Genomic DNA, 55,149 nt, shown 5'->3' with positions numbered 1-55,149 from the left:
CTGGCTGACCTGGCGTCAACACCGCAAGCAGGCGCTCTGGACGGCGATCGCCCTCGCCGTCCTGGCCGCCGCCCTGATCCCCACCGGCCTCGGCATGCGGTCCACCTTCGAGGACTCCGGACTCGGGGCGTGCCTGCGCAAGCTGGGCGGCACCCAACTCGTCTCCGGCGGCGGCTGCGAGTCGCTCAGCCAGCGCTTCGAGAACCAGTACGGCGCGATGCTCTTCCTCGCCATCCTCTTCGTCCTGCTGCCGGTCCTGGTGGGCCTCTTCTTCGGCTCCCCGCTGGTCGCCCGGGAGGTGGAGAACGGCACCCACCGGCTGGTCTGGACCCAGGGCATCAGCCGCCGCCGCTGGATCCTCACCAAGTTCGGCCTGGTCGGCGCCGTCGCCCTCGTCCTGTCGGTGGTCTACTCGCTGGGCGTCGCCTGGTGGCTGGCCCCGCTGGCCGCCAACGGTGCGGGCCGGCTCGGCTACCTCTTCTTCGACGTCCAGGGCGCGGCGCCGATCGGCTACACGCTGTTCGCGGTGGCGCTCGGCATCCTGGTCGGCACCCTGAGCCGCAAGGTGCTGCCCGCGATGGGCATCTCGCTCGCCGCCTTCGTCGCCGTCCGGGTGCTGGTCGAGACCCTCGCCCGCCCGCACTTCCTGCCGACGAAGACGCTCAGCTACGCGATCGACAGCCCGCTCACGGGCAACCGCTTCACCGGTTCCTGGGTCTACCAGGAGGGCGTCCGCAACGGCGTCGGGGAACTCGTCCTCCCGGACGCCCGGGTCGGCTGCGACACCGACGGCTCCGGCGACTCCGCCGGGTGCGTGGCCCACTTCGCCCAGCAGGGCTTCGGGCCCGCGCCCTACACCAACTGGCAGGAGTACCAGCCGGCCGACCGCTTCTGGACCTTCCAGGGCATCGAGACGGGCCTCTTCCTCGCCCTCACCGCCCTGCTCCTCGTCCTGGCCGTCCGCCGCATCCGCCGCATCGCCTGAACGGAACCGCCGAGGGGCGCTCTCCGGCACACCGGCCGGGGGGCGCCCGGCCGGTCCGGTCCGGGGGTGCGCAGGGCCGGCGGCGGCCCGATCCGGCCGCGGACGGGGTCAGCCGCGGACGGGGTCAGCGGCGGACGGGCAGGAGGCACAGCGGGTGGCCGGCGGGATCGGCGTAGACGCGCCACCCCCCGGCGTCCCGGAGGAGGGTGCCGCCGAGGGCGAGGACGGCGGCTTCGGCGGCGGCCGGGTCGTCGACGTCGATGTCCAGGTGGGCCTGCTGGGGGTGGGCGGGGTCCGGCCAGCGCGGCGGACGGTGGTCGGCGACCCCCTGGAAGCAGAGCACCGGTCCGCCGGGGGTGTGCAGGGTGGACCACGCCTCGTCCAGCGACCAGCGCGGATCCGGCCGGTCCACCTCGCCGCCGAGCAGCCCCGCGTAGAAGCGGGCCAGCACGGCCGGGTCGGGACAGTCGAGGACGAGACACTGCAGCCGGCCGATCACGGGAATCTCCTTCGAGGGTGCGGACTGTCCGCCATTCTCCGGCCGTCGGCGTCCCGGACCGGCCCGCGCCGCCCGTCCGCCGTCCTCCGCGTCTGCTGGACAGCTCCCGCCCCGGGCCGGAGCATGATCGGATGACCACAGAAGACGGTTCGGTCCATCCGGAGGCGCCCCGGCCCGGAACGCCGGGCACCCCCGGTGCGCCCGGCTCCCCCGGCCCGGCCGTGCGGCTGGAACGGCTCGCCGCCGCGCACGCGGACGCCCTCCTCGCCTTCGAACGCGAGAACCGGGCGTACTTCGCGCGTTCGGTGCCCGACCGCGGGGACGGCTACTTCACCCCGGACGGGTTCGCCGGCCGCCACGCCGCGCTGCTCGCCGAACAGGCCACCGGCGCCTGCCACTTCCACGTCGTCCTGGACGCCGGGGGCACGCTGCTCGGCCGGGTGAACCTGGTGGACGCGGCCGGCGGCAGCGCCGAACTCGGCTACCGGGTCGCCGAGAGCGCGAGCGGCCGGGGCGTGGCCCGGGCGGCGGTCGAGGAGGCGTGCCGGCTCGCCGCCACGGCGTACGGGCTCACCGCGCTCACCGCCGTGACCACCCTCGACAACGCGCCCTCGCGGGCCGTACTCGCCCGCACCGGCTTCACGGCGGTGGGCGAGGAGGTCGTCGACGGCCGGCCCGGCGCGGCGTACCGGCGCACGCTCTGATCCGGTGCCCGGCGGGCCGCCCGGCGGTGGCGGATCCGCCTACCGGCCGGTAGTTCGGCGGCCCGGATTTGCGGGCAGAACAACGGATATGACGATCCCTCACCGCCTGATCGGCACCGGCGCCCACAAGGTCCTGGTGCTGCACGACTGGTTCGGCACCAGCGCCGGCTGGGGCCCGTTCCTGGACTACCTGGACGGCTCCGCCTTCACCTACGCCTTCCTCGACTACCGGGGCTACGGCGAGCGCCGGAACGTGACGGGTGCGTACACGCTCGCCGAGATCGCGGACGACGCGCTCGCGCTGGCCGACCAGCTCGGCTGGGAGAGCTTCTCGCTCGTCGGGCACTCCATGGGTGGCAAGGCGGTGCAACAGGTGCTGGCCCAGGCACCCGGGCGGGTGCGGAAGTTGGTGGGCCTGGCGCCCGTCCCCGCGAGCGTGTACCCGATGGACGCGGCGGCCGAGAAGCTGTTCTACGGGGCGGCGGAGGACCGCGAGAAGCGGTTCGCCATCATCGACCTGGTGACCGGGCGGCGGGCCGGCCGGGTCTGGCTCGACCTGATGGTGAACCGCTCGCTGTCACTGTCCACCCGCGAGGCGTTCGGCGGCTACGTGCGCGACTGGGCCACCGCCGACCTGGTGGAACGGATCGACGGGAATCCCGTGCCGGTCAAGGTGATCGTGGGAGCGCACGACCTCGCGCTGACCGCCGAGGTGATGCGCGGCACCTTCCTGACCCACTACCCCAACGCCGAGTTGGAGGAGCTCCCCAACAGCGGCCACTACCCGATGCACGAGACGCCGGTCGCGCTGGCGGCCTCCCTGGAGTCCTTCCTCCGGGGGTGACACCTCGGCCCCGCCCGGAGGCCCGCCTGCCCGCCATGCCCGCCTGCCCGCCCGCCCCGGCCTAGCCGATCTCGCGGATCCGCTCCAGCACCGCGGGCGACGCCTTCGCCGGCGAACCGGAGTCGAACGGGGGCTGGGGGTCGTACTCGGCGTGGAGCTGGATCGCCCGGGCGGTGGTCTCGTCGGCGAGCAGCGCCACGAGCCGGAGCGCCATGTCGATGCCGGAGGAGACCCCGGCCGCCGTGACGATCCGCTCGCGGCGGACCACCCGTTCCGGCGTGTACGTCGCACCGTACGCCGCCAGCTCGCCCGCGGCCGCCCAGTGGGTGGTCGCCACCAGCCCCTTGAGCAGTCCGGCCGCCCCGAGCAGCAGCGCACCGGTGCAGACCGAGGTGGTGAACCGGGTGGTCGCGTGCACCCGGCGGATCCAGTCGGTGAACCCGGCGTCGTCCAGCAGCGGACGCGCCCCGTTCCCGCCCGGCACGAGGAGGACGTCGCACGACTCGACCTCCTCGTACCGGGCGGGAACGTCCAGTCTCAGCCCGCCCAGGGTGTCGACCACCCGGCCGGTCCCGCTCGTCGAGACGAACCGCACGACGGCGCCCGGGAGATACCCGAGCACCTGGTACGGGCCGACCGCGTCGAGCGGCTCGAAATCGTCGAAGAGCGGGATCACGATGTCCATGTTCCGCAGGTTAGAGCGGAGTTGGCACGGCGTCCGCACCCTGGTCAGCGGATTCACGAGAACGAGTGGTCTGCACCACCGGCATTCACCTGAGCGCATCCAGCTCGGCCCCGATCGCCGCCCGGATCGGGTCATGCGCCGGGCCGAGCGCGTACCGGTCGTCACGCCACCGGTCCGCCGGGTAGCGCCAGACGGGCACCCGGACGAGGTCCTCGGGCTCCCATCCGAAGCGCGGCCACACGTGCGCGTGCAGCATCGGGTCGGTGTTGCCGAGGATCTCCAGGTTGACCCGCCGGAACGCCGGGTCGGCCGCCCGGCACGCCCGCTCCACGGCCTCGCCGAGCCGGTCGAGGTCCTCCAGGTACGCGATCCGGCGCGCCCTCGGCAGGTCGGAGAGCCGCTCGACGCCGGGCTCGTCCGTGAGCAGGATCGCGTAGCCGGGCAGGAACTGCACGTCCCCGATCACCGCGAACCCGGCGTCCAGGCGCCGGATCACGGTCGGGTTCTCACCCCGCAGCGCGCTGCCGATGCGGTCGGACTTCCAGTCGGTGCCGTCGTCGATCATGTGGCGATGCTAGGGTCCGTCTTCAAATCTGATCAAGTGATGAGAGATCATGTCGGTTGTGGTGCGACGTCATGAGCTTTCGGATGCCGAGTGGGATGTGTTGTCGCGGTTCCTGCCGAGGTCAGGATCTGCAGGTCGGCCGCGCAGTGACGACCGGGTGGTGCTGAACGGGATCGTGTGGAAGCTGCGGACCGGCTCGGCCTGGCGCGATGTGCCGGAGCGGTACGGCTCGTGGCAGACCCTGTACACCCGTTTCCGCAGGTGGGCGCTGGACGGGACGTTCTCGCGGATGCTGCGGGCGATCCAGGCGGAGAAGGACGCGGCCGGGGACATCGACTGGCTGGTGTCGGTCGACTCCACGATCGTGCGGGCCCACCAGCACGCCACCGGCGGCAAGAAGGGGCAACCGATCGGGACGAAGCGGGTGATCACGCCCTCGGTCGATCCCGTGGCGGACTGAGCACCAAGCTCCACCTGGCGTGCGACGGCCGGGGCCGCCCGCTCGGCTTCGTCCTCACGGGCGGCAACACCTGGTTCCCGCTCACCCACACCGTCCTCGACTTCTCCGAGGCCGACCTCACCCTCCGCCCGGACGGCACCTTCACCGCCGCCCTCCTCGCCCCCTCCCCGCTCCCCACCCTGGACGGCCACTGGCACGTCCACGACGGCCACCTCGCCACCGCCATCACCGCCATCACCGCCCTGCGGTAGCCGGTCACCGAGAAGCGGTTCCCACCACCGGTCGCACGGGAAGTCCTTCAGGAAGAACGGAACGGCGTCGCGTTCGTCCGGGAACACTTTGCCCGCTCCCGGCGAACGCCGCCGGCCCTCGTCACCCGCCGACTCACCCCTCGCACCCGGGAGATCGCGATGACCGACAACCCGTCCGCGCAGCACGGCGTCCCGTCCTCACCCGACCCTGACCCGCTCCGTGACGAGCACCCCGAGATCGTGGACGGCGCGTCCGTCGACGGGAACATTCACGTCGGCTACTGGGACAGCCCGGCGGACGGACGGTCGCTCGACCAGGCCACCGACCGGCTCACCGACCTCGTGGCGGGGCGGCTGGGCGCCGCACCCGGCCGCAGTCTGCTGGATGTCGGCTGCGGAACGGGACGGCCCGCGCTGCGCATCGCCCGGGCCACCGGTGGCCAGGTGTCAGGAATCTCGGTCAGCGCCGAGGACATCGCCCTCGCACGGACCCGGGCGGATGCCGCCGGGCTCGCCGACCGGGTGGACTTCCGGTACGCGGACGCCTGCGCACTGCCTTTCGAGTCCGCGTCCTTCGACGGTGCCTGGGCGATCGAGTCCATGATGCACATTCCCGACCGGACCGCCGCCCTCACCGAGATCGCCCGGACCCTGCGGCCCGGCAGCACGCTGGTCGTCACCGACGTGCTGCTCCGGTCGCCGGTGACCGGTGAGGCCGCGGAGACGGTCCGCCGGACCTGCCGGGCGTTCGGGTCCCCCGCGCTCCCCGAGCCGGCGGAGCTCCGCACGGCCCTCGACCGCGCCGGTCTGGAGGTTCTGGAGTTCCAGGACATCGGGGAGCACGTCCGGCCCACCTACCAGGCGTTCGCCGATGCCTTCGCGGATGTCACCCCCTCCGCGGACGACCCGCACTACGAGTTCTTCGACTTCGCCCGTTCCCTTCCCCGGTTCGGTGCCCTCGCGGAGATCGGCTACGCCTTCGTGGTCGCGCGCCGCCGGTGAACGGAGGCGCCGGCCGGGTCGGCGGGGCCGGAGGAGGGCGTCGCCGGGACGCGAAGGGCGGCCGATCCGGCCAATAGAGTTCCGTCACGATCCGTCAGCGGCGGCAGGAAAGAATCGCTCAAGAATCCGCTGCCGGAGCCCCGTCGCCATGGAGCAGCCGGACCGGGCCGATACCGGACCGTGCGCGGACAAGGCCCCGCCCCGGCGATTCCGCCGGGGCGGGGCCGCGGCACACACCGGGAGGCAATCCCTCAGCACGCGACCGTTCGCCGTGTCAAGTGGAACTCAAGGCGCCCTGAAGAAGTTCGCCCTCGCACTTGTTCTCCGGGATTCGGCTAACCTCGCGGAGTGGAGAAGCAAGCTTCAGGTCGTTCATTCTCCAGTTCGAATCCAGACCGCTTCGTCCCGCCCCGACCCCGCCGTTCGGACCGCTCGCCCCCCCGCCCGCTCGGCCGTTCGTACGGGAATGCCGATTCCGAACCCCCGTGCCCGTCCGAGCGCGACGGGGGACCCTCATGACCGGGGCAGCCCGGCCCCGACCGGTGGTGGGCGCGCTGATCCGTGATCCGGCCGGCCGGATCTTCGTCCAACGCCGCTCGGCCGACCGCTCCCTCTTCCCCGGCTGCTGGGACGTGGTCGGTGGAGCCGTCGAACCGGGGGAATCCCTCCTGGAAGCGCTCCGCAGGGAGATCTCGGAAGAGACGGGGTGGCGGTTGCGCCGCGTTCTCGCCCGGGTCGCACACACGGAGTGGACGGGGGACGGCATCCGGCACATCGAGTCGGACTACCTCGTCGAGGTGGACGGGGACCTCTCCTCGCCCGCACTCGAACCGGACAAGCACACCGAGTTCGCCTGGCTGGCCGCCGAGGACGTCACGCTGCTCGACGAGAACACACTGCGCAGCGGCAGCACCTTCATCAAGGACGTCGTGACCGCGGCACACGCTTGGCGCCCCGACCCTTCGGGGAGCCGCACGGCTCTCTGAACCGTCTGCGGACGCACAAGTCCGATCCGGGCCGCACAACTCTTTCCCGACTTCCCACGTCATCGTCGAGCGGTGTTCTGCGAGGGGAATATTCTGCATGCCCGGCGACAGGCTGAAGAACATCCGTCCGCGACCACGAGTCCTGATGATCGGATTTGCCGGGCATCAAGGAAAGGAGTACCTGCCGATCGTCCAGGAGAGTGCCGATATCGTCGGCGGCGTCGACTCCGCCCCGCCCGCCGTGCCACTCGCCGACGAATGGGGATTCCCGTACTACGGGAGCCTTGACGACGCGCTGAAAGCCGTCGACTTCGACGCCGCAGTGGTCACCGTGCCGCACGGCGAGCATTTCCCGGTCTGTACGCGGCTGCTGGCGCACGGCAGGCACGTCATCAAGGAGAAGCCGTTCGCGGTCACCGAACCCGAAGCGCGCCAGCTGATACATCTCGCGCAGCAGGCCGACCGCAGCGTCTTCACACTGCTGCAACGGAACTTCGACCCGGTGTTCCGGTTCGCCCGGGACAACCTCGCGCGGATCGGGAGGCCCTACTGGTTCTCCTACGACTACCACTTCAACCTGGCTCGTCCGACCACGGGTTGGCGCGCGTCCCGGGAGCAGGCGAGGGGTGGTGTGCTCCTCGACATGGGCTACCACCTCGTCGACGTGCTCAACGGGATGTTCCCCGAAACCCCCCGGGTGCACTCGGCCTTCGTGCACCAGTACCAGGAGACGCGGGATCGCCGACTGGAGGATCTGGTCGCCCTCCTGTGCAGCTACCCGTCGAGGGGGCTGGCGGGCTCGCTGCGCATCTCGCGCCACAGCCTCGCGAAGACCGAACAGCTCTGCGTGCTCGGTTCGGAAGGCGCGTTGACCGTCGCCCCCGGGGCGGCCACCCTGCATGCCGTCGGAGGGGCCCAGTTGGAACGCTACGCCCCGGAAGGATCCAGGACGGACATCACGCGCTCCATGTTCATCCACTACCTGAACCGCCTGGAGGACCGCGACTACCGCCGGGACCACCTCCTGCGTCAACTCGCCACCGTTCGCACGATCGACGGAATCTACCGGGCCCGATCGGGCGGGACGAGCGGACTCACCGACCGATGCGCCTGACCCACCCCGCAAGGACAGGAAGAGAGCACATGAGTACCGACGAACGGCTCGCCCTTCTCGGGGGCGCACCCGCCATCTCGCGGCCACTGCCCCACGAGGTGTGGCCGCCCCCCGCGGACGAGGCGGAGCTGTCCGAGCTGGCCGCACAGCGGAACACCGACATCTCCATCAAGGGCAACAGCGGCCCCATCGGCCGGCTCGAAGCCGACTTCCTCGCCTTCCTGAACGGCGGCGCCCGCTACGCGGTCACCTTCAACTCCGGCACCAGTGCGCTCCTCGCCGCCTACTTCGCCCTCGGCGTACGCGAGGGGGTGGATGTCGTGGGACCGGCGCTCACCTACCACGCCGCGCTGAGCCCCGTCTTCGCGCTGCGCGGTGACGTGGTCCTCGCCGACATCGACCCCGACACCCGCGGCCTGGACCCCAAGGCGCTCCAGTCCGCGCTGACCGAGCACACCAAGGTCGTCACCGTCGTCCACCAGTGGGGCCACCCCTGCGACATGGACGCGATCCTGTCGATCGCCGAACGGCACGGGCTGCGCGTCCTGGAGGACTGCTCCCACGCCCACGGCAGCCGCTACAAGGGCCGGCCGGTCGGCACCTTCGGCGACGCCGCCGTCTTCTCCCTCCAGGCCAACAAGGCCGTCTACGCCGGAGAAGGCGGCATCCTCGTCACCAGCGACCCCGGGATCCAGGACCGCGCCACCCTCCTCGGGCACTACCGGGACCGCTCCCGGGACTCCGTCCTCGACGAGGACCTGCGGGCCCACTGGGTCACGGGCTTCGGACTCAAGCTGCGCATGTCACCGTTCAACGCCATCGTCGCCCGGCATGCCCTCGCCGCCTTCCCCGCACGCAAGGAGGCCCGGCACCGGTGCCTGCGGCACCTCGGCGAGCAGCTCGCCGACGTGGAGTACCTGCAGCAGGTCCATGTCGCCGACCACGTCGACATGGGCGCCTGGTACGGCTACAAGCCGCTCTACCGGCCCCAGGCGCTGGGTGGCGTTCCACGTTCGGTGCTCATCCGGGCGCTGCGCGCCGAGGGCATGGAGGTCGGCGCCCCCTCCGGCCCCCGGCTGTCCACCCTGCCGCTCTACGCCCGCACCGAGAACCCTCTCTTCCCCGGAGTCCCGAAGAAGGCCACCACGCCGGGGGCCGACTCGCAGGCCGAGTACGTCGAGCAGCACGCGCTCTCCTTGCCGACCTTCACCGCCTGGCCCGACGACACGGTGCTCATCGACCAGTACGCCGAGGCGTTCCGCAAGATCGGCCGTCACCGCGAAGCGCTGGTCCGGTACGCCGCCGAGCTGCCCCGATGACCGGAACCGCACCGCCGAAGAGGGAGTGGGCATGACTGTCGAAGAGTCGCCGGAGGACGTGGCGAGGGCCCTGCAGCACGCCCTCGCCGGTGACGACCTGCCGGACACCTTCACCCTGCTGGGCCGGGAATGGAGCCTGCACCGGGGTGTCTGGCCCAGCACGCTGAGCGCGGCCACCGAGGTGATGGCCTCGGTGGTGCCCTATCCCCGGGACGGCTCGTTCCTGGAGGTCGGCTGCGGTACGGGCGTCATCGCCGTCACCGCCGCACTCAGCGGCTGTGCCTCCGTCACCGCACTGGACGTCAACGAGAAGGCCGTGGCCAATACCGTCGCCAACGCCGAGCGGCACGGTGTGGGCGACCGGGTCCGCGTCCTCCACAGCGACATGTACACGGCGCTCGATCCCCTGAACCGCTTCGACACGATCTTCTGGAACGTGCCCTGGACCTATGTGGAGGACGGCTTCGCCCTCTCCAGCGACATCCACACCGCCGTCTTCGACCCGGGCTACCGGGGCCAGGCCCGCTACCTCGCCGGGGCGCACGAGCACCTGACCGACGGCGGCCGGCTGCTGCTGGGCACCGCCCACCTCGGGGACCGTGAACGGCTCGACGTGCTCGCCGGTGAGGCCGGCCTGCGGATCGACATGCTGCGCAAGGTCCGCCGGATCGAGGAAGTGGGCGTCATGGAGTACCACCTGCTCGAACTGCGGACGAGGTGATCCGGTGACGCCGCCCGTGCCACCGGAGGACGACCTCGAACTGGCCCTCCGTCTGGGCGACCTCGCCGACGGGCTCACCGTCCGCCGCTTCCACGCCCTCGACCTGCGGGTCCGGGAGAAGCCGGACCGTACACCCGTGACCGACGCGGACACCGCCGTCGAGACGGCCGTCCGCGCGGAACTGCGGTCCGCCCGCCCCGATGACGCGTTCGCCGGGGAGGAGACCGGCGGCTCCGTCTCCTCCGGGCGCACCTGGCTGGTCGACCCCATCGACGGCACCAAGAACTTCCTGCGCGGCGTACCGGTCTGGGCCACGTTGATCGCCCTGCTGGAGGACGATCGCCCCACCGTCGGCGTGATCAGCGCCCCCGCCCTGCACAGCCGCTGGTGGGCGGCGGCGGACCGGGGCGCCTGGCTGCGCCGGGGACCGGCCGGCACCACCCCCGTGCGCCTGGGGGTCTCCGGCCGCACCCGCCTCGACCAGGCATACCTCTCCACCACCAGCACCCGGACCTGGGACGTCTTCCACTCACGTGCGGCCTATCTGCGCCTGGCCGAAGCCTGCTGGGAGGACCGTGCCTTCGGCGACTTCCTCCAGCACTGCATGGTCGCCGAGGGAACGCTCGACATCGCGGCCGAACCGGTCGTCAACCCCTGGGACATCGCCGCGGTACAGGTTCTCGTGGAGGAGGCCGGCGGCCTCTGCACCGACCTCCTGGGCACCTCGCCCCGGAACGGCACCGGCGCCCTGTCCGCCAACCCGCGGTTGCACCGGCTCGCCGTGGAGGCCCTCTCGGCGCCGCCCGCAGCACCCGGGCCGCCCGGACCCTGAGCCCGCCCCGAACCGTCGGACGCGGAACCCACCGAGAAACGGACCATCATGCTGATTCTTTCCCTCAAGGAAGGCCATGACGGGGCGATCGCGGCCGTCGACGACGGCAGGCTGCTCTTCTCCCTGGAAGCGGAGAAGGACTCGTTCCTCCGCTACAGCAATCCGACGGCCGAACTGTTCGCGACGGCGGCGGACCGGCTGGACAGGCAGCCCGACGTCGTCGCCGTGAGCGGCTGGATCAAGGGCACCCAGTGCACCGACCAGCCTTCGCGCGCCGGGTACTTCGGTGTGGGCGAATCCGCGATCACGGACGAGGCCGGCCGGTTCTTCGGCAAGGCCGTGCGCGTCTTCTCGTCCACCCATGAGCGCTCCCACATCATGACGTCCTACGGCATGTCGGCACTCCGCCGGGACCAGCCCTTCTACAGCCTGGTGTGGGAGGGGAACATCGGCTCGTTCTACCGGATCGACCAGCACGGGAAGGTGACCCATCTCAAGGAGGTGCTCAACTACCCCGGCAACAAGTACTCCTACGGCTTCGCGCTCGCCGACCCGAAGTTCAGTCCGCACCAGGAGTTCGTCCGGTTCCAGGACGCGGGGAAGCAGATGGCCCTGGCCGGATTCGCCGAGAACCGGCCGGCGACCCGGGCGGAACAGGACGTGATCGACTTCGTCCTCGGCCAGAAGGAGGTCATCACCGGAAGCCTGAAGGACCGGATGACCGATTCCCCCTTCCACAACGTCGGTGTGGAATCGAGCGCTTACAGGAACCTGGCGGCCCGGCTCTCGGACGCCATCTTCGAGCGCTTCCACGCGTACGCCCGGGAGCACCTGACCGAGGGATTCCCGCTGCTCGTCTCCGGGGGCTGCGGGCTCAACTGCGAGTGGAACCGGCGCTGGCGCGAGTGCGGGCTCTTCCCCGCGGTCTTCGTTCCGCCGTGTCCCAACGACAGCGGATCCGCGATCGGCACCGCCATCGACGCCCAGCACTTCTACACCGGGTCGGCCGACCTGGAGTGGGACGTCTACGCGGGCGGCGAATTCGTGGAGGACATCGCGTTCGACCCGCAGCGCTACGAGATCCGCCCGCTGGACCACGGCGAGGTCGCCCGCCACCTCCGCGACGGGAAGATCATCGGCTGGGCGCGGGGCCGCTGGGAGATCGGCCCCCGCGCCCTCGGGAACCGGTCGATCCTGGCCGCTCCCTTCACCGAGGAGACCACGGCCAGGCTCAACAGGATCAAACAGCGCGAAAGCTACCGCCCCATCGCCCCGATCTGCCTGGAGCAGGAAGCGGGCCGCTGGTTCGGCGGTGGCCTCCCCGACCCCTACATGCTGTACTTCAGCCGGGTCGAATCCGCCGACCTGCGCGCGGTGACCCACGTCGACGGAACGGCCCGCACCCAGACCGTCGACCCGACCGCGAACCCGGCCATGGGTGCACTGCTGACCGCCTTCGGCGAACTCACCGGATTCAGCGTGCTCTGCAACACTTCGCTCAACTATTCGGGACGCGGGTTCATCAACCGGAGCAGCGACCTGATCGCCTACGGCGAGCTGCACGGACTGGACGGGTACGTCGTGAACGACGTCTTCGTCACACCGCGACGCTAGGGCCGGCTGCGCGCGCGGGTGTCTGGCGGGCACCCGGCGGGTGCTCGGCCGCGACCAGGTCGGCGGCACGGCCGAGCACCCGCCCCGCCCACCGCTTTGCGCCCCGGGCCGGTCCCCGGCATCGGAGGACCTCGCAGGACGGCCGCGCCTGCCAGTAGCGCCCCCGAACGGCTCGAAGGCCGCCCCCGGTGTTTCGGGGACGCCTTCGCTGCGAGTCGGTGAGTGCGTCAGCCGGCGTCGAACTCGCCGTCGGCGGTGGCGGTCACGAAGGACTGCCACGCCGCCGGGGTGAAGCGCAGTCGCGGGCCCTGCGGGTCCTTCGAGTCACGGACCGAACCGGGGCGCGCGTCGTCCACCTCGATGCAGTTGTCGCTTGCGTTGCCGCTGCTGTAACTACTCCTGCGCCACTGCTCGGTTCGCTGCATCCGCGTGGTCCTCCGCCGCCGATTCGATCAGGGCCAGGGACGCCTCCGGCGACAACGCGGCAGCCCTGACCAGATCGTAGGCCAGCGAGCACTGGTCGACCAGCGCCGGATCGTCCACCAGATTCCCCGTGAGAAGCCCTTCGACATAGGCCGTCGGCGGCGCATCCTCGAAGGTCATCAGGCTGAGGGAGCCGACCATCAACGAGTGCGCACCCGCCGTCAGCGGAACCACTTGGATGAGTGCCTTGCGCGCCTGAAACAGAGCGGCAAGATACCTCAACTGGCCTGCCATCACAGCCTCGCCGCCGACGGGGCGCCGCAGCACCGCCTCGTCCAGGACCGCCCAGTACATGGGCGCGGACTTCCGATCGAGCAGCTCGGCCCGCGACATCCGGGCCGCGACCATCTCCTCGTTCTCGGCCGCCTTCCGCAGCGGCTGCGCCGACTCGAACAACGCCCTCGCGTAGTCGGGCGTCTGCAGCAGGCCCGGCACCAGCAGCGGGGAGAACTCGCTGATGGTCAGCGCCAGTCCCTGCAACTCGGCGGCGTGCCGGAAGTAGTCGGCGTAGCGCGAGGACTTCCGGTACATCTCGTAGACGCGCAGGAAGTGGCCGCCGGTGCCGAGCACGTCGTCCAAGCGCACCGACATGTCCTCCTGCGGGTTCCGGACCGCCCCCTCCAGCAGGCCGACGTACGCGCCCGAGCAGAACAGCAGCTTCCCCAGCGCCTCCTGCGAGAGCCCCGCCTCCTCCCGCAGCCGCTTGATCTCCTCGCCCCAGAACGCGCGGGGCGAACGGGACGGGTCGAGTTCCATGGCCATGTGCCAAATCCCTTCAAGGAACCGGTGCTCGGGCCTTCCGGTGGCAACGCTAGCCACGCAGAGGAACGGCTGGGACACGAACAGCAATAGTGTGCTTGTCTCATCGAGAGTGACCCGGATCACATCGCCGGTCCCGATGAGTTCTCGCGCCGCCCCCGGTCCTACTGGCATGACGAACACGATGGCAGCGCCGATCACCCCGACCGCCCCGGCCGACCGCGCCCGCTCCACCACCCGCGCCCTGCTGGCCGCCGGCGCCGCCGCCGGGCCGCTCTTCCTCGCCGTCGGCGTCGTCGGGGGCCTGACCCGCGAGGGCTTCGACTTCACCCGCAACGCGCTCAGCCAGCTGAGCCTCGGCGACCTCGGCTGGATCCAGCAGACGGCGTTCCTCCTCACCGGTCTGCTCACCGTCACCGGCGCCGTCGGGCTGCGGCTCGCGCTGCCCGCCGGCGTCTGGGCGCCGCGACTCGTCGGGGTGTTCGGCGCGGCCTTCGTCCTGGACGGGTTCTTCGCGGCCGACCCCGGAGCCGGGTTCCCGGTCGGGGCGCCCGAAGGGCGGGTGACGGAGCTGAGCGCGCACGGCACCGTCCACCTGATCGGCGGGGCGGTGGGCTTCCTCGCCCTGTGCGCGGCCTTCCTCGTCCTCGCCCGGCACCTGGACCGCGGCTGGGCGCTCGCCTCCCGCCTGGTGGCCGCCGCCGTGCTCCTCGGCTTCGCCGCATCGGGGGCCACGGTGCTGGCCTTCACCCTGGGCGCCGCGCTCGGGCTCGGCTGGCTCACCGCTGTCACCGTCAAGCTGAATGCGTGAAGATCGAACTCCCAAGACCGTTCGGACGTCAGGAGAATCCCCATGGCCCTCCCCGGCAACGGCCCCGCCAGCTACTTCCCCTCCATCGAGGAGAAGTACGGCCACCCCGTCTCCCACTGGAAGGAGCTGATCCGCTCCTCCCCGCTCAGCAAGCACGCGGAGCTGGTCGCCTGGCTCAAGGCCGAGCACGGCCTCGGCCACGGCCACGCCAACGCGCTCGTCAAGCACACGCTGGACGAGTTGAAGGGCTGACGCCCCGGAGGGCGCGGCCCCGGCTCAGATGCCGAGGCCGCGCACCACCAGGTCGACCAGCGCGAAGAAGAACAGCGAGATCCCGACGAACCCGTTGGTCTGGAAGAACGCCCGGTTCAGCCGCGAGAGGTCGTGGGGCTTCACGATGGTGTGCTCGTAGACGAAGGCGCCCGCGACCACCAGCAGCCCCACCCAGAACGCCGGCCCGGCGTCCGTCAGCACCGCGTACCAGCCGAGCAGCAGCGTGGTGACCACGTGGCAGCCGCGCGCGCCCCGGATGGCCGCCGGGACGCCGAACCGGGCCGGCACCGACCGCACGCTGCCCGCCCGGTCGGACTCCACGTCCTGGCAGGCGTAGATGAGGTCGAAGCCGCCGATCCAGATGCCGACCGCCGCGCCGAGCACCACCGCGTCCCAGGACCACGTGCCGGTGACGGCCAGCCAGGCGCCCACCGGTCCCATCGCCTGGGCGATCCCCAGGATGGCCTGCGGGAAGTCGGTGAACCGCTTGCCGTACGGGTAGACCACCATCGGCACCACGGCGACCGGCGCGAGCACCAGGCAGAGCGGGTTCAGCAGGGCCGCCGCGCCCAGGAAGACGATCAGCGCGACCGCCGAGCCCACGTACGCGGTCTTCAGCGAGACGGCGCCCGTGACCAGTTCACGCCCGGCGGTGCGCGGGTTCCGGGCGTCGATCTCCCGGTCGATGATCCGGTTGGCCGCCATGGCGAAGGTCCGCAGTCCGACCATGCAGACGGTGACGACGAACAGCTCGCCCCAGTGCACCCGCTCGTCGGACAGGAACATCGCGGTCAGCGCCGCGATGTAGGCGAAGGGCAGGGCGAAGACCGAGTGCTCGATCATCACCAGCCGGAGGAAGCTCTTGACCTTCCCGGGCGGGACCTCGGGGAGGGCTGCCGCCGTGCTCACAGGCCGTACTCCTTCCAGCGACGGTCCACCAGGGCGGCGGTCTCGGGGTCGGAGGAGACCATCTCGGGCCAGCCGCCGTCCCGGGTGTAGCCCTCCGTGGGCAGCTTGCGGGTCGCGTCGATGCCCGCCTTGCCGCCCCAGAACTGCTGGTAGGAGGCGTGGTCGAGGTGGTCCACCGGGCCCTCGACGACGGTCAGGTCGCGGCTGTAGTCGACGTTGCCGAAGGCCCGCCAGGCGACTTCCTGGTAGTCGTGCACGTCGCAGTCGGCGTCCACCACGATGATCAGCTTGGTCAGCGACATCATGTGCGCGCCCCAGATGGCGTGCATCGTCTTCTGGGCGTGCTTCGGGTACTTCTTGTCGATCGAGACGATCACGCAGTTGTGGAAGCCGCCCGCCTCGGGCAGGTCGTAGTCGACGATGTCCGGGATGATGATCTTCAGCAGCGGCAGGAAGAACCGCTCGGTGAACTTGCCCAGCGGGCCGTCCTCGGTCGGCGGGCGGCCGACCACGATGGACTGCAGGATCGGACGGCGGCGCATCGTCACGCAGTCGATCGTCAGCGCCGGGAACGGCTCCTGCGGCGTGTAGAAGCCCGTGTGGTCGCCGAACGGGCCCTCGGGCAGCAGCTCCCCGGGCTCCAGCCACCCCTCCAGGACCACCTCGGCGTCGGCCGGCACCTGGAGCGGCACGGTCTTGCAGTCGACCATCTTCACCCGCTCCCCGGCGACGAAGCCGGCGAACAGGTACTCGTCGATGTCGCCCGGCAGCGGGGCGGTGGCCGCGTAGGTGACGGCCGGCGGGCAGCCGAAGGCGATCGCGACCGGCAGCCGCTCACCCCGCGCGGCGGCCACCGCCGCGTGGTTGCGGCTGTCCTTGTGGATCTGCCAGTGCATGCCGATGGTCCGCCGGTCGTGCCGCTGGAGGCGGTACAGACCGAGGTTGCGGATGCCGGAGTCCGGGTCCTTCGTGTGGGTGAGGCCCAGGTTGAAGAACGACCCGCCGTCCAGCGGCCAGGTGAAGAGCGCGGGCAGCTCGTCCAGGTTGACGTCCTCGCCGGTGAGCACGACCTCGTGCACCGGCGCGTCGCCGGACTTCACGTTCCGCGGCGGCACGTGGGCCATCGAGGCGAGCTTGCCGAAGGCGTCCCGGAACCCGGTGAAGCCCTGCGGCAGCTCCGGCTTCAGCAGACCGGCGATCTTCTCGGAGATCTCCTCCGGGCCCTTGAGTCCGAGGGCCTTGGCCAGCCGGCGCTCGGTGCCGAAGACGTTCATCGCCAGCGGCATCGAGGAACCCTTGACGTTCTCGAAGAGCAGCGCGGGGCCCTTGGCCTTCTGCACCCGGTCGACGATCTCGCCGACCTCCAGGTACGGGTCCACCTCCGCCTTGATGCGCTTGAGGTCGCCTTCGCGGTCGAGGGCCCGCAGGAACGAGCGGAGATCGTCGTATGCCATGCCAGCCAGTATCCGCCACCCGCTAGCCTGGCCTGTGTCAAGGGCCCCCCTGAAGCGTCCCGCCGCTCCAGGAGTCGCCCGCCCGCCACCGCCGTCGCCGGGGGAGATCGCCGCCGTGCTGAGGATTCTGACCTTCGTACTCCCGCTCGCCCTGTGGGTGTGGGCCTTCATCGACTGCCTGACCACCCCCGAGGACGAGGTGAAGCACCTGCCGAAGGTGGTCTGGGTGATCATCGTGCTGCTCTTCCCGCTGGTGGGGTCGATCGCCTGGCTGGTGGCAGGCAAGCAGCGCAACGCCCCGCGGACCGCCGGTGCGGGCCGCCACGTGAACGGCGACGGCGGCTCCGGGTTCGACCGCCCGCGCGGAGGCCGGCCGCTCGCGCCGGACGACGACCCGGAGTTCCTGGCGTCGTTGAAGAAGGACGACAAGAAGCACGAGGACATGCTCAAGCAGTGGGAGGCGGATTTGCGCCGCCGCGAGGAGGAGCTGCGCGGCAGGGAGGATCCGGAGGACGGCCGGAGGAGCTGACCCCCCGTAGCTCGGACAGCCCACCCGGTACCCACCGGGTGGGCTGCGGAGTTTTTGGTGCATCCCTACGACTGCCCTGCCGCCACCGGCCGTCCGGCACAGCCTTCACGGCCGCACCGAGCGACCCTTGAGCGATCCTCGGTTCGACCCGATCGGCGCTGCTCATGACAGCCCTGACCTGCGGGTTTCCTCATGCTCAGATCATCCGGCGGCCACCTGGGCGAAAGCTCGGGGTAATCGAACAGCTACCGGCCGCATGGGCTGAAACGCTACGGGTTCTGTGCAGCCCTGACATCTAAACGGACGCGACCTTGTACGGAATCGACGCCGAAACCAGCACGCGGCCCCTCGTACAGTCATAAGTGAAGAAGTGATTCGCAGCCGGGGGCATCGCAGACGTTGGCTGTCGGACAGTTCCCTCACCTTTGGAGTGGTTCGAGATGACGGTTGTGCATGAGGCACCGGTCGGAGACGACATCCCGGAGAGCCCGGCGGACGCCCGAGGGCGGGTCGCCGAGTTGCACGAGCTTCGCGAGCAGGTCCGCCGCGGCCCCAGCGAGAAGGCCACCGAGGCGCAGCACGCCAAGGGCAAGCTGACCGCCCGCGAGCGTATCGACCTGCTGCTCGACGAGGGCTCCTTCCGCGAGGTCGAGCCGCTCCGCCGGCACCGCGCCACCGGCTTCGGCCTGGAGGCCAAGAAGCCGCACACCGACGGCGTGATCGTCGGCTGGGGCACCGTGCACGGCCGGACGGTCTTCACCTACGCACACGACTTCAGGATCTTCGGCGGCGCCCTCGGCGAGGCCCACGCCCAGAAGATCCACAAGATCATGGACATGGCCATCGCGGCCGGCGCCCCGCTGGTCTCGCTGAACGACGGCGCCGGCGCCCGCATCCAGGAGGGCGTCACCGCCCTCGCCGGGTACGGCGGCATCTTCCAGCGCAACACCCGGGCCTCCGGCGTCATCCCGCAGATCTCCGTGATGCTCGGCCCGTGCGCCGGCGGCGCGGCCTACTCGCCGGCCCTGACCGACTTCATCTTCATGGTCCGCGAGACCTCGCAGATGTTCATCACCGGCCCGGACGTGGTGCAGGCCGTCACCGGCGAGAAGATCAGCCAGAACGGGCTCGGCGGCGCCGACGTCCACTCCGGCGTCTCCGGTGTCGCGCACTTCGCGTACGACGACGAGCAGTCCTGCATCGAGGAGGTCCGCTTCCTCCTCTCCCTGATGCCGCAGAACAACCGCGAGATGCCGCCGCCGGTCGTCAACGACGACCCGGTGGACCGCCGCAACGACTCGCTGCTCGACCTGGTGCCGGCCGACGGCAACCGCCCGTACGACATGCGCAAGGTGATCGAGGAGATCGTCGACCACGGCGAGTACCTGGAGGTCCACGAGCGCTGGGCCACCAACGTCCTCTGCGTGCTGGCCCGGATCGACGGTCACGTCACCGGCATCATCGCCAACCAGCCGCAGTCGCTGGCCGGCGTCCTCGACATCAACGCCAGCGAGAAGTCCGCGCGCTTCGTCCAGATGTGCGACGCCTTCAACATCCCGCTGGTGACCATGCTCGACGTCCCCGGCTTCCTGCCCGGCGTCGACCAGGAGCACGACGGCATCATCCGGCACGGCGCCAAGCTGCTCTACGCCTACTGCAACGCGACCGTGCCGCGCATCCAGCTGATCCTGCGCAAGGCGTACGGCGGCGCGTACATCGTGATGGACTCGCGTTCGATCGGCGCCGACCTGTCCTTCGCGTGGCCGACCAACGAGATCGCCGTGATGGGCGCGGAGGGCGCGGCCAACGTGATCTTCCGCCGCGACATCAACGGCGCCGACGACCCGGACGCCATGCGCGCGCAGAAGATCAAGGAATACAAGAACGAACTGATGCACCCGTACTACGCGGCCGAGCGCGGCCTCGTGGACGACGTCATCGACCCGGCCGAGACCCGCCAGGTCCTGGCCTCCTCGCTGGCCATGCTGCGCACCAAGCACGCGGACCTGCCGAGCCGCAAGCACGGCAACCCCCCGATGTAACAGCGCGGTTCGGCCGCGGACAGCACCGCGGCCACAGTGCCGACGACCCCTCACCCTCTTCCGCCGGGAGAAGACCGGACCATGACCGCTTCCGCCGAACCACTCGTCCGCATCGTCCGCGGCTCGCTCACCGACGAGGAGCTCGCCGCCCTGACCGCCGTGCTGATGGCGCGCGCCGCGTCCGCCCAGCACGCGGCCTCCGCCGCCTCGCCGGTCGAGCCGATCGCCAACTGGCAGCGCCTGGAGCGCCGCCCGGCGTACTACTCGCCGGTCAGCTGGCAGTGGGCCGCCTGAGGCTCGCCCGCAGCACCGGACCGCACGACCGACGGCCGGTCACCCTCGGGGTGGCCGGCCCTCGGCGTTCGCGGCGCACGGTCGCGGCGCAGAGCCACGGCGCACGTTCGCGGCGCGCAGTCACGGCGCGCGGTCGCGGCGCACGTTCGTACACGTGAACCGGCGTACAGACCGGCGCGCGATGCCATTCGCGCGCCGGAGAGTGACCCCGGGTGCTCGATAGGATCGCCACCGGACGGTACGCGGCCCGCCGCCCCGTCGGCCCGTGGGATCCAGCCGCTGCCGACGACCAGAACTATCCGAGGAGGCTGCGATGGCCAGGCAGGCCCGGGCGCTGGCGACCCGCCAGGCGGTGCTGCTCGCCGCGGCCGAGGTGTTCGACGAGCGGGGCTACGCGGCCGCCACCATGGCGGAGATCCTGGAACGGGCCCGCGTCACCAAGGGCGCGCTCTACTTCCACTTCCACTCCAAGGAAGAGCTGGCGCTCGCCGTGATCGCGGGCCAGAGCGCCTGGCTGGCCACCTGGCAGCCGGCCTCCGAGAGCCCGGTGCAGACCCTGATCGACCTCGGCTACGCCTTCGCCCACGCCCTGCTCGACAACCCGGTGCTGCGCGGCTCGATCCGGCTGACCATCGAGCACGGCAGCTTCACCCAGCCGCAGATCGCCGCCTACCAGGGCTGGACGGACGCGGCCCGCGAACTGCTGGAGCACGCCCGGGACTCCGGTGAGCTCCGCCCCGGGGTGGAACCGGCGGCCGCGGCCGGAGTGATCACCGGCGCGGTGACCGGCATCCAGCTCAGCTCGCAGGTGTTCACCGACCGCCGGGACCTCCTGCGGCGGATGGCCGACCTCTGGACGCTCCTGCTGCCCGGCCTCGTCCCGCCGCACACCCTGGCCCGGCTCGTCCTGGCCGACCGGCTGCCGCCCGCCGAAGCGCCTGCGGGCACGCCGCCCGCGGACGCACCACCGGCGGACGCACCACCGGCGGACGCACCGGATCCCGGACCACCCCCGGCCTGATCCGCCGCCCGCCCCGCTGTCAGGTCCGGTACTCCCCGAAGCGCTCCGCCGGCACGAGGGCGGGCAGCGCGGCCGCCCAGAGCCCGCGGACCGCCTCCTCCGCGAGCCGGCCGGTGGACTCGGCGGCGAACAGCACCAGCCCGGCCGCCAGCGTGGTGAGCAGTTCGGCGGCCTGGCCCCGGTCCAGCCCGGGGCGCAGCTCGCCGGCCTCCCCCGCGCGGTCGAGCAGGGTCCGGAAGACGGCGGTCAGGCTGCGCCAGGCGTCCGCCGACGGCTCCGGGGGTGATCCCGCCGGCGCCACCACCAGTCCGCCCGCGCAGGCCGCCGGCCGGCCGCCGAGGCCGAGCAGCACACCGGCCCGGACCACCACGTCCTCGCGCAGCAGCCGGCCGAGCTCGTGGGTGAGGTCGATCAGCTCCTGGACGGCCGGCGCGGCGCCGCGCAGGGCCCGCAGCACGGCCGCACCGATCGCGTCTCCGGCCTCGGCGCGGACACCGTCGGCGAGCGCCTGCTTGGAGACGAAGTGGAAGTAGAGCGCGCCCTTGCTGACGCCCGCCCGGCGACTGATGTCGACCAGGCTGGCCGACTCGAAGCCCGCGTCCGCGAAGGTGTCCGCCGCGGCCAGCAGCACGGCCTGCCTGGTTCGCCCCGCCCGTTCCTGCTTAGCCACTCGGCCCCTCCGGCCCCGGCCGCGGCGAGCTCCGGCTCGCCCGGGTGCTGTCTCGGCGCCGCCGTCGGTGGTGGTGCGGCGCCACGCATGCGGACCGGCCCGCCCGAAACCGCATGGTTGGTATCTAATCTAGCCCCTGGTCGGTCCCCGCCGTCCAGGGGGGACCGACCCCCGTCCAAGGTCCGGACTCTCCCGGCCGGACGTTCCCGCAGACCAGCGGCCGGGTAGCGTGTGCATGTCGGCTTTCCGGCAGTGGCGGCCCCTCACGCCGAGCAGAAACCGGGTGGCCTGTATGTTTTCCCGAGGCCGCTCACGCGGCCGGTCGACCGACACCCGGGAGTGGGGCCCGCCATGCCAGCGATCGCAGAACCGGACGGCGATTCTCCGTACCCCCACCCCGCTCCCGGCCACCCCGGTCAGGCCCGCTACGACTTCCACGAGCGGACCGTCTCGCGCCATCTGGTGCACCGTTCCTCGGTCGCCGAGGTCCTGATCACCGGCTGGCAGGCCACCGGCCCGTACGACTTCCTGCTCGGTGCCCAGTGGCCCCGGCTGCACGGCTTCTACCGGCTGCCCGGCGACCGCCACCACGACCCCGTCCTGATGGCCGAGACGATCCGCCAGGCCGCCCTGCTGATCGGCCACGTCGGCTTCGGCGTCCCGCACGACCACCACTACGCGCTCGACGAACTCAGCTACGCGCTCGGGCCTGCCGGCCTCGACGGCCTCGCGATCGCCCCCGCCCCCGCCGCGTTGATGCTCCGCGTCGGCTGCCAGGACGTCCGGATGCGGCACGGCCGGCTGGCCGCCCTGCGGGTGCACGCCGAGATCGAACGGGACGGCCGTCCGGTCGGCCGCGGCTCCGGCGAACTGCGGGTGCTCTCCCCCGCCTCGTACGCCCGGCTGCGCGGCCCCGGCCGCCCGGCTCCCGCTCCCCGGCCCCCGGAGTCCTGCACCGCGCCCGAACTCGTCGGCCGCCAGCGGGCCGCCGACGTCGTGCTCGGCCCCTCGTTGCTGCCCGGCAGCTGGCTGCTGCGCGCGGACGCCGACCACCCGGCGCTGTTCGACCGGATGGACCCGGCCCCCGACCACGTCCCCGGGATGCTCGTCCTGGAGGCGGCGCGCCAGGCCGCCCAACGGCTCTGCCACCCGGCCCGGGTGGCGCCGGTCGAGCTGGTCACGTCCTTCCACGCCCCCATCGCGCTGGACCGCCCCTGCCTGGTCCGGGCCGTCCGCGAGCCCGCCCCGGAGAGCGGCCCCGGGGCCGGTCGTGACGTACGGCGGGTCCCGGTCCGGGTCCTGCTGGTGCAGGACGGCCGGACGGTCGCCGAGTGCCGGCTGCTGGCCGGTCCGGCCGACGGCGGGCCGACCGCCGTCGGGCCCGCCCCGGTCTGCCGGGGCCTGTCGCTCGCCGGCTGATCCGGCGCCCGCACCGGCGCCGGACCGTGGCTCCCCCCGGTACCGCCGTCAGGTCAGGCCGCGACCAGGGCCGACGGACGACCCGCGTGCATCACGCTGAGGTTGGCCGCCAGCCGGACCGGGTCCTGGGCCAGCCAGAGCCGCAGCGCGGCGCCCAGCATGGCGCTGGCCGAGCCGATCCGGACCTCCGTCACCTGGGCGATCCGGGCCGCACCCGGCACCAGCAGATCGGCCAGCGGCGTCGGCAGCCAGACGGTCAGCGCGCACGGCGCGGGCGCCGCGAGGGCCCCCAGCAGCCGGTAGGCGTCGGTCGGCGAGCTGAACGTGGGAATGATGTCCAGCAGGCCGTCTGCCACCACCTCGGACACGTCGCTCCGGTGCCCCTGGGCGAGCCGGCGGAGCAACGTGCGCTCGGCGGCGGTGATTCGGACGGTCAGCATGACCTCGTCGCACTCCATTGCGCGATTTCCTCCTCGGTTCATTCCCGTGCCGGACCGGACGGCCGGCACGAACTACCCCTCTCGCACCTCGGCCCGGCTTCCTTGTGCGGAGCGCCGGGCCGGTGGGTGGTGCAGCCCCCGGTCAGAGCCCCGCGTAGGAGTGCTTGCCGGTGACGAAGATGTTCACGCCGTAGTAGTTGAACAGCCAGCAGGCGAAGGCGCCGAGGGCCAGGTAGGCGGCCTTGCGTCCCTTCCAGCCGGCGGTGGCGCGGGCGTGCAGGTAGCACGCGTAGGCGACCCAGGTGATGAACGACCAGGTCTCCTTCGGGTCCCACTCCCAGTACTTGCCCCAGGCCGCCTCGGCCCAGATCGCGCCCGCGATGATCGTGAAGGTCCAGAGCGGGAAGACCAGCGCGTTGATCCGGTAGGACAGCTTGTCCAGGGTCGACGCGGCCGGCAGCCGGCGCCAGATCGACGGCGAGGTGCCGAGCGGGCCCCTGGTCAGACCCGCCGCCATCCGCTTGTCGAAGGAGTCCTTGCCCAGGTACAGCAGGGTCGCGATGAACGCCGCGTAGAAGGCGCCGCCGCAGACGATCGCGGTGGAGACGTGGATCGCCAGCCAGTACGAGTGCAGCGCCGGAACGAGCTGCTCGGACTCGGTGTACAGCACCTCGGTGGCGATGCCGAGCGTGAGCACGACGGCCAGGGTGACCGGCAGGCCGAGCCAGCGGACCGGCTTCTTCGACAGCAGCAGGCCGACGAAGGCCACCGTCATCGCGAGCGCGAAGGCGCAGGAGAACTCGTACATGTTGCCCCACGGCCAGCGGGACACCGAGAGGCCGCGGGTGAGCACGCCCCCCACGTGCAGCAGGGCTCCGAGCACGGTGAGCGAGACCGCGATCCGGCCGGCCAGGTCGGCCTTCTCGCTGGTGCCGGCCGCACCCGGGCCGTCGACCTCGTCGTCGCCGCGACCGCTGGTCACCACCGTCGCGCCTTCGCCGGCCAGTGCGGTGCGGGTGAGCGTGGTGGTGCCGCCGCGCGCGGAGGCGACGGTGACGGTCACCTTCTTGGAGCCCTTGGCCTTGGCATCGGCCTCGGCGACGGTCTCGGCCAGGCCGGCCTGCTCGATGGAGCGGACGGCGACGGCACCCTTGGCACCGAAGGTCCACTCGAACATGTAGGCGAACATGGCGATCAGGTAGACGGCCATGGCCGAGTAGATCAGCTTGTTGGACAGGTCGGCCAGCTGTGGGTCGACCGACGAGGCGAGGTGCACCGTCTACTCCTTGGAGTTCTGGTCGGCAGGGACTGCGGGGTCGGAAGGTGCGGGTGGTGCGGAGGCCTCGTCGGCCTCGTCGGAGCCGTGTGCGTCGGCGTCGGCGTCGGCGTCGGCGTCGGCGTCGGCTTCGGCTTCGGCTTCGGCTTCGGCTTCGGCTTCGGCAGCGTCGTCGTCCGGGTCGTCGTCCGGGTCGTCGAGCGCGGGCGCGTCGTCCTGGAGGTCGACCGCCAGCTCGGCCAGCTCCTCGGCGATCTTCGCCGACTCACTGCGGCCCAGCCCGGCCAGCTCGACCAGCGTGCCACCGTCCGGAAGCGCCACCGCCCGCACCCAGATCCGGCGCCGCTGCACGAACAGCGAGCCGATCAGGCCGAGGATCGCCAGCACCGCCCCGACGAGGGCGATCCCGTTGCCCGGACGGTGCGAGACGTTGAAGCTGGCCCACTGCTTGTAGCCCTCGAAGGTGACGCTCCCGTAGCCGTCCGGAAGGGTCCAGCCCTGGCCCGGCTTCAACCGGATCTTGGCGGGCTCGCCCTCCTGCTGGAGCTGGGTGAGGTTCTTCGTGTTGAGCTGGTAGATGTTCTGCGGCAGGCCGGAGTCGGTGCCCAGGTCTCCCGCGTAGGCGTTGAGCACCAGCGCCGGGTCCGCGTCACCGGGGAACAGCGAGCGCGGGCCCGTGTTCCGGTCGAACGCCACCGGGGCGGTCGGCAGGAAGAAGCCGGAGAAACCCATCTGGGTCTTCTTGCCGTCCTTGTCGCCGTAGTCGGAGACCTTGACGACACCGGTGGACGTCAGGTTGCCGTCCTGCGGCAGGAACGGGGTCGCGCCGGTGTAGACGACGTCGCCCGCGCCGTTCCGCACGGTGATCACCGGGGCGTAGCCGTGCCCGATCAGGTAGAACTTGCTGCCGCCGACCTCCAGCGGGTGGTTCACCTCGATCGTGCCCTGCTTGAGCTTCCCGGCGTCGCTGCCCCCGTAGTACTCGACGTGCGCGGTGAACTCCCGGGCGCTGCCGATCTGGTCGCCCCGGCTCTGGAACTTCGAGGTGAAGTTCTTCAGCTTCACGTAGAACGGGTCGAGGTCGTCGGTGCCGTAGAACCTGGTCCCGGTGAAGTCGTCCAGCTGCGTGATGGTGTTCGAGTAGCCCTCGCCCTCGACCAGCAGCTTGCCGCCGGTGCCGCTCGCCAGGCTCGCCCAGGCGAAACCGCCGAGCAGCGCGAACAGCGACAGGTGGAAGACCAGGTTGCCGACCTCGCGCAGGTAGCCCTTCTCGGCCGCCACCGCGCCGCCGCCGAGGTGCGCGCGGAACCGCCGCGCCCGCAGCAGCCGGTGCGCGGCGGCGTTGACGTCCGCGACGTCCGCGTCCGTCCGCCAGGCCGCGTACACCGGCATCCGGGTCAGGTTGCGCGGCGCGGCCGGCGGCTGCGCCCGCAGCACCCCGACGAACTGCCAGGTGCGGGGGACGATGCAGCCCGCCAGCGAGACGAACAGCAGGATGTAGATCGCCGAGAACCAGACCGAGCTGTAGACGTCGAACAGCTGGAGCTTCTCGTAGATCGGCGCGACCGTGGCGTGCTGCGCCTTCCAGCTCTCGACCTTGAACTGGTTCTGGCCGTTCTGCGGGATCAGCGAACCGGGGATGGCCGCCAGCGACAGCAGGAAGAGCAGGATCAGCGCGACCCGCATCGACGTCAGCTGACGCCACATCCAGCGCAGCCAGCCGAGCACGCCGATGCCGGTCGGGCCGTCCGACTCGATCGGAGCGGTGGTCATCCTCTCCGCCGCGTCCTCGACCTCCTGCGCGGGCAGCTCGGTACCGGTCGTGGTCTTGCTCACGGTCAGATTCCGATCTGGAAGGAGGCGGTCCAGGACTGCAGCTCGTTCACCATCGAGTTCCAGAGCCCGGTGACGAGCAGCAGACCGACCACGACGAGCATGCCGCCGCCGATCCGCATGACGAGCGGGTAGTGCCGCTTGACCCAGCCGAAGGCGCCCAGCGCCCGGCGGAAGGCCACCGCGGCCACGACGAACGGTACGCCCAGGCCCAGGCAGTAGGCGGTCATCAGCAGCGCGGCGCGGCCGGCATCGGCCTCGTTGAGCGCCAGGTTCTGCACGGCGGCCAGGGTCGGGCCGAGGCAGGGCGTCCAACCGACGCCGAAGACCACGCCCAGCATCGGCGCGCCGACGAGGCCGACCGCCGGGCGGCGGTGCGAGCGCAGCTCGCGCATGCTCAGCCCGGGCACCAGCCCCATGAAGGCCAGGCCCATCACGACGGTCAGCGCGCCGAGCACGATCGAGATGACGCGCTCGTGCTCCAGCAGCGTCGACCCGAAGTAGCCGAACAGCGCCCCGGTGGAGACGAAGACGGCGGTGAAGCCGAGGATGAACAGCAGCACCCCGGCCAGCATCCGGCCGCGCCGGGCCCCGCGCGCGTCCGCGAGGTCGGCGGCGGAGAAGCCGGTGACGTAGGAGAGGTAGCCGGGCACCAGCGGCAGAACGCACGGCGAGAAGAACGACACCAGACCGGCCATCAGCGCGATCGGCACGGCCACCAGCAGCGCCCCGCTCTGGATCGTCCCGGTCGTGTCGGCGAGGAGTGCGGCACTCACTGCTTCTGCTCCGCGAGCACCGGCTGGATCATCGACTCCAGGCCGTCGTCGATCTGGCCGCCGACGGCCCGGGCGGCGAGCTTGCCCTCGCGGTCGACCACGATGGTGGTCGGCACGGACTGCGAGTTGAGGCTGCCCTTGGGGAACTTCAGCAGCTGGGTGCCCGCAGGGTCGTAAAGGCTGGGGTAGGTGACGCCCTTCTCCTGCTCGAAGCGGACCGCGTTGGCCTTCTCGGGGTCCCGGGTGTTGATGCCGAGGAACTGGACGCCCTGGTCCTTGTACTTGTCCCAGACCCGCTGGAGGTCGTCCGCCTCGGCCCGGCACGGCCCGCACCAGGAACCCCAGACGTTGAGGACGACGACCTTGCCCCGGTAGTCGGAGAGCTTGACCGGGGTGTCCTCCAGCGTGTTGCCGGAGATGTCCGGCGCGTCCTGGCGATGTCCGGCGGCAGCCGTGGAGATGTTGCTGCCCTTGGCCGTGACGAAGCCGATCTGGCCGTCACCGCTGGCCGACGAACCGGAGGAGGAACAGCCGCTGAGGGCGAGCGCGGCGGCGACGGCGGTGGCGGCGGCCGCTGCGGCGAGACGGGGACGGGGGCGCGTCATGCCAGACATGTGAAAAGTTTCGCATGGAGTTCCGGGCAGGTTCGGGGGGGTCCGGCCTTCCGTGTCGAACCCCCTCTGACCTGCGGCGGTACCGGAGTGGCGGGTCGTGGCGAGGGTGATGAACCCCATATTTAGCCGGGCCCTACATCGGGCGGGGGCACTCGTCCCGTCCGCCGCACGGCGATCCGTGGCGGCGGAGCCGCGTGCCCCGGGGCACGGGGGTTCCGCCGCCACGGCGGTGACGCCGCGGCGAGCACGCCACAGCGAGGACGCCACGCCACGAGGACGCCTCGCCGCGGGGAGGGCGCGGGGTCAGGCGCCGAAGCTCTTGCCCACCGGCTTGCTCTTGCCGCCCTTGCCGACCAGGTGCACCGGCAGCAGGTCGCGGGCGGGCTCGCGGTAACCGACCGACACGATCCGGTCCCCCTCGTACGTGAAGCTGGTCAGCGAGGCCAGCGAGCACTGCCGGTTGCGCGGGTCGTGCCAGAGCCGGCGGCGCTCCACGAAGGAGCGGACGATCCAGATCGGCAGCTGGTGGCTGACGCAGACCGCCTCGTGCCCGCGCGCGGCGTCCCGGGCGGCGGCCAGCGCGCCCATCATCCGCACCGCCTGCTCCAGGTACGGCTCGCCCCAGGAGGGCCGGAACGGGTTGGTGAGGTACTTCCAGTAGGCCGGGTTGCGCAGCGAGCCGTCGCCCACCCCGAAGGTCTTGCCCTCGAAGATGTTCTCCGCCTCGATCAGCCGCCCGTCCACCGCGACGTCCAGACCGTGCGACTTGGCGATCGGCTCGGCGGTCTCCTGGGCCCGCTCCAGCGGGGACGCCACCACGTGGGTGATGTCCCGGCCGGACAGGTCCTCGGCGACCCGGTCGGCCATCTGCCGGCCCAGCTCGGACAGTCGGTAGCCCGGGAGGCGGCCGTACAGGACGCCCTCCGGGTTGTGCACCTCGCCGTGCCGCATCAGGTGGACGACGGTGATCTCTTCGGCACTCACTTCTCAGTACTCCTGGGAGCTTCGTAGGGGTCGTCCGGAGCCTAGGCCGTGGCCGGGGCGGTGGCCTCGGCGGCCGCCCGGGCGGCGATGGGCAGGGCGGCGGCGATCCGCTCGACCGCCCGCTCGTCGTGGGAGGCCGAGACGAACCAGGACTCGAACGCGGACGGCGGCAGGTAGACGCCCTCGGCGAGCATCGCGTGGAAGAACGCGGTGAAGCGGAACGCCTCCTGGGTCTTCGCCCGCTCGTAGTCGGTGACGGCGCCCTCGGTGAAGAACACCGAGAACATGTTCCCGGCGGTCTGCAGCCGGTGCACGACGCCCTCCTTGGTCAGCGCGTCCGACACCAGGCCGGAGACCTCGGCGGCGACCCGGTCAACGGTGGCGTACACCTCGTCGGTGCAGCCCCGCAACTGGGCCAGGCCGGCCGCGGTGGCGATCGGGTTCCCGGAGAGCGTGCCGGCCTGGTAGACCGGGCCGGCCGGGGCCAGGTGGGCCATCACGTCGGCACGGCCGCCGAAGGCCGCCGCCGGGAAGCCGCCGCCCATGACCTTGCCGAAGGTCAGCAGGTCGGGCGCCCAGCCCTCACGCGCCGCCTCCAGGCCGTACCAGCCGGCCTTGGAGACGCGGAAGCCGGTCATCACCTCGTCGGAGATGAACAGCGCGCCGTTCTCCCCGCAGACCCGGGCCAGGCCGGCGTTGAAGCCGGGCAGCGGCGGGACGACGCCCATGTTGCCGGGCGAGGCCTCGGTGATCACGCAGGCGATCTCGCCGGGGTGGGCCCGGAAGGCCTCCTCGACCGCGGCGAGGTCGTTGTACGGCAGCACGATGGTGTCGCCGGCCTGTGCGCCGGTGACGCCCGGGGTGTCCGGCAGGCCGAAGGTGGCCACACCGGAACCGGCGGCGGCCAGCAGCGCGTCCACATGGCCGTGGTAGCAACCGGCGAACTTCACGATCTTGGCCCGGCCGGTGAAGCCGCGGGCCAGCCGGATCGCCGACATGGTGGCCTCGGTACCGGAGGAGACCAGGCGGACCTGCTCGACCGGGGCGACCCGCGCGACGATCTCCTCGGCCAGCTCGACCTCGCCCTGGCCGGGCGTGCCGAACGACGTGCCGCGCGTCACCGCCTCCCGGACGGCGTCGAGCACGGCGGGATGCGCGTGGCCGAGGATCATCGGGCCCCACGAGCAGACCAGGTCGACGTACTCGCGCCCGTCGGCGTCGGTCAGGTAGGGGCCGGTGCCGGACACCATGAAGCGCGGCGTACCGCCGACGGCGCGGAACGCGCGCACCGGGGAGTTGACGCCGCCGGGGGTGACGACCGAGGCGCGGTCGAAGAGCGACTGGGACTGGGGTGCTTCGTAGGGGTAGCTCACGTGGGACATGGTCTCAAATCGTGTCCTTCACCTCTGCATGTCGGACCTCATCATCTGGAACGATGATCCGGGCGCCAAAGTCTGTACGGTTATCCGTACAACGGGTCCCCTGGCTGCGTCGGCTCTTCGAACCAGTCAGACTATGTACCCGGAGTGCGTCCAGAGTGCCCCGCACTCGGGATGCACGGGCGCTCCGTGTCGATGCAGGGGTGTGAAGAGGACTGCCGCGTACCTCGACTGGGTACGGCGGCGCATGACGGGTAAGGAGCATGTCCGGCGGGACGCCGGGTGTGCGGGGGTCTGTCGATTCCGGCGAATTCCGGTGAGGATGGTCCGAGTGTCCGAGGCGCAGGACGGCTACGACGAGGCCGCGGGTGGCCCCCGCCGCCCCGCCGAGGCCGCACGCGGGGGTACGGGAGCGGGAACGGGGCGTGGCGGTCGTGGTGGCGAGAGGCGGGGTGAGGGACGCGTGGGGGTGACCTACAAGTACTTCGGGGCACCCGACCGCGCCACCGCCGCCAGAGTCCCGACGGCGCTCGGCCCCGGCGGGCTCGGTCTCGACGCGGGCGAGCTCGGCTCGCTCGGCCGGCTCGGGGACCTGATGGAGACCAGCGGCTCGCCCAACGGCCACCTCTCCACCAAGATCAAGCCGGAGACCATGAGCGCCATGGTCCTCACCGGCATCCAGGGCGTGCCGCTGCACCAGGTCCCGCCGCTGGAGCTGGTGGTGCTGCATCCCGACTACGCCGTCGTGCAGCTCCCGCAGAACGTGGTCGAGCCGCTGCGCAAGGCGGACGAGACCGAGCTCGGCGCCGCAGCGTTCATCTGGTCCACCGTCCCCGACCGCCGGGGCCCGCGCGACGCCTTCGTGATCTACAGCATGCTGCACGAGTGGCAGGACTTCGCGAACCGCCTGCACGACGCGGGCCACCAGCTCTACTGTCTCGTCTGGCCCTGATCCCTCCGGTCCGGACCCGAACCCGGGGTACCTGACACCGGAACACCTGACACTGGAACACCTGGCCCCCGGCCCCGAACCGACGTTCGGGGCCGGAGTCGTCGGCGGGTCAGCCGCCGGAGCCGTAGGTGGTGTTGGCGCAGATGTCGTCGTCGGCCGAGCGGGCCTCCTCGGTGACCGAGGTGGGCAGCGGGGCGGGCGCGGTCGGGGTGGCCGCCGGCGCACCCGAGGCGGCGGCGCCGCCGTTGGCGTCGGCGTAGTCCTTGCCGAGCACCACGCTGATCCCCGCCGCCGAACTGGCGGCCAGGGTGGCCCCGGGGAAGAGCGCGGCGACCTTCTCGGCGTTGGCCTTCTGCCCGGCGCCGTACTCGATCGTGGTGGTGGCCTTGTTGGTGGACTTCGCCGTCATGGTGCCGGTGACGGTGAACTTCGCCGCCTTGAGGGCCTCGCTCGCCTTGCCCGCCAGGCCGTTGACGGTCGTTCCGTTGTAGACCGCCACCTTGACCGGGGTCGTCACGGCCGCGGTGGTGGGCGGGGCGGTGGTGGTCGGGGCGGCCGGCGTCGGCACGGCCGGGGTCTCCGGAGCCGCCGCGGGCGCGTCGGGCTGCTGACCGGTGGCGTCCTTGCCGTCGAGGGTGTGGTCGGCCCGGATGGCCTCCCACAGCTTGTCGGCGTCGGGCTTCACCAGGTCGAGGTTGGCACCGTGGTAACGCCACGGCGGGGTGACGAACTTGAGGTCGTGCATGTCGATGCCCTTGAGCGAGAGCGCGAGGGACATCAGCTTGTCGACCGAGTTCAGGCCCTCGTCGACGCGCAGCGACTTGGTCGCGGCGTCGGCCAGCGGCAACAGGGTGGTCGGGTCGAGACCCTGCTTCTTCACCGTGCTGATCATCGAGCTCATGAAGGCCTGCTGACGCTTCATCCGGCCGATGTCGGAGCCGTCGCCGATGCCGTGCCGCAGCCGGACGTAGTCGAGGGCCTTCTGGCCGTCCACCTTCTGCTTGCCGACCGGGAGGACCTGCGCACCCTTCTTGTTGAGGTTCGGGTTGATGTCGCCCTCGTAGATGGCCTTGGGGAGGCAGACCTCGACGCCGCCGACGGCCTTGGTCATCGAGGAGAAGCCCGAGAAGTCCACGACGATGGTGTGGTCCACCCGGATCCCGGTGAGCTTCTCCACCGTGTTCTGGGTGCAGGCCGGGTTGCCCTCCGGTGAGCCGCCCGTCTCGAACGCGGCGTTGAAGAGGACGTCGTCGCCCTTCTGCTCCTTGGTCCACTTCCCGTTCGGCAGCTTGCACGGCGGGATCACGGCCAGGGTGTTGCGGGGGATCGAGACGCCGATGGCGTTCTTGTGGTCGGCGTAGACGTGCAGGAGGATCGTGGTGTCCGAGCGGGCGCCCTCGGAGTTGCCGCCGCCGAGGTCGGAGTTCCCGCCGCCGCGGCTGTCGGAACCGATCAGCAGGATGTTCACCGGCTTGTTGCCGTTGGCGTCCGCGGTGGCCTCCGGCGGGCGGTCCTTGCTGACCGCGTCCGAGTCGAAGGTCTTGATGTTGCCGCTGAGCTTGAAGTAGATCGCTCCGCCGGTGCCGGCTATGAGCACCAGGGCGCCGACCGCCGTCCAGCCGACGATCTTCTTGACGTTCCGCTCGGGCTTCTTGCCGCGTCCGCCGGACCTGCGGTGCCCGGAACCACCGCCCTGGCCCCCGTCGCCGCCCTGGCCGCCGCGGCCGCCACGGCCCTGCGACTGCGCCGCCTTTCGGGCCTCGGCACGGCCGCCGGCCCGGGGGGCCGGGATCGAGCCCGTGGCGCCGTCCTTGGCGGCCGGAGCCGTCGCCGCCCGGGCGCCGGAACGGGTGCCGGAACCGGTGCCGGAACCGGTGGGGCCGCCCGTGGAACCCGCCGAGCCGGTCGAGCCCTCCGACCGTGGTCGGGCCACGCTGGGCTGACTCCTGTCTCGGCGACCCGACATCCCCGCACCTCTCACGGCTGTGCCATCGAACGAACGGCGGCCAGGAAATGCCCCCCTGGTGCCAGGTGGAGCATACAAGCCGACCGGAAACCGCCTTCCGCCGCGCCGGGTGAGGACGTCGTCAGGGGTCGGAGCACGGGTCGGGGCGGAGCTCGGGGCGGAGGTCCCGGCAGAGGTCTGGACCGGTGGCGGGGCGGGCCGCGGTGGCCCTCGGCAGGGCGTTCGGCCAGGGACCCCGGCCTCCCCGGCCCCCGTCGCGCGAGCGGGCGGATGCCCCCGCGCCCGTGAGCCCCCCTCCGTGAACCGGAAATGCCCGACCGCTGTCGGGCCGAATTCCGCGGTGCCACGCCACCGGAGGACGTCGAACGCGACGAAACAGGGCGGAGGGTGTTCGCGGACCTTCGGCCGCAGGCCGGGAATCTCCCGCTCGGTGCTTGACCGCCCGGATCGGACCGCCCGGATCCGGGTCGGAGGAGACCCGCGCCACGCCGCTTTCACCGGCGTCGTCGTCGGCGTTGTCGTCGGCGTTGCCACCGGCGCCGTCACCGCTGCGGCGACGGGGCGGCTCTCCGGTGTGCCGCCGCTGTGCCGCCGCTGTGCGAGGAGTCCCGCAGCCCCGCCCCCGACTCCGATCGGACTGCCCGGAGTTCGTCCGCCGCCGTGCCTGCGCGGCGGCGGGGAGAACAGGCACACGCGAGCGGATTCACCCCTCTGTGCGGAGGCCCGGAAACGATCCGCCCCCCCTGACGACTTCCGCCCGCGCCGGTTTCGGCTCGGCGACGTCTTCTCCGCGCCTGTCGAACGGTCATTTCCGTGGACCGGCCGCAGTGCTGCGACGTTCTGTCCGCCACAGTTCCGTTGATCCGCCGCGCACTCCACCGAAAAGGTTCACCGCCGCGACGGGGACCGGGCGCCACGGGCCGACCCGGCCGACCCGATGCCCCCGATCGCCGACCGTCCTTCGGGCCGCCTCAGCTCCGCGCCCGGCGCGCCCGGCGGACCGTGCGCTCGCTCTCCACCGGCTCCGCCAGCGCGCCGCCCACCAACCGGGTCAGCGCCGAGACGAACACCGTGCGCTCGCCCTCCGGCAGCGACTCCAGCACCTCCCGGTGCACCCGGTCCGCGATCGCCGTGCCCCGCTCGACGGCCCGCTCGCCGTCCCCGGTGACCGAGATGATCCTGGCCCGGCGATCGGTGACGGACGGCCTGCGCTCGGCCAGCCCGGCCTTCTCCAGCTCGTCGACGGTCACCACCATGGTGGTCTTGTCCAGGTCCGCGAGCTCGGCCAGCTGGATCTGGGTGCGCTCGCCCTCCAGGGCGTGGAAGAGCACGCAGTACGCGCGCGGCGTGATGCCGAGCTCGACGAAGGCGGCCGCCATCCGCGTCGCCAGGACGTGACTGGCGTGGTCCAGCAGGCCGGAGATGTCACGGATCTGGCGCACGGGCGGACTCGTCGTCATGGCTCCGAGACTAGCAACACCGTCCGCAGGCGGATGATCCCGTGCGGGAGTGCCGGTCTCCCCCACCGGCACTCCCCCATCGGCACTCCTCCACCGGCGCTCCCGCACGGGAACTCCCGCACGGGCGGGCCCGGCTACGGGATGCCGAGCTCGAACAGTGCGTACCCGGCGTACCAGCCGGCCGCCACCGCGGGCATGGCGAACAGGCCCGCCACCGTGGTCGGCCGCAGCCGGCGCAGCGCGATCGCCAGCCCGATGAACAGCGGGAAGGCCGGCAGCAGGTAGCGCGAGATGTTGCCGTAGATCTGGTTGCTGCTCAGCGCGGTGAACAGGGTCAGCAGCGTGTAGACCACCAGCACCAGCGGCGGTCGCAGCCGTAGCAGGAGCACCAGCAGCCCGGGCAGGGCGATCAGCAGCGCCACCGCGATCAGGTCCGGTGCGGGGTTGGACTGCCAGAACGTCCAGTGTCCGGTGACCACGTCCAGCGTGGTGCGGGCGGTCGAGGCCCCCCAGTCGAAGTAGCGGTTCCAGGCACCGCGCTGCAGCTTGAAGTAGCCGGTCCAGTCGCCCATCCGGTAGCCGACCCAGGCGACGTACCCGAGCAGCCCCCAGGGGGTGATCAGCATCGCGGTCAGCGGGCGGGCGATCCCGTCGGTGCGCCGGACCAGCGCCACCAGCGCCGTGATCGAGACCGCCGCGATCAGCGCGGCGGCGGTCGGCCGGTTGAGACCGGCCACCAGCGCGAGCGTTCCCGCGGCCAGCCAGCGCCGGGTCATCACGCAGTAGCAGGCCCAGGTGGACAGGGCGACGAAGAGCGAGTCCGAGTAGACCGCCCACTCCACGCCCGAGCCCGGGAAGAGCCCCCAGATCACCGCCGCGATCACGCCCGCCCGGAAGCCCCCGAGCCGCTCGGCGATCGCGAAGATCCCGGCCGCCGCGACGAACGAGGCGATCACCGAGACGACGATGCCCGAGCCGTACGGCCCCAGCCCGGTGATCGTCCCCACCAGGCGCATCAGCCAGGGGTAGAGGGGGAAGAACGCGGCCGAGTTCTCGTAGTAGGTGGCGAGCGGGTAGCCGTGCAGCGCGATCAGCTGCGGGTCGTAGCCGTTCTCGGCGATCCGCTGGTACCAGATGCCGTCCCAGGTCCCCAGCACGTCCCACGGCTGGGCGCCGCCGCCCCGCCCCGGGTCCTTCTTCAGGAAGTCCTCGGTGTGCGAGAGCAGCAGCAGGAAGACGGTCAGGCCGGTCGCCTTCACCACGGCGTACGCGCCGAGCGCGGGCGCGAACCGGTCGACCGCGGCGGCGAACCGCCCCTGTCGTCGCTCCGGCTCCGCCCCGACCTCCCGCTCCACCGTCTCCGGAGGCGGCGGCACTCCCGCGCCACCGCCCGACGACTCGGTGCTCGATGCCGTGCTCATCAGCTCTGGACTCCCCGCCCCACTCGTGACCGGCGCGCCGACCGACACAGCGACGCCGGCCGAGCCTACGACACCGCCTTCTCCCGCCCCACCCCAACCTTCCGTGTCCGCCCTTCCGCCACCGGGAGCCGCGGCCCGGCAGCGACGGACGGCAGTGACGGACAGGCAGCGACGGACGGCGACGCCACGCGGCGGGGAGACGGCGGCGACACGGCAGGGCCGCCGCCGCCCCGGGCAGCGGGGCGGCGGCGGCCGGTCGGGGCGGGTCAGTCCCGGAGGTGGACGATGCCGAGCTTGGTGAGCTGCCAGAGCTGGGCGGGGGCACCGGTGTCGGCCGCGAGCTGGACGAGCGGGTTGCCCCCGGCGTCGAGCCGGCCGGTGGCGGTGACGACCTTGCCCTGGTCCTGCGAGTCGGCCAGCTTCCAGAGGCCGTCGCCGGCCGGTTTCACGAACCAGCGCTGGTTGCCGCCGCCGTGGCACCGCCACTGCTGGATGCGGGTGCCGGGTGCGGTCGAGCCGGCGTCGGCGTCCAGGCACATGGCGCGGTTGCCGCTGAAGGAGAGCTCGTAGCTGCCGCCGGCCCCGGCCTCCAGGACGAAGGACTGGTTGAGCCCGCCGGTGGCCGGATAGGTGATGGCGGCCCGGCCGTTGGTGGCGTCCCCGTACGTGCCGCCGCCGCTGAGGTCCAGCGCCCGGCCGTCGGCGGCGTTGGCCAACCGGTACCAGGCGCCGTCCTCGGGCTCGTCGGCGATCGGTCGACCGGGGGTGAGCGGCTGGATGGAGGTGGTGTTCCGCTGGTCGAGCGTGCAGTACGCCTGGGTGAGGTCGGCGCGGGCGTAGAACTGGCCGAGGCAGACCCCCTCGCCGCGGTAGCCGGCCACCCGCAGGTGGTACGACTGGCGGACCATGTTCATGCACAGGCCGGGGATGCCGATCTGCTGGTCACAGCCGTTGCGGACCCACTCGGAGAGGTTGATGACGTCCCCGTTGGTGTACTCGTACGGGGAGCTGGTCCACTTCGCGCAGACCTCGTGGCCGAAGGCGACCCGGCGCTGGTCGAGGTAGCGGACGCCGGGCACCTGTTCGGCCGCCCCGCGCAGCGCGTCGCTGAAGAGCGGCACCACCCAGTTGTGGCCCCAGGCGAGGTCCTCGGGGAAGGCCGGGCAGCCGTCGGCGACCTTGCCGAGGTAGTCGTTGCGCCGGATGTCCGGGGTGATCGGATTGAAGTACGACTGGTAGACCAGCTGGTAGGAGCCGTCGGCGTAGCCGGCCCTCCGCATGGTCTGCCGGATGTTCTGCAGCGCGGCGACCACCTTGGGCCGGACCTGCTGGGCCCGGCGGGCGATCTCGGCGCTGCCGATGGTGTCGCGGCACCCCTGGTCCTTGGGGATCGGGAAGTACTGCGCGAGGCAGTGCATCATGATCCCGCTGAAGTCGAAGTCGTCGTTGGCGCCGATGGTGACGACGACGAGCTTCACGTCGTACGCGGCGGCCACGCCGGCGAGCTGGACGTCCTGCTTGGCCTCGCCGAAGTCCCCGCTGCCGGGGCCGGTGATCTTCGCCAGTTCGGGGTCGCTGACCAGGTCGCCGGTCTGGGCGCCGGAGCAGGCGAGGTCGATCGGGGTGACGCCGGGGATGTCGGTGACGAAGATCTCCGACTTGGGGTGCCGGTGGCAGTAGTTGGTGGGGCTGTCCGTCTCGGGGAAGTAGCCGTCGGCGGTGTCGGTGCCGGCGCCCTCCCCGGAGATGGCGCTGTCGCCGAGGGCGACGATCGCGGGCGGGCGGGCGGTGGCGGCCCCGGAGCCCGCCGGGGCGGCGCCCGCGAGGGCGGCGGGGGTGGCGACCGTGCCGAGGGCGGCGACGAGGGCGCCCGCCGCCAGCAGCGCGCCGTAGGGGGAGCGGCGCGCGACCGTCCGGTTCCGCCGCGCACCTGCCCGTCGTGACCTGATCACACGCGACTCCTTGCGGGTGGGGACCGCCCGGCCGGGGGGTGCCCGACGGTTCGGAGCGTGGGGGGCTTCGGAGCTTCGGAGCGTAGAAAGGTGAGCAGGTCTCATATTCTAGGTACTGACAAGTAACGCAACAAGACCCCTGACAGCACCGGCAGTTGACGACCGACCGGACCGACCGGACCGACGGGGCGGACGGGACCAACGGGGCGGACAGGGCGGACGGGGCCGACCGAACCGGCCGGGCTCACCGGTCGCCCCCGGCCGCCCCCGGACATACCGAGAGCCGCCGCCCCGCGCCCCAGGAGGGAAGCACGGGAACGGCGGCTCGCAGCGGGCCGGACCGGTCGCAGATCAGCCGTGGTTGACGCAGGTGTTGCCGAACGCGGGGTTCAGCAGACCGATGATGTCGATGGTGTTGCCGCACAGGTTGACCGGAACGTGGACCGGGACCTGCAGCTGGTTGCCGGAGATGACACCGGGGGAACCCGCGGCAACACCCTCCGCACCGGAGCTGGCCATCGCGGTGCCGGCACCGGCCGCCACGATGCCGACTACAGCGGCGCCGACGGCGGCCGTCTTCTTGATGCTCATACGAGCCTCCTGACTGTTCGACAGAGATGCACGGGGAGTGCGACATCTCCAACGAGACCCGGTCGAGCCGGTTGCTGGGGCACCCCCACTGTCACCCATCCGGAGGAACGGAACGGCCCGCCAGGCATTCGGGTGATCAGCACATCCGACCGTTTCCCCCCGAGCGCTCCCTCGTTCTCCCTGGCGGAACACGCTCCGCCCCGCTCCTCACGACGCTCTCTACGACGAATCGAGTCCCGCACATGCGCAAGCTCGCCCACGGCGTCCTCGGCACCGCGGCCACCGCCGCCCTGCTGGCCGCCGGCGCCGGCGCCGCCCACGCCCACGGCGCGTCCGCCGAGGGCGTCGCGGCCGGCTCCCCCGGCGTGGCCTCGGGCAACCAGATCCAGATCCCGGTGCACGTCCCGGTCAACCTGTGCGGCAACTCGATCAACGTGGTCGGCCTGCTCAACCCGGCGTTCGGCAACACCTGCGTCAACGCCTGATCCCGGGCGGCACCGCCGCCCGGCCCGCCCCCAGACGGGCGGCACCTCGACTCCGGGAGATCCGACGCCGGTCCAAGCCCGTCCGGAATTCCTCCTGGTCGTGCGTCTGCACGAATTCTTCCCGGCCGTGCGGGAATCGTTCGCGACGCGCGGTGAAGCGGCGGCCGAATCATCGCCCGAGCCATGGGCGACACGCGCCATCTGGGCCGCCCGAGTGACAATCACGGCATTCCCAGAAGCCGACGGGCAAGGATTTCACCTCGCCCGGCTCCCGACTATTCCACAGACGGTCGGGCAGAAAACGGAGGAAGAACCACATGCGTAACCTCAAGAAGGCCGCCGCCCTGTCCCTCGCCGCCGCCGGTCTGGTGGTCGGTGCGGCCGGCGGCGCGTTCGCCAGCTCCGGCGCCCAGGGTGTCGCCGCCGGCTCCCCGGGTGTGCTCTCCGGCAACCAGATCCAGATCCCGGTGCACATCCCGGTCAACGTCTGCGGCAACTCCATCGGGATCGTCAGCATCCTGAACCCGGCGTTCGGCAACACCTGCGTCAACGCCGGCTGAACCGGCGGTCGCCGCACCGGTGACCGCCGTACTGCCGAATCCGTGCCGCACCCCGCCAGTGGCGGGGTGCGGCCCGCTACCGTGTGTGATCGAGGAGATCAACCCCCATGCAGAACGTGAAGAAGGCCGCCGTCCTCTCCGCCGCCGCCGCCGGCCTGGTGATGGGTGCGGCGGGCGCCGCCTCCGCCAGCTCCGGCGCGGAGGGCGTCGCCGCCGGCTCGCCCGGTGTCGTCTCCGGCAACCAGCTCCAGGTCCCGGTGCACATCCCGGTCAACCTGTGCGGCAACTCCGTGAACGTCATCGGCCTGCTCAACCCGGCGTTCGGCAACACCTGCATCAACGCCGAGGCGCCGCAGCACCACGTCGAGGACGACTGCTGATCCCGTCCGGCACGCGTTCCGGCCGCGCTGCCCTCCGGCCCACCGGCCGGGGGGCGGTTCGGCGTACCCGGGCGCGGTCCGGCCGCGCCGGGACCCACTCCCCCGAAGGGTGATTCCGCATGGTTTCGAAGAAGAGCGGGGCCGGCCTCGCCGCCGCCCTGGGTGCCGCGATGCTGCTCGGCGGCGCGGGAGCCGCACACGCGGCCCCGGCCGAGGGCGGTGCCTCGCTGACCAAGACCGACCTCGCCCAGGCACTCGGCGGCACGACCACCGGCCTCGGCTACGGCGTCGCACCGATCAAGGACCTGCGTCTGGACCCGTGGGCCAACTCCTCGGCCGACGTGCTGAACAACGGCGCGACCGTCAAGCCGGAGAACACCGGCCTGGCGCCGATCGGCACCGAGACGCTGACCGGTCCGCTCAGCGCCGGCGGCGGACCGCGCGACCTGCCGGTGGTCGGCCAGCTGCTCGGGGCACTGCCCGGCTGAGCCGGACGCCCGGCGGCCGTCCGCGATCCGCGGCCGTACGCGGGAGAGCCCGGCACCCCCGTTCGGAGCGGGGTGCCGGGCTCTCCCGTGTACTGCGTCCGGCGTGCTGCGCGCTGCGGTGCGGGCGGCTGCTACAGCTGGGCGAGGCCGGCCAGGCCGGTCTCCTGCGCCACGCCGGTGGCGGTCGCGGTGGTGGTGGTCGCCAGGTTGCCCACCGAGTCGGTCACCGAGATCCGCTCGTCCTCGTTGCCGAGGGTGGCCTTGGCCCCCGGAACGGCCTGGACGGCGCCGGTCACCAGCCGCGGGTCGATCTCGTCCACCTTGACCCGGCCGCCGGCGAGCTGTCCGGTGCCGTCCTGGACGACCGAGAGCGGCCTGCCGAGACCCAGCCCGGGGGTGTCGGCGTGCAGCGGCGCGGCCGGGGCGTCCAGCAGCAGCTCGCCGAGGTCGGCGCCCTGGTCGACCAGGGGCAGCGGCAGCTCGGCCTTCGCGGTCGGGCCCACCTTGCCGGTGCCGAGGGCGGGGACGATCCGCTCCGGGATCAGCGCGCCGCCGGTGGTGTGGGCGGGCACGGGGGGCATCAGCAGCGAGGTCGGGATGCCGCCGGAGATCCGGCTGCCCAACGGCGCCACCGGCACGTCCACCGGGACCTGCTGGGTCGCCAGCTGGTCCTCCAGCGCCCCGACCTGCTCGGGGCTGACCGGGGCCGCGGCCGAGGCCGCCCCCTGGGAGGCGAGTACGCCCGCACCGACCGCCAGCAGCATCGCGCCGGCCCGCTTGGAGAACCTCATGCTTTTCACCGTTCCGCCTGTCCGTACTGGAGATCTCTGGGGAGGGCTGCGCGGGCGCAGCCCAAAGCAATCTGTCTCAACGAGCCACCGGGATCCCGGATTGCGGGCGTTAACCGGTTCGGGCTAATAATCCGACCGGGAAGGGGTTCGGGTCGCGCCTCCCGGACTCTTTTCAAAAATCCCCGTAACCTTCCGTGCCGTCATTCTTTGATCTGAACGTCAGTGACTGCAGACCGGGTCTGAGCGTTGTACGCGTTGTACGCACGGAAACTCAAGAGCATTTCAGAGAGGGATCTCCCCATGATCCAGAAGTCCTTCGCCGCCGCCGGGCTGGCTGCCGCCGCGCTGGCCGCCGCCGCCGCGCCGGCCTCGGCCATCGGTGACTCGGACGGCTCCGCCGGGTCCTTCCAGGGCAACGGCGGCACCAACTTCACCGGCACCGTCGGCGACCACAGCCCGAACTTCCACTTCCTGGACAACGCGAACGTCTGCCTGCCGGAGATCCACAACATCGCCGTCGGCGTGCTCGGCGTGGCCGTCCCGGTCGAGGTCCCGATCGCCAACAGCGGTGGCAAGCAGTACTGCACCCAGGGTCAGGGCACCCAGACCAAGGGCGACTCGGGCGTCTCCCACCTCATCGGCTGACCGCTCGCCCCACCTGCGTCACCCCTCCAGAACCACCCTTCGAATCGCTCCCCGATTCATCCCCCGAGAGGAACACCGAAATGATCAAGAAGTCCCTCGCCGCCGCCGGCCTCGCCGCCGCCGCCATCGCGATGTCCGCCGGCTCGGCCTCGGCCATCGCCGACTCGGACGGCTCCGCCGTCTCGGTCCAGGGCAACGGCGGCACCAACCAGACCGGCACCCACGGCGACCACAGCCCGAACTTCCACACCCTCGACAACGCGAACATCTGCCTGCCGGAGGTCCACAACATCGCGGTCGCCGTCCTCGGCGTGGCCGTCCCGGTCGAGGTGCCGATCCTCAACAGCACCCCGAAGCAGATCTGCAACGTCGGCCAGAACACCCAGTCCTCGGGCGACGCGGGTGTCTCGCACCTGATCGGCTGATCCTGCGGCACGGTGCGGCGGAGGGCCCGGGGACGTCTGGTCCCCGGGCCCTCCCGGCGTACGGGACCGGACGTCCGGCCGGCCGCACTCCGCGTGCGGGCCGGCCGGGTGACAGGCCGTCGGAACGGCGCGTGGGGCGCCGGTGCGGACGGCAGCGTGTGTTCACGTGTCAGAGCTGCCGCCCGGACACGGACCGGAGCACACGTCAGAGGCAGAGCGTTCCGACCGGACGCTCCGGAAGAGAGGGCAGATCCATGAAGAGCAAGCTGGGCAAGGTCGCACTGACCGCCTTCGGCGCGCTGGCGCTGGCCGGTGTCGCCACCCCGGCGTCCGCGCACGTCGGCCTGGTCGGCGGCGGCGAGTTCGTCGCGTCGGCCGACCCGGTGTTCGCGGCCGGCGAGTGGTGGGGTCTCGCCCACACCTCGAACATCCACACCGGCGGGCACGGATGGGGAGCCGCCACCTCCACCGACCTGATCGGCGGCACGGAGGGCTTCGCCCACATCGGCGGCTGGGAGAAGTAGCCGAAAGGCCGGGCCCCTCACCACAGAGGGGCCCGGCCTTCGTGCGTCCGCTGCTACTTCAGCATCCCGGCGGCCTCGACCGCCCAGTAGGTGAGGATCTGCTCGGCGCCGGCCCGGCGCAGCGACGTCAGCGTCTCCAGGATCATCCGCTCCCGGTCGATCCAGCCGTTCGCCGCGGCCGCCTCGACCATCGCGTACTCGCCCGACACCTGGTACGCCGAGACGGGCACCGGCGAGGCGTCGGCGACCTGGCGCAGGATGTCCAGGTAGGCCATGCCCGGCTTGACCATCACCAGGTCGGCGCCCTCGGCGACGTCCAGCTCCAGCTCGCGCAGGGCCTCCCGCGCGTTCGCCGGGTCCTGCTGGTAGGACTTGCGGTCACCCTTCAGCGAGGAGCCGACCGCCTCCCGGAACGGGCCGTAGAACGCCGAGGCGTACTTGGCGGTGTAGGCGAGGATGCCCACGTCCTGGTGGCCGGCCTCGTCCAGGGCCCGCCGGACCACCGCGATCTGGCCGTCCATCATCCCGGACGGACCGACCAGGTGGACGCCGGCGTCGGCCTGTACCCGGGCCATCTCGGCGTAGCGCTCCAGCGTCGCGTCGTTGTCCACCGAGCCGTCGGCGGCCAGCACGCCGCAGTGGCCGTGGTCGGTGTACTCGTCCAGGCAGAGGTCGGACATGACCACCAGGGCGTCGCCGACCTCGGCGACCACGTCCCGGATCGCCTGCTGGAGGATGCCGTCGGGGTTGGTGCCCTCGCTGCCGACTGCGTCCTGCACCTCCGGGACGCCGAACAGCATGAGGCCGCCCAGGCCCGCCTCGGCCGCCTCGACCGCGGCCCTGCGCAGGGTGTCGCGGGTGTGCTGGACCACCCCGGGCATCGACGAGACCGGCACCGGCTCGCGCACGCCCTCGCGGACGAACACCGGCAGGATCAGCTCCGCCGGGTGCAGCCGGGTCTCGGCGACCAGGCGGCGCATCGCCGGGGTCGACCTCAGGCGGCGCGGGCGGACGTACGGGAATTCAGCGGACACTGCTTCTCTCTCCGAACGGTGGTGCGAGTGCCGGGGGCGGCGGGTGGACCGCCCCCGGCCGTTGTCAGCGTGCGGCCTTGCGGCGCGAGCCGGGACGACGCTCGCTGGGCCGGTAGACCGGCTCGCCGGCGGCCGTCGCGGTGTCGCGGCGCTTGGCCCCGAAGTCCGCCAGTGCCTGGGCCAGCGCGGCCGCCGACGGCGCCGGGGCCATCACGTCGACCCGCAGGCCGTGCTCCTCGGCGGTCTTCGCGGTGGCCGGGCCGATGCAGGCGATGACCGTCACGTTGTGCGGCTTGCCCGCGATCCCGACCAGGTTCCGCACGGTCGAGGACGAGGTGAACAGCACCGCGTCGAAGCCGCCGCCCTTGATCGCCTCACGGGTCTCGGCCGGCGGCGGCGAGGCGCGCACCGTCCGGTACGCCGTCACGTCGTCGACCTCCCAGCCCAGCTCGACCAGGCCGGCCACCAGGGTCTCGGTGGCGATGTCGGCGCGCGGCAGCAGCACCCGGTCGATCGGGTCGAACACCGGGTCGTACGGCGGCCAGTCCTCCAGCAGGCCGGCGGCGGACTGCTCGCCGGACGGCACGAGGTCCGGCTTCACGCCGAAGTCGACCAGCGCCTGCGCGGTGGTCTCGCCGACCGCCGCGACCTTGATCCCGGCGAACGCCCGGGCGTCCAGGCCGTACTCCTCGAACTTCTCCCGCACGGCGCGCACCGCGTTCACCGAGGTGAAGGCGATCCACTCGTACCGGCCGGTGACCAGGCCCTTGATGGCCCGCTCCATCTGCTGCGGGGTGCGTGGCGGTTCGACCGCGATGGTCGGCACCTCCTGCGGCACCGCGCCGTACGAGCGGAGCTGCTCGGAGAGGCCGTGCGCCTGCTCCTTGGTCCGCGGCACCAGGACGTTCCAGCCGAACAGCGGCTTGGTCTCGAACCAGGAGTGCGAGGAGCGGTGCGCGACCTGCTCCCCGACCACGGCTATGACCGGGGTGGCCGGGTCCACCGGCGCCGACACCGGCGAGGGCAGCACCCGGGCCGCCTTCAGGTCGGCCGCGATGGTGGCCAGGGTGGCGGTGAAGGTGCGCTGGCGGGTGGTGGTGCCGGAGAGCGTCGCGCTCAGGGCCGACTCCGGCTTGCGGCCGTTGGAGACCAGCGCGTTGGCGGTGGCGGGCAGCTGGCCCAGGGTGGTCCGCACCACCAGGGTGGTCTCCTGCGCGCCCAGGTCCACCGGCGAGCCGGCCAACAGGGCCGCGCCCTCCACGAACCGGACGTCGGTGCCGGCCGCGCCGCGCAGCGGCACACCGGCGTAGGCCGGCACGCCGACCGACTGGGCGACCCCGGGGATCACCTCGAAGGCGATCCCGGCGCCGGCGCAGCCGAGCATCTCCTCGGCGGCACAGCCGTCCAGGCCCGGGTCACCGTCGACGGTCCGCACCACGTGCTTGCCGGACCGCACGGCCTCGCGGACCAGCTCGGCCAGGTCGAACTCCGGCCCCTCCGCACCCGGGGCGTGCACCTGCACGCCGGACGGGCAGTGGCTGCGCACCGCGGCGGCGGTCAGCGGGTCGGCGACCAGGATGTCGGCCGAAGCCAGCACCTCGACCGCGCGCAGGGTCAGCAGGCCCGGGTCGCCGGGGCCCGCACCCAGGAAGGTGCATCGACCGGTGGCGGGGACCACGCCCCCGAACGGGCTGTCGGCCGGGAACGGGCTGTCGGTGGCGGCGGTGGGGCTCATCGGGCTCGCTCCCCCATCAGGGCGGCCGCGCCCGCGTCGAGCAGCCGGGCGGCCAGCGCGCGGCCGAGGGCCGCCGCCCGCTGCTCGGCGGTCTCGTCGAGGACGATCGGACCGTCGGCGGACATCTTCAGCAGGGTGGCGCCGTCGGTGGTTCCGACCACGCCCTCCAGCCGCAGTTCGTTCTCGTGGCCCCGGACCGCCAGGCCGGCGACCGGTGCGGAGCAGCCGGCCTCCAGGGCGGACAGCAGGGCGCGCTCGGCGGCCACCGCGACCCGGGTGGGGGTGTGGTCCAGAGCCGACAGCGCGGCAGCCAGCGACCCCCCGTCCGGAAGTACGGCGGTGGGGGTGCACTCGACGGCGAGCGCACCCTGGCCGGGGGCCGGGATCATCAGCTCGCGGTCCAGGTGCTCGGTGATCTCGGCGGCGCGGCCGAGCCGGTTCAGGCCGGCGGTGGCCAGCACCACGGCGTCCAGCTCGCCGGAGGCGACGAAGCCGATCCGGGTGTCCACGTTGCCGCGGATCGCCACCGTCTCCAGTTGTGCGCCCCGGGCCCGGGCCCAGGCGTTCAGCTGCGCCATCCGGCGCGGCGAACCGGTGCCGATCCGGGCCGTGCGGCCGGAGCCGGCCAGCTTCTCCACCAGCTCGCCCAGGGTCAGACCCTCGCGCGCCACCAGGGCGTCGCGGAAGTCCTCGCGCTCGGGGACGGCGGCCAGCACCAGACCCTCGGGGGCGGCGGTGGGCAGGTCCTTGAGCGAGTGCACGGCGAAGTCGATCCGGCCCTCCAGCAGCGCGTCGCGCAGCGCGGAGACGAAGACGCCGGTGCCGCCGATCTGGGCCAGCGCCTCGCGCGAGGTGTCGCCGTAGGTGGTGATCTCCACCAGCTCGACGGGGCGCCCGGTGAGCCGGGTCACCTCGCGGGCGACCATGCCCGACTGGGCCATGGCGAGCGCGCTGCGCCGGGTGCCGAGCCGCAGGGGTGCGGTGGCGTCCGGGGACTGGCCGGTGAGCGGTTGACCATTCATGAGGTGATCGTCCCGGTGGTACTCGTGGGATGGCTGACGGTTCATCTGGCGCCCCCGCCCGCAGGCTGCTGGGTGCCGATCGGTGTGCCGGAGACCGCGTGCACGGCGGCCGGGTCGAGGTCGAACAGCTCGCGCAGCGCGTCCGCGTAGGAGGCACCGCCCGGCTCGGCGGCGAGCTGCTTCACCCGTACTGTCGGGGCGTGCAGCAGCTTGTCGACAACCCGCCGGACGGTCTGGGTGATCTCGGCGCGGGAGCGGTCGTCCAGCGCGGGCAGCCGGGAGTCCAGGCGGCCCAGCTCGGCGGCGACGACCTCGGAGGCCATCGCGCGCAGCGCCACCACGGTCGGGGCGATCCGGGCGGCCCGCTGGGCGGCGCCGAAGGCGGTGACCTCCTCGGCGACGATGCCGGAGACCGCGTCGACGTCGCCGGCGCCGGGGGTCGCCGCGTGGGCGTGCGAGAGGCTCTCCAGGTCGACGAGGAGCGCGCCGGGCAGCTCGTGCACGGCGTGGTCGACGTCGCGCGGCATGGCCAGGTCGAGGAAGGCGAGCGGGGTGTCGGCGTGGCGGGACGCCACTGCGGCGGCGACGTCCTCGGACCTGATGACCACGCCGGCCGCGCCGGTACAGGAGATCACCAGGTCGACGTCGGCCAGCGCCTCGGGCACCTTGGCCAGTTCGAGGGTGCGGGCGACGTCCGCGCCGAGGATCCCGACCAGCCGCTCGGCCCGCTCGGGCGTCCGGTTGGCGATCAGCAGGTCGGTGACGCCGGAGCGGACCAGCGTGGCGGCGGCCAGCGAGCTCATCGAGCCCGCGCCGACCACCAGCGCCCGCTTGCCGGCGATCTCGCCGGCGCCGGCCGCGACCTGCTCCAGGCCGAAGGTCACCAGTGACTGGCCGGCCTTGTCGATGCCGGTCTCGCTGTGCGCCCGCTTGCCGACCCGCAGCGCCTGCTGGAACAGCTCGTTCAGGCCGCGCCCCGCGGTGTGCTCGTCCTGCGCCCTGGCCAGCGAGTCGCGCAGCTGGCCGAGGATCTGGCCCTCGCCGACCACCATCGAGTCCAGGCCGCAGGCCACCGAGAAGAGGTGGTGGACGGCGCGGTCCTCGTAGTGGACGTAGAGGTGGGAGGTGAGCTCCTCCAGGTCGACCCCGCTGTGGTGGGCGAGCAGCAGCGACAGCTCGGCGACGCCGGCGTGGAACTTGTCCACGTCCGCGTACAGCTCGATCCGGTTGCAGGTGTTCAGCAGCGCGGCCTCGGCGACGGTCGCGGACGCGGCCGCGTCGTGCAGCAGCCGGGTCGGGACCTCACCGGTCAGGGCGGCGCGCTCCAGCACGCCGACCGGGGCGGTGCGGTGGCTCAGCCCTACGACGAGAAGACTCACGCCCGACCCCCGGTACCGCGGATCCCGATGCCCGAGCGGCGTACGCCGCGCTCGGCGGGCGCGTCGGACGGCACCCGGCCGCCGACGATCCGCCCGTAGTGCCCCTGCTGCGCGTGCTGCCCGCTCATGCCGGCATCACCGCGGAGAGGTCACCCTCACCGGGCTTGCCGGGCTGGGACTTCGCCGCCGGGTCGCCGTCCTTGGCGGGCTCGGTGGCCGGGCGGGCCTTGGTGCTGCCGCCGGCGGCACGGCGCAGCTTGGCGGCGGCCGCCCGGACCGGGCCGGGGGCGCGGTCGAGCACGGACTCGGCACGGTCCGGCTCGTCGCCGGCCTTGCGCTGCTCGTGGAAGGCGAGGATCTGCAGCTCGATGGAGAGGTCCACCTTGCGCACGTCGACGCCGTCCGGGACGGTCAGCACGGTCGGGGCGAAGTTCAGGATGCTGGTGACACCGGCCTCGACCAGCCGGTCGCAGACCTGCTGGGCGGCACCGGGCGGGGTGGTGATGACGCCGATCGAGACGTGCTGGCTCTCCACGATGGACTCCAGCTCGTCCATGTGGCGCACCGGGAGGCCGGCCGCACTGCTGCCGACCACGGCCGGGTCGGCGTCCAGCAGGGCCGCGACCCGGAAGCCGCGGGAGGCGAAGCCACCGTAGTTGGCGAGCGCGTGGCCGAGGTTCCCGATGCCGACGATGACGACCGGCCAGTCCTGGGTCAGGCCCAGCTCGCGGGAGATCTGGTAGACGAGGTACTCGACGTCGTAGCCGACGCCGCGGGTGCCGTACGAGCCCAGGTAGGAGAAGTCCTTGCGCAGCTTGGCGGAGTTCACCCCGGCGGCGGCGGCCAGCTCCTCGGAGGAGACCGTCGGCACCGAGCGCTCGGAGAGCGCGGTGAGCGCGCGCAGATAGAGGGGCAGGCGCGCGACTGTCGCCTCCGGGATTCCCCGGGCACGCGAGGGTCGGCGCGCGGCGCCCTGCTCGGGCGTCTGCGAACTGCTCTGTGGTGATCGGCCGATTGCCACGGTGCTCCTGTGGGTGAAGCTGGGCTTTGGCAGCCAGGCTATGCGTTTGTGAACGTGTGCACAAAGATGGTGTCCGATTTGTCCCCACACAGTGATGCGCATCACGCCGTGGCACCTATAGCACCGGGCGCTTTCCGGGCCACCGCCGGGGGCGGTGCAGCGGGTGGCCGAGGGCCGTACAACGGCTCGCGCGGGAGCTCACGGCGGACCAGCGGGACCGGCTCCCCCTCCGGCCGGGACCGGGCGCCGCCCAACCTCGGCCACGGAACCCGGGCCGCCGCCCGCAGCGGCTCCACCCAGTCGCCGGGCGGACAGGACGGCGCACCCAGGCAGTGCCGGAGCAGCCCGGCGGTGGCCCGGGCGTCGCCCAGCGCGGTGTGGGCCGCGAACCCGCCCAGACCGGCCGCCTCCACGCAGGCCGCCAGGCCGAACCCGCGGGCCTCCGGCAGGTGGGTCCGGGCCAGCCGCATCGTGCAGAGCAGCGGCACGGAGGGCAGCGGGACCCCGATCCGGGCGAACTCACGATCGAGGAAGGCGTGGTCGCAGGTGACGTGATGGCCGACCAGCACCCGACCGGCCAGCAGCTCCAGCAGCCTGGGCGCGATCTCGCGGAACCGCGGGGCGCCCTCGACGTCCTCCTGCGCTATCCGGTGCACATGGGTCGGGCCCACCGGCCCGAGCGGGTCCAGCAGCGTGCAGAACTCGTCCTCCGGACGGAGCCGCTCGTCCAGCAGCACCACGGCGACCTCGACCACCCGGTGCCGCCAGGGGCTGCGGCCGGTCGCCTCCACGTCCACCACGGCGAAACCCCCGGGCCCGGCCGACGGGGCGGCGGGCGGCCCTGGGGGCGCCGCGGGGGGCGGACCGGGAAGCATGGCGGCACTCCTCGCGTGCTCAGCCCCCCATGGGCGCAGACGAGTTCGATCGTAAGCCGAGCACCGGGGGGCGCCCCAAGCCGCGTGCGGGGATTCTTCACAACGATTCGGCGAACCGACCCCGCCGACCGGCGGGGGCGCGGGCGCCGCCCGCCGGGCCCCCGGGGGGCGTCAGCCGCCGAGCGCGGCGCGCAGACGCTTCTCCTCCACCCGCCAGAAGTCGTGCTGGCGGCCGTCGATCAGGGTCACCGGGATCTGCTCCCAGTAGCGGCGGTAGAGCTCCTCGTCCTGCGTGATGTCCTTCTCCTCGAAGGTCGCGCCCAGCTCGCCCGTCACCCGGACGATCACCTCCCGGGCGTCGTCGCACAGGTGGCAACCGGGCTTGGCCACCAGGGTCACGGTCCGCTCGGCCGGCTTCGGGTTCTTGTCACGTCGCAGCAGTGGGCTCACCCCGCCATTGTGCGCCGCCCCTACAGGCCGCCGGACGGCGGCCGGGGACGGCCGGGGCGGCCGGGGCGGTCGGGGACGGTCGGGCGCGGTTCCGTGGGCGGTCCGGGGGCGACGGGGCCGCGGCCGGCGCGCGGAGCGGCCGGTCGGGCGGACGGCGCGGCTGTTCACCGGCCCGGCACGCCGCCGTCACGGCCGCCCCGCGACCCGCTGGCTATGCTCGGTGACATGGCCGTGCTCCGAAGGCTCCTCCAGACAAGGCGACCCACCACCGCGCGGATCGCCCTGGCGGGCGAGGCCGCGGCCGAGGCCGCGGAGGCGGCCCTGCGCACCGCGCCGCAGCCGCCCGCCGACGTGGAGCCGGCCCCCGGGACCGTCGCCGGGCCGAGCGGGGAGACCGGGCCCGCCGGGGAAGGCGCCGAGGAGAGCGCCGGGGAGGGCGCCGGGCAGCACGCGCGGCACGGCAAGGCGCCCAAGGCCCCCACCGAGAACCACACCCCCGAGCCGGACGACCCGCGCGCCGCCGCCTTCTTCGACTGCGACAACACCATCCTGCGCGGCGCCGCCATCTTCTACCTCGGCGTCGGCCTCTACCGCCGCGGCTTCCTCACCCGCCGCGACATCGCCCGCTTCGCCTGGCAGCAGGCGTGGTTCCGGCTGCACGGCGCCGAGGACCCGGACCACATGGCCGACGCCCAGCACACGGCGCTCGGCCTGGTCGCCGGCAAGCGGACCGCCGACCTGGAGGCCCTCTGCGAGGAGGTCTTCGACGAGGTCATCGCCGACAAGGTCTGGCCCGGCACCCGCGCCCTGGTCCAGATGCACCTGGACGCCGGCCAGCGGGTCTGGCTGGCCACCGCCGCGCCGGTGGAGGTGGCCAGGATCATCGCCGCCCGGCTCGGCATGACCGGCGCGCTCGGCACCGTCGCCGAGGCCCGCGACGGCGCGTACACGGGCCGGCTGGTCGGCGAGATGCTGCACGGCCCGGCCAAGGCGGCGGCCGTCCGCTCGCTGGCCCGCCGGGAGCGGCTCGACCTGGACCGCTGCGCCGCGTACAGCGACTCGGCCAACGACATCCCCATGCTCTCGCTGGTCGGGCACCCGTACGTGGTGAACCCGGACGGCGCGCTGCGGCGGCACGCCCGCTCGCAGGGCTGGCGCGTCCGGGACTTCCGGACCGGCCGGAAGGCGGCCCGGGTGGGCCTGCCGGCGGCGGCCGCGCTCGGGGTGACGGCGGGCGCGGTGGCGGCGGCGGTGGCCCTGCACCGCCGCCACCGGGCCTGACCCCGGCCCGGACCCGCCCGGGCGCGCACCCGGGCCCGATCCTCCCGCCAGGCCGCCCGACGGAGTGAGCCCGGTCAATTCGCGCGCTGACCAGGCCGCTCTTACGGGCTAACTCCGGCGCGCCGGACGTCGATTCAGGGTCATCGACCGAACCCGACACCAGGTGACCGGTTCTGATCGCTCGTCAGTCCGGGAAAGTCAGGGGTTATCCGCGCCCAGGACAGGGAAACCGCCCCCCGCGCCGCCGAATTGGTCACCCGGCGCACCCGTTCGGTCACGTTGGGCCGGATGATCGATGACACGTTCGGTCAGTGTCAGCCTTATAAGTGGTCAATGCGGATCCCAAACGACCACTTCGACCACACGGTGTAGCTGTCATTGCACAAAGCGTTATTCTCTCCTGGATGCGCGTCACCCACCCGCCCCGGCATGACCGGGTGGTGCGGCCGTGCTCTCCGCGCAGGCGGAGGTGATCCGTCCACAGTTCTGCCTCTGGGAGTCCCGTGTACCCACCCGTCCGGAACGACGCGCCTGCACCCTCCCGCCCGTCGTCCGCGCCCCTGCGCTCCCGCACCAGCCTCCGCGGCCGCCCGGTCCCGCCCCGGCAGATCTCCACCGGCCTCGAACTGCTGCGCACCCTGCTCCGCAGCCAGCTCGTGACCTCGCCCCAACTGGTTCCCGCCGGAGCCGCGTTCGGCCCCGGCCAGCCGCACACCGGAGCCCCCTTGCTGCGCACCACCGCAGCCGGCTCGGCCGGCTCCGCCGGCACCGGTGCGCGCGGACGGACCGGAGCCGCCGGCACGGGCGGCCGGAGCCGGACCCGAACCACCACCGGCCCCGGCTACGAGACCGAGCACAATCCGATCATGGAGCTGGTCGAGCGGGCCCAGGCCGGCGAGAGCGAGGCCTTCGGCCGCCTCTACGACCACTACTCGGACACGGTCTACCGCTACATCTACTACCGGGTCGGCAGCCGGGCCACCGCCGAGGACCTCACCAGCGAGACGTTCCTGCGCGCGCTGCGCCGGATCGGCACGTTCACCTGGCAGGGCCGGGACTTCGGCGCCTGGCTGGTGACCATCGCCCGCAACCTGGTCGCCGACCACTTCAAGTCCAGCCGGTTCCGGCTGGAGGTCACCACCGGCGAGATGCTCGACTCCAACGAGTGCGAGCGCAGCCCGGAGGACTCGGTCCTGGAGTCGCTGTCCAACGCGGCCCTGCTGGAGGCGGTCCGGCGGCTCAACCCGCAGCAGCAGGAGTGCGTCACACTGCGCTTCCTGCAGGGGCTCTCGGTCGCCGAGACGGCGCGGATCATGGGCAAGAACGAGGGCGCCATCAAGACCCTCCAGTACCGCGCCGTCCGCACCCTGGCCCGCCTGCTCCCGCCCGACGCGCGGTGAACGGGGCGCAGGCCGGGGGCGGCCCCGGCGCGGCGGGGGAGATAACCGGCGGGCCGTCATCCCCGATGGCGGTCCGACACGTCCGGGTGAACGGTCGGTCCGATGATCAGCCGTGCGTAACCGACCGCCCGCACCACTCGTTGGCCAGCGTGCAAGCCTCCACCAGGCGTACGGTCAAGTCGAATTGCGACCTCTCACCCGATGGAGTGGCATTGGCTTGCCGGGGCAACCGTCCGGCAGGCCGGGGTGTCGACAACGACGAAGGGAGGTGTGGCCCGTGACGGCAAACGTGCTGGAGCACCGGCGGGCGAAGGCCTTCGCCGAGGCGCTGGAGGCCCACCAGGCGGAGCAACTCGCTACCGACGGCGCGGAAACGGCCAGGAGCACGGCCGGCAGCGCAGGTCCGGCCACCATGGCCGGGCTCATCGACATGGTCGGCGCGCTCGGCGCGCTGCCCGGCCCGGAGCTGGACCGCGAAGTCCGGACCGTCCAACGCGCCCAGCTGATGGCCGCGTTCGAGCAGGCTTTCGCCGGTGGACCGGGCGCCACGGTGCCCCGGCAGCGCCGCCATCGGGCGATCCGGAGCGCACCGCGCGGCCGCTGGAGCCGCCGGTTCGCGATCGGCGGGCTGGTGGCCGGGCTGGCCGTCGGGAGCCTCGCCGGCGCCGCGGCCGCCAGCACCGGGGCACTGCCGGGCGATCCGCTGTACGGGATGAAGCGCGGCCTGGAAGGACTCCGGCTCAACCTCGCGGAATCCGACACCGAGCGCGGCGAGCTGCTGCTGGACAACGCGGCCACCCGGCTCGGCGAGGCCCGGTCGCTGGTCGGGCGGACCGGAACCGGCGGCTCGCTCAGCCCGGGCACGGTCGACCAGGTCCGCAAGGCGCTCGACGACATGCACGCCGACGCCCTCCGGGGCCGCGACCTGTTGCGCGCCGTGTACCGCAGCAACGGCTCGCTCGACCCGATGCGCACCCTCGCCGGCTTCGCCGAGGGCGAGGACGGCGCCTGGGCCGAGGTCCAGTCCAAGCTGCCCGTCCAGCTGATCCCGCAGGCCCACCTGGTGGAACAGCTCTTCGACGACATAAGCGAGGACGTCGCGCCCCTGCGCCTGGCCGAACCGCCCGCCAAGAGCGGTGCACCGGTCGGCGGCGGGGCGGGCGGCGGCGCGCAGACCCCGGCCACCGGTGGGGACGGCGGTCCCGCCGGCACCACGGCCACGGGCGGCAACCCGGCTCCCGGCGCGCCCGCGCAGGGCGGCTCCGGCGCGGGTCCGGCCGGCAGCACGGCCGGCAGCGGCAGGCCCGGCACCGCCGAGCGTGCCCCGTCCGCGGGGGCGACCGTTCCGGCGCCTCCGGCCGCTCCCGGCGCCCCGGTCGACATCCTGCCGAGCAGCGTGCCCGGCAACGTCGTCCCGGCCCCGGTCGGCGGGCTGGTCGACAACCTCACCAACGGGCTCACGGGCGCCAAGCCCTCGCCCAGTCCGGACCCGGCGCCGGACCAGGCACCGGCCCAACCGTCCGCCACGCCCAGCCCGACCGCCGACGGCGCCCCGCAACAGGGCGTCGAGGTGCCCCCGCTGATCCCGGGCCTGCTGCCCGGGCTACGGATCCTCGGCGGCTGAGCGGCCGGCAGGACGATCGACCGCGTGGTGGTGACGCGGGTGGGCCCCGGTGGACGCGTCGTCCACCGGGGCCCCCCCGCCGTGGGCGCCCGGGCGGCGGGGGACCCCCCCCCGCGCGGGGGCGGGGGGGGCCCCCCGGGG

56 protein-coding genes and 2 pseudogenes (1 of these 58 only partly in view) are annotated in these 55,149 nt (G+C 72.5%); 29 read left to right on the top strand and 29 right to left on the bottom strand.

All coding sequences use genetic code 11. The annotated features are described in order from the left end of the window. Window positions 1-985, top strand: partial view of an ABC transporter permease subunit gene (locus ABZY91_RS17535; protein ID WP_355403288.1) — the 3' portion only. It extends 5 nt beyond the left edge of the window; the window shows 985 of its 990 coding nt (coding positions 6-990); the start codon falls outside the window, past its left edge; it ends in the stop codon at window positions 983-985. 124 nt (window positions 986-1,109) lie between these two features. Here the strand turns inward: ABZY91_RS17535 and ABZY91_RS17530 are convergent, their stop codons facing one another. After that, window positions 1,110-1,484, bottom strand: coding sequence for a VOC family protein (locus ABZY91_RS17530; protein ID WP_329950317.1), 375 nt, complete (start codon window positions 1,482-1,484; stop codon window positions 1,110-1,112). Window positions 1,485-1,615: 131 nt separating this feature from the next. Here ABZY91_RS17530 and ABZY91_RS17525 point away from each other — a divergent pair, with 131 nt between their 5' ends. Both ABZY91_RS17525 and ABZY91_RS17520 read left to right on the top strand, forming a co-directional pair. Beyond that, window positions 1,616-2,188 carry a GNAT family N-acetyltransferase gene (locus tag ABZY91_RS17525; RefSeq protein WP_355403285.1) on the top strand — a complete coding sequence of 191 codons (573 nt, stop codon included), beginning with the start codon at window positions 1,616-1,618 and terminating at the stop codon, window positions 2,186-2,188. Between the two features lie 88 nt (window positions 2,189-2,276). Next, the gene (locus tag ABZY91_RS17520; protein ID WP_355403283.1) at window positions 2,277-3,032 is read left to right on the top strand and encodes an alpha/beta hydrolase; all 756 of its coding nucleotides are present in this window, start codon (window positions 2,277-2,279) and stop codon (window positions 3,030-3,032) included. Between the two features lie 61 nt (window positions 3,033-3,093). Here the strand turns inward: ABZY91_RS17520 and ABZY91_RS17515 are convergent, their stop codons facing one another. Both ABZY91_RS17515 and ABZY91_RS17510 read right to left on the bottom strand, forming a co-directional pair. Beyond that, window positions 3,094-3,717, bottom strand: coding sequence for a DJ-1/PfpI family protein (locus ABZY91_RS17515; RefSeq protein WP_329885486.1), 624 nt, complete (start codon window positions 3,715-3,717; stop codon window positions 3,094-3,096). 85 nt (window positions 3,718-3,802) lie between these two features. Further along, window positions 3,803-4,282: a diadenosine tetraphosphate hydrolase gene (locus ABZY91_RS17510; protein ID WP_355403281.1), complete on the bottom strand. Its 480-nt coding sequence runs from the start codon at window positions 4,280-4,282 to the stop codon at window positions 3,803-3,805. Between the two features lie 49 nt (window positions 4,283-4,331). Between ABZY91_RS17510 and ABZY91_RS17505 the strand changes: the two are divergent. The 8 genes and pseudogenes from ABZY91_RS17505 to ABZY91_RS17470 form a co-directional block, all read left to right on the top strand. Further along, window positions 4,332-4,810: pseudogene (locus ABZY91_RS17505) on the top strand (IS5 family transposase); the annotation flags it as partial. 342 nt (window positions 4,811-5,152) lie between these two features. Beyond that, window positions 5,153-5,995: a methyltransferase domain-containing protein gene (locus ABZY91_RS17500; RefSeq protein WP_355403279.1), complete on the top strand. Its 843-nt coding sequence runs from the start codon at window positions 5,153-5,155 to the stop codon at window positions 5,993-5,995. A 515-nt stretch (window positions 5,996-6,510) separates the two neighbouring features. Then, the gene (locus ABZY91_RS17495) at window positions 6,511-6,981 is read left to right on the top strand and encodes an NUDIX domain-containing protein (protein ID WP_043472510.1); all 471 of its coding nucleotides are present in this window, start codon (window positions 6,511-6,513) and stop codon (window positions 6,979-6,981) included. Window positions 6,982-7,078: 97 nt separating this feature from the next. Next, window positions 7,079-8,095, top strand: coding sequence for a Gfo/Idh/MocA family oxidoreductase (locus tag ABZY91_RS17490; RefSeq protein WP_355403276.1), 1,017 nt, complete (start codon window positions 7,079-7,081; stop codon window positions 8,093-8,095). Window positions 8,096-8,124: 29 nt separating this feature from the next. After that, window positions 8,125-9,414, top strand: a complete 1,290-nt coding sequence (locus ABZY91_RS17485; protein ID WP_355403274.1) for a DegT/DnrJ/EryC1/StrS family aminotransferase — start codon at window positions 8,125-8,127, stop codon at window positions 9,412-9,414. Between the two features lie 31 nt (window positions 9,415-9,445). Then, window positions 9,446-10,135, top strand: a complete 690-nt coding sequence (locus ABZY91_RS17480) for a methyltransferase (protein WP_355403272.1) — start codon at window positions 9,446-9,448, stop codon at window positions 10,133-10,135. A gap of 4 nt (window positions 10,136-10,139) precedes the next feature. Continuing rightward, complete coding sequence (gene hisN / locus ABZY91_RS17475; protein WP_355403270.1) at window positions 10,140-10,967, top strand: histidinol-phosphatase; 828 nt, start codon at window positions 10,140-10,142, stop codon at window positions 10,965-10,967. 48 nt (window positions 10,968-11,015) lie between these two features. Next, a complete protein-coding gene (locus ABZY91_RS17470; protein ID WP_355403268.1) occupies window positions 11,016-12,581 on the top strand; it encodes a carbamoyltransferase C-terminal domain-containing protein in 1,566 nt (521 codons plus the stop codon). Between the two features lie 227 nt (window positions 12,582-12,808). On the opposite strand, the gene ABZY91_RS17465 is transcribed toward ABZY91_RS17470, so the two are convergent. Beyond that, window positions 12,809-13,006 (bottom strand): DUF397 domain-containing protein, encoded by a 198-nt coding sequence (locus tag ABZY91_RS17465; protein WP_355403266.1) that lies wholly within the window; start codon window positions 13,004-13,006, stop codon window positions 12,809-12,811. Continuing rightward, window positions 12,975-13,826, bottom strand: a complete 852-nt coding sequence (locus ABZY91_RS17460; protein WP_355403264.1) for a helix-turn-helix transcriptional regulator — start codon at window positions 13,824-13,826, stop codon at window positions 12,975-12,977. Before ABZY91_RS17460 ends, ABZY91_RS17465 begins: the two co-directional genes overlap by 32 nt. Before the next feature lie 169 nt (window positions 13,827-13,995). On the opposite strand from ABZY91_RS17460, the gene ABZY91_RS17455 reads away from it, so the two are divergent. Both ABZY91_RS17455 and ABZY91_RS17450 read left to right on the top strand, forming a co-directional pair. After that, window positions 13,996-14,634, top strand: coding sequence for a DUF998 domain-containing protein (locus ABZY91_RS17455; RefSeq protein WP_329885498.1), 639 nt, complete (start codon window positions 13,996-13,998; stop codon window positions 14,632-14,634). A 42-nt stretch (window positions 14,635-14,676) separates the two neighbouring features. Further along, entirely contained in the window at window positions 14,677-14,886 is a 210-nt protein-coding gene (locus ABZY91_RS17450; protein ID WP_329885499.1) for a DUF4287 domain-containing protein, read from the top strand. Between the two features lie 24 nt (window positions 14,887-14,910). On the opposite strand, the gene mqnP is transcribed toward ABZY91_RS17450, so the two are convergent. Continuing rightward, window positions 14,911-15,816 carry a menaquinone biosynthesis prenyltransferase MqnP gene (gene mqnP, locus ABZY91_RS17445; protein ID WP_329885500.1) on the bottom strand — a complete coding sequence of 302 codons (906 nt, stop codon included), beginning with the start codon at window positions 15,814-15,816 and terminating at the stop codon, window positions 14,911-14,913. Then, window positions 15,813-17,270 (bottom strand): menaquinone biosynthesis decarboxylase, encoded by a 1,458-nt coding sequence (locus ABZY91_RS17440; protein ID WP_329885501.1) that lies wholly within the window; start codon window positions 17,268-17,270, stop codon window positions 15,813-15,815. The genes mqnP and ABZY91_RS17440 overlap by 4 nt, the downstream gene beginning before the upstream one ends. Before the next feature lie 115 nt (window positions 17,271-17,385). On the opposite strand from ABZY91_RS17440, the gene ABZY91_RS17435 reads away from it, so the two are divergent. The 4 genes from ABZY91_RS17435 (at window position 17,386) to ABZY91_RS17420 (ending at window position 21,156) form a co-directional block, all read left to right on the top strand. After that, window positions 17,386-17,799 (top strand): PLD nuclease N-terminal domain-containing protein, encoded by a 414-nt coding sequence (locus tag ABZY91_RS17435; RefSeq protein WP_329885502.1) that lies wholly within the window; start codon window positions 17,386-17,388, stop codon window positions 17,797-17,799. A gap of 440 nt (window positions 17,800-18,239) precedes the next feature. Further along, complete coding sequence (locus ABZY91_RS17430; RefSeq protein ID WP_329885503.1) at window positions 18,240-19,841, top strand: acyl-CoA carboxylase subunit beta; 1,602 nt, start codon at window positions 18,240-18,242, stop codon at window positions 19,839-19,841. A gap of 81 nt (window positions 19,842-19,922) precedes the next feature. Further along, a complete protein-coding gene (locus tag ABZY91_RS17425) occupies window positions 19,923-20,135 on the top strand; it encodes an acyl-CoA carboxylase subunit epsilon (RefSeq protein WP_329885504.1) in 213 nt (70 codons plus the stop codon). A gap of 313 nt (window positions 20,136-20,448) precedes the next feature. After that, window positions 20,449-21,156: a ScbR family autoregulator-binding transcription factor gene (locus ABZY91_RS17420; RefSeq protein WP_355403260.1), complete on the top strand. Its 708-nt coding sequence runs from the start codon at window positions 20,449-20,451 to the stop codon at window positions 21,154-21,156. A 19-nt stretch (window positions 21,157-21,175) separates the two neighbouring features. Here ABZY91_RS17420 and ABZY91_RS17415 read toward each other — a convergent pair whose 3' ends face one another. Beyond that, window positions 21,176-21,826, bottom strand: coding sequence for a ScbR family autoregulator-binding transcription factor (locus ABZY91_RS17415; RefSeq protein ID WP_329885506.1), 651 nt, complete (start codon window positions 21,824-21,826; stop codon window positions 21,176-21,178). Window positions 21,827-22,177: 351 nt separating this feature from the next. On the opposite strand from ABZY91_RS17415, the gene ABZY91_RS17410 reads away from it, so the two are divergent. Then, window positions 22,178-23,245: a ScbA/BarX family gamma-butyrolactone biosynthesis protein gene (locus ABZY91_RS17410; protein WP_355403258.1), complete on the top strand. Its 1,068-nt coding sequence runs from the start codon at window positions 22,178-22,180 to the stop codon at window positions 23,243-23,245. Window positions 23,246-23,298: 53 nt separating this feature from the next. Here ABZY91_RS17410 and ABZY91_RS17405 read toward each other — a convergent pair whose 3' ends face one another. The 7 genes from ABZY91_RS17405 to hemL form a co-directional block, all read right to left on the bottom strand. After that, window positions 23,299-23,703, bottom strand: coding sequence for a hypothetical protein (locus ABZY91_RS17405; protein WP_329885508.1), 405 nt, complete (start codon window positions 23,701-23,703; stop codon window positions 23,299-23,301). A 124-nt stretch (window positions 23,704-23,827) separates the two neighbouring features. Continuing rightward, a complete protein-coding gene (gene ccsB, locus ABZY91_RS17400; protein WP_329950302.1) occupies window positions 23,828-24,961 on the bottom strand; it encodes a c-type cytochrome biogenesis protein CcsB in 1,134 nt (377 codons plus the stop codon). Between the two features lie 3 nt (window positions 24,962-24,964). Further along, window positions 24,965-26,734, bottom strand: a complete 1,770-nt coding sequence (locus tag ABZY91_RS17395; RefSeq protein ID WP_355403301.1) for a cytochrome c biogenesis protein ResB — start codon at window positions 26,732-26,734, stop codon at window positions 24,965-24,967. 65 nt (window positions 26,735-26,799) lie between these two features. Continuing rightward, entirely contained in the window at window positions 26,800-27,570 is a 771-nt protein-coding gene (locus tag ABZY91_RS17390) for a cytochrome c biogenesis protein CcdA (RefSeq protein ID WP_355403255.1), read from the bottom strand. After that, on the bottom strand, window positions 27,567-28,175 hold the full coding sequence (locus tag ABZY91_RS17385) for a TlpA disulfide reductase family protein (RefSeq protein WP_329885512.1): 609 nt from the start codon (window positions 28,173-28,175) through the stop codon (window positions 27,567-27,569). The genes ABZY91_RS17390 and ABZY91_RS17385 overlap by 4 nt, the downstream gene beginning before the upstream one ends. A 312-nt stretch (window positions 28,176-28,487) precedes the next feature. Further along, window positions 28,488-29,135 (bottom strand): histidine phosphatase family protein, encoded by a 648-nt coding sequence (locus ABZY91_RS17380; RefSeq protein ID WP_329885745.1) that lies wholly within the window; start codon window positions 29,133-29,135, stop codon window positions 28,488-28,490. Between the two features lie 74 nt (window positions 29,136-29,209). Further along, a complete protein-coding gene (gene hemL / locus ABZY91_RS17375; protein ID WP_329950300.1) occupies window positions 29,210-30,550 on the bottom strand; it encodes a glutamate-1-semialdehyde 2,1-aminomutase in 1,341 nt (446 codons plus the stop codon). 291 nt (window positions 30,551-30,841) lie between these two features. Between hemL and ABZY91_RS17370 the strand changes: the two are divergent. Continuing rightward, a pseudogene (locus ABZY91_RS17370) lies at window positions 30,842-31,499 on the top strand (hypothetical protein). Between the two features lie 109 nt (window positions 31,500-31,608). Here the strand turns inward: ABZY91_RS17370 and ABZY91_RS17365 are convergent. From ABZY91_RS17365 to ABZY91_RS17345, 5 genes are all read right to left on the bottom strand, one after another. Beyond that, complete coding sequence (locus ABZY91_RS17365) at window positions 31,609-33,432, bottom strand: LCP family protein (protein WP_329885514.1); 1,824 nt, start codon at window positions 33,430-33,432, stop codon at window positions 31,609-31,611. Between the two features lie 1,004 nt (window positions 33,433-34,436). Next, the gene (locus ABZY91_RS17360) at window positions 34,437-34,925 is read right to left on the bottom strand and encodes a MarR family winged helix-turn-helix transcriptional regulator (protein ID WP_329950298.1); all 489 of its coding nucleotides are present in this window, start codon (window positions 34,923-34,925) and stop codon (window positions 34,437-34,439) included. A gap of 134 nt (window positions 34,926-35,059) precedes the next feature. Then, window positions 35,060-36,346: a hypothetical protein gene (locus ABZY91_RS17355; RefSeq protein WP_329950297.1), complete on the bottom strand. Its 1,287-nt coding sequence runs from the start codon at window positions 36,344-36,346 to the stop codon at window positions 35,060-35,062. A 266-nt stretch (window positions 36,347-36,612) separates the two neighbouring features. Continuing rightward, window positions 36,613-38,298: an RICIN domain-containing protein gene (locus ABZY91_RS17350; RefSeq protein ID WP_355403251.1), complete on the bottom strand. Its 1,686-nt coding sequence runs from the start codon at window positions 38,296-38,298 to the stop codon at window positions 36,613-36,615. 351 nt (window positions 38,299-38,649) lie between these two features. Next, window positions 38,650-38,889 (bottom strand): chaplin, encoded by a 240-nt coding sequence (locus tag ABZY91_RS17345; RefSeq protein ID WP_329885518.1) that lies wholly within the window; start codon window positions 38,887-38,889, stop codon window positions 38,650-38,652. 242 nt (window positions 38,890-39,131) lie between these two features. Here ABZY91_RS17345 and ABZY91_RS17340 point away from each other — a divergent pair, with 242 nt between their 5' ends. The 4 genes from ABZY91_RS17340 (at window position 39,132) to ABZY91_RS17325 (ending at window position 40,802) form a co-directional block, all read left to right on the top strand. Beyond that, on the top strand, window positions 39,132-39,374 hold the full coding sequence (locus ABZY91_RS17340; protein ID WP_329885519.1) for a chaplin: 243 nt from the start codon (window positions 39,132-39,134) through the stop codon (window positions 39,372-39,374). A 317-nt stretch (window positions 39,375-39,691) separates the two neighbouring features. Beyond that, a complete protein-coding gene (locus ABZY91_RS17335; RefSeq protein ID WP_329885520.1) occupies window positions 39,692-39,934 on the top strand; it encodes a chaplin in 243 nt (80 codons plus the stop codon). Between the two features lie 107 nt (window positions 39,935-40,041). After that, window positions 40,042-40,314: a chaplin gene (locus ABZY91_RS17330; RefSeq protein ID WP_329885521.1), complete on the top strand. Its 273-nt coding sequence runs from the start codon at window positions 40,042-40,044 to the stop codon at window positions 40,312-40,314. Window positions 40,315-40,433: 119 nt separating this feature from the next. Continuing rightward, window positions 40,434-40,802 carry a hypothetical protein gene (locus ABZY91_RS17325; protein WP_329885522.1) on the top strand — a complete coding sequence of 123 codons (369 nt, stop codon included), beginning with the start codon at window positions 40,434-40,436 and terminating at the stop codon, window positions 40,800-40,802. A 131-nt stretch (window positions 40,803-40,933) separates the two neighbouring features. Here ABZY91_RS17325 and ABZY91_RS17320 read toward each other — a convergent pair whose 3' ends face one another. Further along, a complete protein-coding gene (locus tag ABZY91_RS17320; protein WP_355403248.1) occupies window positions 40,934-41,593 on the bottom strand; it encodes a hypothetical protein in 660 nt (219 codons plus the stop codon). 300 nt (window positions 41,594-41,893) lie between these two features. On the opposite strand from ABZY91_RS17320, the gene ABZY91_RS17315 reads away from it, so the two are divergent. The 3 genes from ABZY91_RS17315 (at window position 41,894) to ABZY91_RS17305 (ending at window position 43,187) form a co-directional block, all read left to right on the top strand. Next, window positions 41,894-42,238 carry a rodlet layer protein gene (locus ABZY91_RS17315; protein WP_327678144.1) on the top strand — a complete coding sequence of 115 codons (345 nt, stop codon included), beginning with the start codon at window positions 41,894-41,896 and terminating at the stop codon, window positions 42,236-42,238. An 80-nt stretch (window positions 42,239-42,318) separates the two neighbouring features. Then, entirely contained in the window at window positions 42,319-42,663 is a 345-nt protein-coding gene (locus ABZY91_RS17310; protein ID WP_327678146.1) for a rodlet layer protein, read from the top strand. Between the two features lie 254 nt (window positions 42,664-42,917). Continuing rightward, on the top strand, window positions 42,918-43,187 hold the full coding sequence (locus ABZY91_RS17305; protein ID WP_355403245.1) for a hypothetical protein: 270 nt from the start codon (window positions 42,918-42,920) through the stop codon (window positions 43,185-43,187). Window positions 43,188-43,240: 53 nt separating this feature from the next. Here ABZY91_RS17305 and hemB read toward each other — a convergent pair whose 3' ends face one another. The 8 genes from hemB to ABZY91_RS17265 all read right to left on the bottom strand — a co-directional run bounded on the left by hemB (window position 43,241) and on the right by ABZY91_RS17265 (window position 50,703). Next, window positions 43,241-44,221 (bottom strand): porphobilinogen synthase, encoded by a 981-nt coding sequence (hemB, locus tag ABZY91_RS17300; RefSeq protein WP_355403243.1) that lies wholly within the window; start codon window positions 44,219-44,221, stop codon window positions 43,241-43,243. A gap of 64 nt (window positions 44,222-44,285) precedes the next feature. Further along, window positions 44,286-45,956: a bifunctional uroporphyrinogen-III C-methyltransferase/uroporphyrinogen-III synthase gene (locus ABZY91_RS17295; protein WP_329885527.1), complete on the bottom strand. Its 1,671-nt coding sequence runs from the start codon at window positions 45,954-45,956 to the stop codon at window positions 44,286-44,288. Then, window positions 45,953-46,978 (bottom strand): hydroxymethylbilane synthase, encoded by a 1,026-nt coding sequence (hemC, locus tag ABZY91_RS17290; RefSeq protein ID WP_329951433.1) that lies wholly within the window; start codon window positions 46,976-46,978, stop codon window positions 45,953-45,955. The genes ABZY91_RS17295 and hemC overlap by 4 nt, the downstream gene beginning before the upstream one ends. 41 nt (window positions 46,979-47,019) lie before the next feature. Beyond that, the gene (locus ABZY91_RS17285; protein ID WP_329885529.1) at window positions 47,020-48,357 is read right to left on the bottom strand and encodes a glutamyl-tRNA reductase; all 1,338 of its coding nucleotides are present in this window, start codon (window positions 48,355-48,357) and stop codon (window positions 47,020-47,022) included. Continuing rightward, a complete protein-coding gene (locus tag ABZY91_RS17280) occupies window positions 48,354-48,485 on the bottom strand; it encodes a hypothetical protein (protein ID WP_355403240.1) in 132 nt (43 codons plus the stop codon). Before ABZY91_RS17280 ends, ABZY91_RS17285 begins: the two co-directional genes overlap by 4 nt. Beyond that, window positions 48,482-49,378 carry a redox-sensing transcriptional repressor Rex gene (locus ABZY91_RS17275; RefSeq protein WP_329885532.1) on the bottom strand — a complete coding sequence of 299 codons (897 nt, stop codon included), beginning with the start codon at window positions 49,376-49,378 and terminating at the stop codon, window positions 48,482-48,484. Before ABZY91_RS17275 ends, ABZY91_RS17280 begins: the two co-directional genes overlap by 4 nt. A gap of 101 nt (window positions 49,379-49,479) precedes the next feature. Continuing rightward, window positions 49,480-50,178 carry a 3'-5' exonuclease gene (locus ABZY91_RS17270; RefSeq protein WP_355403237.1) on the bottom strand — a complete coding sequence of 233 codons (699 nt, stop codon included), beginning with the start codon at window positions 50,176-50,178 and terminating at the stop codon, window positions 49,480-49,482. Window positions 50,179-50,424: 246 nt separating this feature from the next. Next, complete coding sequence (locus ABZY91_RS17265) at window positions 50,425-50,703, bottom strand: glutaredoxin family protein (protein ID WP_355403235.1); 279 nt, start codon at window positions 50,701-50,703, stop codon at window positions 50,425-50,427. Window positions 50,704-50,928: 225 nt separating this feature from the next. Between ABZY91_RS17265 and ABZY91_RS17260 the strand changes: the two genes are divergently transcribed. The 3 genes from ABZY91_RS17260 (at window position 50,929) to ABZY91_RS17250 (ending at window position 55,008) form a co-directional block, all read left to right on the top strand. Continuing rightward, entirely contained in the window at window positions 50,929-51,984 is a 1,056-nt protein-coding gene (locus ABZY91_RS17260; RefSeq protein WP_355403233.1) for an HAD-IB family hydrolase, read from the top strand. Window positions 51,985-52,640: 656 nt separating this feature from the next. Next, window positions 52,641-53,384: an ECF subfamily RNA polymerase sigma factor, BldN family gene (locus tag ABZY91_RS17255; RefSeq protein ID WP_329885746.1), complete on the top strand. Its 744-nt coding sequence runs from the start codon at window positions 52,641-52,643 to the stop codon at window positions 53,382-53,384. A 277-nt stretch (window positions 53,385-53,661) separates the two neighbouring features. After that, a complete protein-coding gene (locus ABZY91_RS17250) occupies window positions 53,662-55,008 on the top strand; it encodes a DUF5667 domain-containing protein (protein ID WP_355403230.1) in 1,347 nt (448 codons plus the stop codon). The last annotated feature ends 141 nt before the right edge of the window (window positions 55,009-55,149 follow it).

This window comes from Kitasatospora sp. NPDC002965, from assembly GCF_040611255.1.
Taxonomy (GTDB): domain Bacteria; phylum Actinomycetota; class Actinomycetes; order Streptomycetales; family Streptomycetaceae; genus Kitasatospora.
Note: the sequence above shows the minus strand (reverse complement) of the source record. Positions and strands in the feature narration are given on the sequence as shown.

Bases quoted from the DNA above. Each gene is read 5' to 3' on its own strand.
- ABZY91_RS17485 (WP_355403274.1), top strand. From the start codon at position 8,125: ATGAGTACCGACGAACGGCTCGCCCTTCTCGGGGGCGCACCCGCCATC.
- ABZY91_RS17295 (WP_329885527.1), bottom strand. From the start codon at position 45,956: ATGAGCCCCACCGCCGCCACCGACAGCCCGTTCCCGGCCGACAGCCCG.
- ABZY91_RS17500 (WP_355403279.1), top strand. From the start codon at position 5,153: ATGACCGACAACCCGTCCGCGCAGCACGGCGTCCCGTCCTCACCCGAC.
- hemL (WP_329950300.1), bottom strand. From the start codon at position 30,550: ATGTCCCACGTGAGCTACCCCTACGAAGCACCCCAGTCCCAGTCGCTC.
- ABZY91_RS17515 (WP_329885486.1), bottom strand. From the start codon at position 3,717: ATGGACATCGTGATCCCGCTCTTCGACGATTTCGAGCCGCTCGACGCG.
- ABZY91_RS17380 (WP_329885745.1), bottom strand. From the start codon at position 29,135: ATGCGGCACGGCGAGGTGCACAACCCGGAGGGCGTCCTGTACGGCCGC.
- ABZY91_RS17410 (WP_355403258.1), top strand. From the start codon at position 22,178: ATGCCAGCGATCGCAGAACCGGACGGCGATTCTCCGTACCCCCACCCC.
- ABZY91_RS17325 (WP_329885522.1), top strand. From the start codon at position 40,434: ATGGTTTCGAAGAAGAGCGGGGCCGGCCTCGCCGCCGCCCTGGGTGCC.
- ABZY91_RS17425 (WP_329885504.1), top strand. From the start codon at position 19,923: ATGACCGCTTCCGCCGAACCACTCGTCCGCATCGTCCGCGGCTCGCTC.
- ABZY91_RS17430 (WP_329885503.1), top strand. From the start codon at position 18,240: ATGACGGTTGTGCATGAGGCACCGGTCGGAGACGACATCCCGGAGAGC.
- ABZY91_RS17405 (WP_329885508.1), bottom strand. From the start codon at position 23,703: ATGGAGTGCGACGAGGTCATGCTGACCGTCCGAATCACCGCCGCCGAG.
- ABZY91_RS17260 (WP_355403233.1), top strand. From the start codon at position 50,929: ATGGCCGTGCTCCGAAGGCTCCTCCAGACAAGGCGACCCACCACCGCG.
- ABZY91_RS17520 (WP_355403283.1), top strand. From the start codon at position 2,277: ATGACGATCCCTCACCGCCTGATCGGCACCGGCGCCCACAAGGTCCTG.
- ABZY91_RS17345 (WP_329885518.1), bottom strand. From the start codon at position 38,889: ATGAGCATCAAGAAGACGGCCGCCGTCGGCGCCGCTGTAGTCGGCATC.
- ABZY91_RS17420 (WP_355403260.1), top strand. From the start codon at position 20,449: ATGGCCAGGCAGGCCCGGGCGCTGGCGACCCGCCAGGCGGTGCTGCTC.
- ABZY91_RS17480 (WP_355403272.1), top strand. From the start codon at position 9,446: ATGACTGTCGAAGAGTCGCCGGAGGACGTGGCGAGGGCCCTGCAGCAC.
- ABZY91_RS17305 (WP_355403245.1), top strand. From the start codon at position 42,918: ATGAAGAGCAAGCTGGGCAAGGTCGCACTGACCGCCTTCGGCGCGCTG.
- ABZY91_RS17455 (WP_329885498.1), top strand. From the start codon at position 13,996: ATGACGAACACGATGGCAGCGCCGATCACCCCGACCGCCCCGGCCGAC.
- ABZY91_RS17330 (WP_329885521.1), top strand. From the start codon at position 40,042: ATGCAGAACGTGAAGAAGGCCGCCGTCCTCTCCGCCGCCGCCGCCGGC.
- ABZY91_RS17355 (WP_329950297.1), bottom strand. From the start codon at position 36,346: ATGAGCACGGCATCGAGCACCGAGTCGTCGGGCGGTGGCGCGGGAGTG.
- ABZY91_RS17465 (WP_355403266.1), bottom strand. From the start codon at position 13,006: ATGCAGCGAACCGAGCAGTGGCGCAGGAGTAGTTACAGCAGCGGCAAC.
- ABZY91_RS17525 (WP_355403285.1), top strand. From the start codon at position 1,616: ATGACCACAGAAGACGGTTCGGTCCATCCGGAGGCGCCCCGGCCCGGA.
- ABZY91_RS17320 (WP_355403248.1), bottom strand. From the start codon at position 41,593: ATGAGGTTCTCCAAGCGGGCCGGCGCGATGCTGCTGGCGGTCGGTGCG.
- ABZY91_RS17310 (WP_327678146.1), top strand. From the start codon at position 42,319: ATGATCAAGAAGTCCCTCGCCGCCGCCGGCCTCGCCGCCGCCGCCATC.
- ABZY91_RS17385 (WP_329885512.1), bottom strand. From the start codon at position 28,175: ATGACGCGCCCCCGTCCCCGTCTCGCCGCAGCGGCCGCCGCCACCGCC.
- ABZY91_RS17460 (WP_355403264.1), bottom strand. From the start codon at position 13,826: ATGGCCATGGAACTCGACCCGTCCCGTTCGCCCCGCGCGTTCTGGGGC.
- ABZY91_RS17440 (WP_329885501.1), bottom strand. From the start codon at position 17,270: ATGGCATACGACGATCTCCGCTCGTTCCTGCGGGCCCTCGACCGCGAA.
- ABZY91_RS17280 (WP_355403240.1), bottom strand. From the start codon at position 48,485: ATGAGCGGGCAGCACGCGCAGCAGGGGCACTACGGGCGGATCGTCGGC.
- ABZY91_RS17450 (WP_329885499.1), top strand. From the start codon at position 14,677: ATGGCCCTCCCCGGCAACGGCCCCGCCAGCTACTTCCCCTCCATCGAG.
- ABZY91_RS17470 (WP_355403268.1), top strand. From the start codon at position 11,016: ATGCTGATTCTTTCCCTCAAGGAAGGCCATGACGGGGCGATCGCGGCC.
- ABZY91_RS17360 (WP_329950298.1), bottom strand. From the start codon at position 34,925: ATGACGACGAGTCCGCCCGTGCGCCAGATCCGTGACATCTCCGGCCTG.
- ABZY91_RS17490 (WP_355403276.1), top strand. From the start codon at position 7,079: ATGCCCGGCGACAGGCTGAAGAACATCCGTCCGCGACCACGAGTCCTG.
- hemC (WP_329951433.1), bottom strand. From the start codon at position 46,978: ATGAATGGTCAACCGCTCACCGGCCAGTCCCCGGACGCCACCGCACCC.
- ABZY91_RS17495 (WP_043472510.1), top strand. From the start codon at position 6,511: ATGACCGGGGCAGCCCGGCCCCGACCGGTGGTGGGCGCGCTGATCCGT.
- ABZY91_RS17395 (WP_355403301.1), bottom strand. From the start codon at position 26,734: ATGACCACCGCTCCGATCGAGTCGGACGGCCCGACCGGCATCGGCGTG.
- ABZY91_RS17335 (WP_329885520.1), top strand. From the start codon at position 39,692: ATGCGTAACCTCAAGAAGGCCGCCGCCCTGTCCCTCGCCGCCGCCGGT.
- ABZY91_RS17510 (WP_355403281.1), bottom strand. From the start codon at position 4,282: ATGATCGACGACGGCACCGACTGGAAGTCCGACCGCATCGGCAGCGCG.
- ABZY91_RS17340 (WP_329885519.1), top strand. From the start codon at position 39,132: ATGCGCAAGCTCGCCCACGGCGTCCTCGGCACCGCGGCCACCGCCGCC.
- ABZY91_RS17315 (WP_327678144.1), top strand. From the start codon at position 41,894: ATGATCCAGAAGTCCTTCGCCGCCGCCGGGCTGGCTGCCGCCGCGCTG.